The 57018-nt window shown below is 59.1% G+C and carries 57 protein-coding genes (2 of these 57 cut by a window edge); 36 read left to right on the top strand and 21 right to left on the bottom strand.

Features of this window, described 5'->3' with window-relative positions:
• The 3 genes from ACR0JW_RS20590 to ACR0JW_RS20600 all read left to right on the top strand — a co-directional run.
• Positions 1-121, top strand: partial view of a helix-turn-helix domain-containing protein gene (locus ACR0JW_RS20590; RefSeq protein ID WP_170609884.1) — the 3' portion only. The gene continues 251 nt to the left of window position 1, outside the view; 121 of the gene's 372 nt are visible here — the last part of the coding sequence; its start codon lies off the left edge, out of view; the stop codon is at positions 119-121.
• A 44-nt stretch (positions 122-165) separates the two neighbouring features.
• Positions 166-957: a histidinol-phosphatase gene (gene hisN, locus ACR0JW_RS20595; RefSeq protein WP_170682017.1), complete on the top strand. Its 792-nt coding sequence runs from the start codon at positions 166-168 to the stop codon at positions 955-957.
• Positions 958-1073: 116 nt separating this feature from the next.
• The gene (locus ACR0JW_RS20600) at positions 1074-2408 is read left to right on the top strand and encodes an 8-oxoguanine deaminase (protein ID WP_480714381.1); all 1335 of its coding nucleotides are present in this window, start codon (positions 1074-1076) and stop codon (positions 2406-2408) included.
• Between the two features lie 65 nt (positions 2409-2473).
• On the opposite strand, the gene guaD is transcribed toward ACR0JW_RS20600, so the two are convergent.
• Entirely contained in the window at positions 2474-3763 is a 1290-nt protein-coding gene (gene guaD, locus ACR0JW_RS20605) for a guanine deaminase (RefSeq protein ID WP_170682015.1), read from the bottom strand.
• A gap of 138 nt (positions 3764-3901) precedes the next feature.
• Here guaD and mgtE point away from each other — a divergent pair, with 138 nt between their 5' ends.
• Both mgtE and ACR0JW_RS20615 read left to right on the top strand, forming a co-directional pair.
• Entirely contained in the window at positions 3902-5296 is a 1395-nt protein-coding gene (gene mgtE / locus ACR0JW_RS20610) for a magnesium transporter (protein WP_170609891.1), read from the top strand.
• Complete coding sequence (locus ACR0JW_RS20615) at positions 5293-5865, top strand: 5-formyltetrahydrofolate cyclo-ligase (protein ID WP_170682014.1); 573 nt, start codon at positions 5293-5295, stop codon at positions 5863-5865. Before mgtE ends, ACR0JW_RS20615 begins: the two co-directional genes overlap by 4 nt.
• Positions 5866-5868: 3 nt before the next feature.
• Here ACR0JW_RS20615 and ACR0JW_RS20620 read toward each other — a convergent pair whose 3' ends face one another.
• Positions 5869-6102, bottom strand: coding sequence for a DUF333 domain-containing protein (locus ACR0JW_RS20620; RefSeq protein ID WP_170682013.1), 234 nt, complete (start codon positions 6100-6102; stop codon positions 5869-5871).
• An 89-nt stretch (positions 6103-6191) separates the two neighbouring features.
• Here ACR0JW_RS20620 and ACR0JW_RS20625 point away from each other — a divergent pair, with 89 nt between their 5' ends.
• From ACR0JW_RS20625 to ACR0JW_RS20635, 3 genes are all read left to right on the top strand, one after another.
• Positions 6192-7013, top strand: coding sequence for a TIGR00282 family metallophosphoesterase (locus ACR0JW_RS20625; protein WP_170682012.1), 822 nt, complete (start codon positions 6192-6194; stop codon positions 7011-7013).
• A gap of 82 nt (positions 7014-7095) precedes the next feature.
• Positions 7096-8874 carry an SLC13 family permease gene (locus tag ACR0JW_RS20630; protein ID WP_170682011.1) on the top strand — a complete coding sequence of 593 codons (1779 nt, stop codon included), beginning with the start codon at positions 7096-7098 and terminating at the stop codon, positions 8872-8874.
• A gap of 97 nt (positions 8875-8971) precedes the next feature.
• Positions 8972-9718, top strand: a complete 747-nt coding sequence (locus ACR0JW_RS20635) for a YbaY family lipoprotein (protein WP_480714382.1) — start codon at positions 8972-8974, stop codon at positions 9716-9718.
• A gap of 4 nt (positions 9719-9722) precedes the next feature.
• On the opposite strand, the gene ACR0JW_RS20640 is transcribed toward ACR0JW_RS20635, so the two are convergent.
• From ACR0JW_RS20640 to ACR0JW_RS20655, 4 genes are all read right to left on the bottom strand, one after another.
• Complete coding sequence (locus tag ACR0JW_RS20640; protein ID WP_170682009.1) at positions 9723-11384, bottom strand: FAD-binding dehydrogenase; 1662 nt, start codon at positions 11382-11384, stop codon at positions 9723-9725.
• 11 nt (positions 11385-11395) lie between these two features.
• On the bottom strand, positions 11396-12253 hold the full coding sequence (locus ACR0JW_RS20645; protein WP_170682008.1) for a bile acid:sodium symporter family protein: 858 nt from the start codon (positions 12251-12253) through the stop codon (positions 11396-11398).
• A gap of 72 nt (positions 12254-12325) precedes the next feature.
• On the bottom strand, positions 12326-13060 hold the full coding sequence (locus tag ACR0JW_RS20650) for a glutamine amidotransferase (RefSeq protein WP_170682007.1): 735 nt from the start codon (positions 13058-13060) through the stop codon (positions 12326-12328).
• 16 nt (positions 13061-13076) lie between these two features.
• Positions 13077-14849, bottom strand: coding sequence for an SLC13 family permease (locus ACR0JW_RS20655; RefSeq protein WP_480714383.1), 1773 nt, complete (start codon positions 14847-14849; stop codon positions 13077-13079).
• Between the two features lie 110 nt (positions 14850-14959).
• On the opposite strand from ACR0JW_RS20655, the gene ACR0JW_RS20660 reads away from it, so the two are divergent.
• Positions 14960-15700, top strand: coding sequence for a YebC/PmpR family DNA-binding transcriptional regulator (locus tag ACR0JW_RS20660; RefSeq protein WP_170609910.1), 741 nt, complete (start codon positions 14960-14962; stop codon positions 15698-15700).
• Between the two features lie 72 nt (positions 15701-15772).
• Here the strand turns inward: ACR0JW_RS20660 and ACR0JW_RS20665 are convergent, their stop codons facing one another.
• Together ACR0JW_RS20665 and ACR0JW_RS20670 are read right to left on the bottom strand one after the other, a co-directional pair.
• Positions 15773-16462, bottom strand: a complete 690-nt coding sequence (locus ACR0JW_RS20665) for a nitroreductase family protein (RefSeq protein WP_480714384.1) — start codon at positions 16460-16462, stop codon at positions 15773-15775.
• A gap of 37 nt (positions 16463-16499) precedes the next feature.
• Positions 16500-17384 carry a LysR family transcriptional regulator ArgP gene (locus ACR0JW_RS20670; protein WP_170682004.1) on the bottom strand — a complete coding sequence of 295 codons (885 nt, stop codon included), beginning with the start codon at positions 17382-17384 and terminating at the stop codon, positions 16500-16502.
• Between the two features lie 85 nt (positions 17385-17469).
• Here ACR0JW_RS20670 and ACR0JW_RS20675 point away from each other — a divergent pair, with 85 nt between their 5' ends.
• The 7 genes from ACR0JW_RS20675 to ACR0JW_RS20705 all read left to right on the top strand — a co-directional run bounded on the left by ACR0JW_RS20675 (position 17470) and on the right by ACR0JW_RS20705 (position 23975).
• The gene (locus ACR0JW_RS20675) at positions 17470-18069 is read left to right on the top strand and encodes a LysE/ArgO family amino acid transporter (RefSeq protein WP_170682003.1); all 600 of its coding nucleotides are present in this window, start codon (positions 17470-17472) and stop codon (positions 18067-18069) included.
• Positions 18070-18109: 40 nt separating this feature from the next.
• Entirely contained in the window at positions 18110-19018 is a 909-nt protein-coding gene (locus ACR0JW_RS20680) for a DMT family transporter (protein ID WP_170682002.1), read from the top strand.
• 87 nt (positions 19019-19105) lie between these two features.
• Positions 19106-19678, top strand: coding sequence for a choline-binding transcriptional repressor BetI (gene betI / locus ACR0JW_RS20685; protein WP_170609919.1), 573 nt, complete (start codon positions 19106-19108; stop codon positions 19676-19678).
• Positions 19675-21183: a choline-sulfatase gene (betC, locus tag ACR0JW_RS20690; RefSeq protein WP_170682001.1), complete on the top strand. Its 1509-nt coding sequence runs from the start codon at positions 19675-19677 to the stop codon at positions 21181-21183. Before betI ends, betC begins: the two co-directional genes overlap by 4 nt.
• Positions 21184-21272: 89 nt before the next feature.
• Complete coding sequence (betA, locus tag ACR0JW_RS20695) at positions 21273-22931, top strand: choline dehydrogenase (RefSeq protein WP_170682000.1); 1659 nt, start codon at positions 21273-21275, stop codon at positions 22929-22931.
• A 54-nt stretch (positions 22932-22985) separates the two neighbouring features.
• Positions 22986-23636 (top strand): thermonuclease family protein, encoded by a 651-nt coding sequence (locus ACR0JW_RS20700; RefSeq protein WP_170681999.1) that lies wholly within the window; start codon positions 22986-22988, stop codon positions 23634-23636.
• Between the two features lie 99 nt (positions 23637-23735).
• On the top strand, positions 23736-23975 hold the full coding sequence (locus ACR0JW_RS20705) for a DUF465 domain-containing protein (RefSeq protein WP_170681998.1): 240 nt from the start codon (positions 23736-23738) through the stop codon (positions 23973-23975).
• Between the two features lie 85 nt (positions 23976-24060).
• Here ACR0JW_RS20705 and ACR0JW_RS20710 read toward each other — a convergent pair whose 3' ends face one another.
• Complete coding sequence (locus tag ACR0JW_RS20710; RefSeq protein WP_170681997.1) at positions 24061-25461, bottom strand: helix-turn-helix transcriptional regulator; 1401 nt, start codon at positions 25459-25461, stop codon at positions 24061-24063.
• Between the two features lie 65 nt (positions 25462-25526).
• Positions 25527-26732 (bottom strand): multidrug effflux MFS transporter, encoded by a 1206-nt coding sequence (locus ACR0JW_RS20715; protein WP_170609931.1) that lies wholly within the window; start codon positions 26730-26732, stop codon positions 25527-25529.
• Positions 26733-26914: 182 nt separating this feature from the next.
• On the opposite strand from ACR0JW_RS20715, the gene ACR0JW_RS20720 reads away from it, so the two are divergent.
• The 3 genes from ACR0JW_RS20720 (at position 26915) to ACR0JW_RS20730 (ending at position 29527) form a co-directional block, all read left to right on the top strand.
• A complete protein-coding gene (locus ACR0JW_RS20720; protein ID WP_170681996.1) occupies positions 26915-28447 on the top strand; it encodes an acyl-CoA carboxylase subunit beta in 1533 nt (510 codons plus the stop codon).
• A 221-nt stretch (positions 28448-28668) separates the two neighbouring features.
• Positions 28669-29037 (top strand): DUF6497 family protein, encoded by a 369-nt coding sequence (locus tag ACR0JW_RS20725; RefSeq protein WP_480714385.1) that lies wholly within the window; start codon positions 28669-28671, stop codon positions 29035-29037.
• A gap of 136 nt (positions 29038-29173) precedes the next feature.
• Positions 29174-29527 carry a hypothetical protein gene (locus ACR0JW_RS20730; protein WP_170681995.1) on the top strand — a complete coding sequence of 118 codons (354 nt, stop codon included), beginning with the start codon at positions 29174-29176 and terminating at the stop codon, positions 29525-29527.
• Between the two features lie 74 nt (positions 29528-29601).
• On the opposite strand, the gene ACR0JW_RS20735 is transcribed toward ACR0JW_RS20730, so the two are convergent.
• A complete protein-coding gene (locus tag ACR0JW_RS20735) occupies positions 29602-30753 on the bottom strand; it encodes a DcaP family trimeric outer membrane transporter (RefSeq protein ID WP_170681994.1) in 1152 nt (383 codons plus the stop codon).
• Between the two features lie 650 nt (positions 30754-31403).
• Between ACR0JW_RS20735 and ACR0JW_RS20740 the strand changes: the two genes are divergently transcribed.
• The gene (locus tag ACR0JW_RS20740; protein WP_170609939.1) at positions 31404-31607 is read left to right on the top strand and encodes a hypothetical protein; all 204 of its coding nucleotides are present in this window, start codon (positions 31404-31406) and stop codon (positions 31605-31607) included.
• Between the two features lie 116 nt (positions 31608-31723).
• A complete protein-coding gene (locus ACR0JW_RS20745) occupies positions 31724-33769 on the top strand; it encodes an acetyl-CoA carboxylase biotin carboxylase subunit (RefSeq protein WP_170681993.1) in 2046 nt (681 codons plus the stop codon).
• 76 nt (positions 33770-33845) lie between these two features.
• Here the strand turns inward: ACR0JW_RS20745 and ACR0JW_RS20750 are convergent, their stop codons facing one another.
• The gene (locus tag ACR0JW_RS20750) at positions 33846-34292 is read right to left on the bottom strand and encodes a DUF4174 domain-containing protein (protein WP_170609943.1); all 447 of its coding nucleotides are present in this window, start codon (positions 34290-34292) and stop codon (positions 33846-33848) included.
• A 165-nt stretch (positions 34293-34457) separates the two neighbouring features.
• Between ACR0JW_RS20750 and scpA the strand changes: the two genes are divergently transcribed.
• From scpA to ACR0JW_RS20780, 6 genes are all read left to right on the top strand, one after another.
• The gene (gene scpA, locus ACR0JW_RS20755; RefSeq protein WP_170681992.1) at positions 34458-36584 is read left to right on the top strand and encodes a methylmalonyl-CoA mutase; all 2127 of its coding nucleotides are present in this window, start codon (positions 34458-34460) and stop codon (positions 36582-36584) included.
• Positions 36585-36692: 108 nt separating this feature from the next.
• Complete coding sequence (locus ACR0JW_RS20760; RefSeq protein WP_170682107.1) at positions 36693-37289, top strand: VOC family protein; 597 nt, start codon at positions 36693-36695, stop codon at positions 37287-37289.
• Positions 37286-37774 carry a GNAT family N-acetyltransferase gene (locus ACR0JW_RS20765; protein WP_170681991.1) on the top strand — a complete coding sequence of 163 codons (489 nt, stop codon included), beginning with the start codon at positions 37286-37288 and terminating at the stop codon, positions 37772-37774. The genes ACR0JW_RS20760 and ACR0JW_RS20765 overlap by 4 nt, the downstream gene beginning before the upstream one ends.
• Positions 37775-37819: 45 nt before the next feature.
• Complete coding sequence (locus tag ACR0JW_RS20770; protein WP_170609951.1) at positions 37820-38500, top strand: molecular chaperone DjiA; 681 nt, start codon at positions 37820-37822, stop codon at positions 38498-38500.
• Positions 38501-38504: 4 nt separating this feature from the next.
• Positions 38505-39518: an endonuclease/exonuclease/phosphatase family protein gene (locus ACR0JW_RS20775; protein ID WP_480714386.1), complete on the top strand. Its 1014-nt coding sequence runs from the start codon at positions 38505-38507 to the stop codon at positions 39516-39518.
• 38 nt (positions 39519-39556) lie between these two features.
• Positions 39557-39931 (top strand): hypothetical protein, encoded by a 375-nt coding sequence (locus tag ACR0JW_RS20780; RefSeq protein ID WP_170681989.1) that lies wholly within the window; start codon positions 39557-39559, stop codon positions 39929-39931.
• A gap of 14 nt (positions 39932-39945) precedes the next feature.
• On the opposite strand, the gene ACR0JW_RS20785 is transcribed toward ACR0JW_RS20780, so the two are convergent.
• The 5 genes from ACR0JW_RS20785 to ACR0JW_RS20805 all read right to left on the bottom strand — a co-directional run bounded on the left by ACR0JW_RS20785 (position 39946) and on the right by ACR0JW_RS20805 (position 45732).
• Entirely contained in the window at positions 39946-41490 is a 1545-nt protein-coding gene (locus ACR0JW_RS20785; protein WP_170681988.1) for a Ppx/GppA family phosphatase, read from the bottom strand.
• Positions 41491-41548: 58 nt separating this feature from the next.
• The gene (locus tag ACR0JW_RS20790) at positions 41549-42229 is read right to left on the bottom strand and encodes a GTPase domain-containing protein (RefSeq protein ID WP_170681987.1); all 681 of its coding nucleotides are present in this window, start codon (positions 42227-42229) and stop codon (positions 41549-41551) included.
• Positions 42230-43303, bottom strand: coding sequence for an AI-2E family transporter (locus tag ACR0JW_RS20795; RefSeq protein WP_480714387.1), 1074 nt, complete (start codon positions 43301-43303; stop codon positions 42230-42232). It abuts the gene before it with no gap.
• Positions 43304-43393: 90 nt separating this feature from the next.
• Positions 43394-44368, bottom strand: coding sequence for an isopenicillin N synthase family dioxygenase (locus ACR0JW_RS20800; RefSeq protein ID WP_480714388.1), 975 nt, complete (start codon positions 44366-44368; stop codon positions 43394-43396).
• Positions 44368-45732, bottom strand: coding sequence for an FAD-dependent oxidoreductase (locus tag ACR0JW_RS20805; protein ID WP_480714389.1), 1365 nt, complete (start codon positions 45730-45732; stop codon positions 44368-44370). Before ACR0JW_RS20805 ends, ACR0JW_RS20800 begins: the two co-directional genes overlap by 1 nt.
• A gap of 168 nt (positions 45733-45900) precedes the next feature.
• Here ACR0JW_RS20805 and proS point away from each other — a divergent pair, with 168 nt between their 5' ends.
• Entirely contained in the window at positions 45901-47241 is a 1341-nt protein-coding gene (gene proS / locus ACR0JW_RS20810; protein ID WP_170681984.1) for a proline--tRNA ligase, read from the top strand.
• The gene (locus ACR0JW_RS20815; RefSeq protein WP_170681983.1) at positions 47225-48118 is read left to right on the top strand and encodes a glycosyltransferase; all 894 of its coding nucleotides are present in this window, start codon (positions 47225-47227) and stop codon (positions 48116-48118) included. The genes proS and ACR0JW_RS20815 overlap by 17 nt, the downstream gene beginning before the upstream one ends.
• 9 nt (positions 48119-48127) lie before the next feature.
• On the opposite strand, the gene ACR0JW_RS20820 is transcribed toward ACR0JW_RS20815, so the two are convergent.
• On the bottom strand, positions 48128-48487 hold the full coding sequence (locus ACR0JW_RS20820) for a hypothetical protein (RefSeq protein WP_170609968.1): 360 nt from the start codon (positions 48485-48487) through the stop codon (positions 48128-48130).
• A 334-nt stretch (positions 48488-48821) separates the two neighbouring features.
• On the opposite strand from ACR0JW_RS20820, the gene ACR0JW_RS20825 reads away from it, so the two are divergent.
• From ACR0JW_RS20825 to ACR0JW_RS20835, 3 genes are all read left to right on the top strand, one after another.
• Entirely contained in the window at positions 48822-49808 is a 987-nt protein-coding gene (locus ACR0JW_RS20825; RefSeq protein WP_170681982.1) for a DUF6492 family protein, read from the top strand.
• Between the two features lie 83 nt (positions 49809-49891).
• Entirely contained in the window at positions 49892-51187 is a 1296-nt protein-coding gene (locus ACR0JW_RS20830) for a lipoprotein-releasing ABC transporter permease subunit (protein ID WP_480714390.1), read from the top strand.
• Positions 51180-51866, top strand: coding sequence for an ABC transporter ATP-binding protein (locus tag ACR0JW_RS20835; RefSeq protein ID WP_170681980.1), 687 nt, complete (start codon positions 51180-51182; stop codon positions 51864-51866). The genes ACR0JW_RS20830 and ACR0JW_RS20835 overlap by 8 nt, the downstream gene beginning before the upstream one ends.
• Here ACR0JW_RS20835 and ACR0JW_RS20840 read toward each other — a convergent pair.
• Entirely contained in the window at positions 51850-52287 is a 438-nt protein-coding gene (locus ACR0JW_RS20840; RefSeq protein ID WP_170681979.1) for a DMT family transporter, read from the bottom strand. The two genes, ACR0JW_RS20835 and ACR0JW_RS20840, sit on opposite strands and share 17 nt — an antisense overlap.
• Positions 52288-52383: 96 nt before the next feature.
• Between ACR0JW_RS20840 and ACR0JW_RS20845 the strand changes: the two genes are divergently transcribed.
• Entirely contained in the window at positions 52384-52785 is a 402-nt protein-coding gene (locus ACR0JW_RS20845; protein WP_170681978.1) for a c-type cytochrome, read from the top strand.
• A gap of 6 nt (positions 52786-52791) precedes the next feature.
• On the opposite strand, the gene ACR0JW_RS20850 is transcribed toward ACR0JW_RS20845, so the two are convergent.
• Both ACR0JW_RS20850 and ACR0JW_RS20855 read right to left on the bottom strand, forming a co-directional pair.
• Positions 52792-53478, bottom strand: a complete 687-nt coding sequence (locus ACR0JW_RS20850) for a hypothetical protein (protein WP_170681977.1) — start codon at positions 53476-53478, stop codon at positions 52792-52794.
• Positions 53479-53520: 42 nt separating this feature from the next.
• Positions 53521-54183 carry a DNA-3-methyladenine glycosylase I gene (locus tag ACR0JW_RS20855; RefSeq protein ID WP_480714392.1) on the bottom strand — a complete coding sequence of 221 codons (663 nt, stop codon included), beginning with the start codon at positions 54181-54183 and terminating at the stop codon, positions 53521-53523.
• Positions 54184-54597: 414 nt separating this feature from the next.
• Here ACR0JW_RS20855 and ACR0JW_RS20860 point away from each other — a divergent pair, with 414 nt between their 5' ends.
• The 3 genes in view from ACR0JW_RS20860 to ACR0JW_RS20870 are tightly spaced (at most 9 nt apart) and all read left to right on the top strand, a layout consistent with a single transcriptional unit that may run on beyond the window.
• Complete coding sequence (locus tag ACR0JW_RS20860) at positions 54598-55548, top strand: ABC transporter substrate-binding protein (protein WP_170681976.1); 951 nt, start codon at positions 54598-54600, stop codon at positions 55546-55548.
• A gap of 9 nt (positions 55549-55557) precedes the next feature.
• Positions 55558-56610, top strand: a complete 1053-nt coding sequence (locus tag ACR0JW_RS20865; RefSeq protein WP_170681975.1) for a betaine/proline/choline family ABC transporter ATP-binding protein — start codon at positions 55558-55560, stop codon at positions 56608-56610.
• Positions 56607-57018, top strand: the start of a protein-coding gene (locus ACR0JW_RS20870; RefSeq protein WP_170681974.1) for an ABC transporter permease subunit. Its footprint extends 1652 nt past the window's final position; 412 of the gene's 2064 nt are visible here — the first part of the coding sequence; it begins with the start codon at positions 56607-56609; its stop codon lies beyond the right edge, outside the window. Before ACR0JW_RS20865 ends, ACR0JW_RS20870 begins: the two co-directional genes overlap by 4 nt.

The raw sequence follows: 57018 nt of genomic DNA on the forward strand, positions 1-57018 counted from the left end.
GCCTGCCGATCTGATGGGGGATAAGGAAGCTTTGGATCTGGTTCGCTCGTACTACGCGATCCCGGAAAACCAGCGCCGTCGTCTGTTCGAACTGGCGCGTGTTCTCAGTGACGTCGCCTGATCAGCAGGCTTGACTTCGGAACGCGCTGACCGCACGGGTTGCGCATGTATCAAAGTTCAGCAACCGATCTGGAAATCGCCGGGGAAATGGCCGATGCGGCGCGCGCGGCCATACTTCCTTACTTCCGGCAGTCCGACCTTGAAACGTCCAACAAACTGGCTGATGGGTTTGACCCCGTAACAATCGCTGACCGCGAGGCGGAAAAGGCGATGCGGGCAGTTCTGGCGCGGCGCTGCCCTCAGGATGGTATTTTCGGCGAGGAATTCGGCCATGTCGATGGCACCAGCGGGCGGACCTGGGTTCTTGATCCGATCGATGGTACGCGAGGGTTCATCAGCGGTACCCCGACATGGGGCGTTTTGATTGCATTGAGCACGCAGGACGGGCCGATCCTGGGTGTGATTGACCAGCCTTATATTGGTGAGCGGTTCGTGGGGTCCGCACACGCGGCACAGGTCACAGGCCCGACAGGCACCCGACAGCTCAGGACCCGGTCCACGCAATCGCTGGATCAGGCGATGGTGTTCACAACCTTTCCCGAAGTTGGAACGCCTGAAGACCGGGCCGGGTTTGAGGCGGTGTCTCAGCAAGCCAGACTGACCCGTTATGGAATGGACTGTTATGCCTACGCCCTTCTGGCGGCAGGTCAGGTTGATCTGGTGATCGAGGCCGGACTGAACGCTTATGACATTCAGGCGCCAATCGCCGTTATTCAGGCGGCGGGTGGTATCGTGACAGATTGGCAGGGCAGACCGGCCCACAATGGAGGCCGCGCACTGGCAGCTGCCAACCCGGACATCCACGCCTCTGCGCTGGAGATTCTTCGCAATTTTTGAAACCTGTTGATGGCACCCGCAGCCGTCGGTACAGTGCCGATGGCTGGTTCTTGTGTCCGTTTTCCGCCAGCCCATGCACTTCTTGCACGAGACGGACTGATGCAGGAGGGCACAAATTGACTGAAACTCTGATAAAGAACGCCGATTTCATTCTGACAATGAATGACGATCGGCAGGAACTGAATGGCGCGGACATCCTGATCCGGGACGGCGTTATTGCTGAATTAGGGCAGGGGCTTACCACAACCGGTGATGTGCACGACGCCATGGGCTGCGTCGTGACCCCCGGCCTGGTGAATACGCACCACCACCTTTACCAAACTCTGACCCGGGCGGTTCCCGGAGGTCAGGATGCGCTGTTGTTTGGGTGGCTGCAAACGCTCTATCCGATCTGGTCCCGCTTTGGCCCGGAAGAGATGTTCGTCTCGGCGCAGATCGGATTGGCCGAACTGGCGCTTTCGGGATGCACGCTCAGTTCCGATCATCTGTATCTTTATCCCAATGGTGCGCGGCTGGACGACACCATCGCCGCCGCCGCCGAACTGGGCCTGCGCTTTCATCCGACACGCGGCGCGATGAGTATCGGTGAGAGCGATGGTGGCCTGCCGCCGGACATGTTGGTCGAGGCAGAGCAGGATATTCTGTCTGACATGATCCGGGTTGTGGACAAATTCCACGATCCATCCGAAGGGGCGATGTGCCGCGTCGGTCTGGCCCCGTGCTCACCATTCTCGGTCAGTCGTGAACTGATGCGCGACACGGCGGTGCTGGCACGGGACAAGCGCGTGATGCTACACACTCATCTGGCTGAAAACGACGAAGACATTGCCTATTCCCAGTCACAATTCGGATGCCGCCCGGGCCAGTATGCGCAGGAGTTGGGGTGGACCGGTTCGGACGTCTGGCACGCCCATTGCGTCAAGCTGGACAGTGCCGAAATCGACCTGTTTGCCCGAACCCGCACCGGTGTTGCACATTGCCCGTGTTCAAACTGCCGGTTGGGGTCAGGCATCGCGCGGGTCCGCGCAATGCGCGACGCGGGCGTTCCGGTTGCGTTGGGCGTCGACGGGTCGGCCAGCAATGACAGTGGCAATCTGGTGGCCGAGGCCCGGCAGGCGATGCTGTTGCAGCGGGTCGCGAATGGCGCGGATGCCATGTCGGCCCGCGAAGCGCTCGAGATAGCAACCCGTGGCGGTGCGGACGTGCTCAACCGCCCCGATTGCGGGCGGCTTATGCCGGGCAAACGCGCCGATATCGCGATCTGGGATGTATCCGGCATAGAAAGCGCGGGAAGCTGGGATCCGGCCGCCTTGCTGCTTGCGGGGCCGGTTCGGGTCAAACATCTGTTCGTCGAAGGCAGACAAATCGTGCGGGATGGGCATATAGTTACGCTGGACATGCCCCGCGTGATCGAACGCCAGAATGAACTTGCGCGGGCGCTTGCCGGATAAGCGTCGATCTCGTCGTCTGTTCAGAAATTCCGTTGCCGGAGGAATGCGCCGTCAGGCGTATTCCTTCAAACCGTGACTGGTTTGCCGGCCATCCGGACCTCGGCAATGGCCCGGTCATCCCCCATCATGATGGTTGGGAAAACGGCTTCCCACAGGTCTTCTGCGCAGGCTTCGCGCTGGGCAATGGCCGGGGTCGAGGCCAGGTCGATAACCACCAGGTCCGCCTCCATCCCCGGGGCGATATTGCCGATGCAATTGTCCATCCGTAGGGACCGGGCCGATCCCACGGTGGCCAGCCACAACAATTGTGCCGCATGCAACGGCGATCCGCGCAACTGGCCGATCTCGTAAGCTGCGGCCATTGTCCGCAACATCGAGAAACTCGATCCTCCGCCGGTATCCGTCGCCAGCCCGACCCGGTGACCGTCTTTCATCAGCCCGGCCATGTCGAACAGGCCCGAGCCTATGAACGTGTTCGAGGTCGGGCAGTGAATCAGGGCCGCATCCAGTTCGCGCAACCGGTCGCGTTCCCGTGGCTCAAGATGAATGGCGTGACCATACAGGCCATGGCTGGCCAGCAGGCCGAACTTTTCGTAGGTGTCCAGGTAGTCGCGCGCGTCGGGAAACAGCGTCCGGACCCATTCGATCTCATCTGTCTGTTCGCTCAGGTGCGTCTGCATCAGGCAATGTGGGTGCTCGGCCCACAATGCCCCCATGGCTTCAAGCTGTTCCGGGGTCGAAGTTGGTGAAAAACGGGGCGTAATGGCATAGGACAGCCGGTCGATGCCGTGCCATTTCTCCAGCAGTGCTTCGGACTGATCATAGGCCGTCTGCGCCGTGTCGCGCAGACCCTCGGGCGCATTGCGATCCATGCAGGTCTTGCCGGCCACGACCCGCTGTCCACGCTGCTGCGCCGCAGTGAAAAAGGCGTCGACGCTTTCCGGGTGGATGGTGCAGAAACTGCACATCGTTGTTGTCCCATGCGCAACCGTCAGGTCCAGATACCGGTTGGCGATCTCGCTGGCATAGGTGATTTCACCAAACTTCATCTCTTCGGGGAAAGTATAGGAGTTCAGCCAATCGATCAGCCGCTTGCCCCAGCTGGCAATCATGGCTGTCTGCGGATAGTGCACATGCGCGTCAACGAACCCTGCCATGATCAGGTGCTGTCCGTGATCGACGATTGCGGCATCCGGATGCGCTTCTGTCAGGCTCCGGGTGTCACCTACGGCCGCGACATGGCCGTCATCGATGACGACCGCCTCGCTGATGGTGACGGCATCTGTCGGTTCACCTTCGAAAGGTGAGCCCGAAAAGCTCAGGACACGTCCCTTCAACAGTGTTTTTTGCGCCATTTCCGCTTTCCTCCGCCCGGCTGAGACCGCGAAACACCATAAGCGCGCGGAAGATGCCGGTAAATTGGCGCATTGTCATTGTTTTCCGGTAGCTGCTTCTTCTAATTAGGGGCAAATGGAAATTCGCGGGGGCAGCATATGACAACAGGCTTTGATGAACCCGTAACCGAGTCCGCCGAGGACGAAGATGTCTACGCGCTGGACCGCCGGACTGTGGCAGCCATCCTTTATGCTGTCGATGTAGAAGATCGCGACAAACTCGTCGAATTGATGGAGCCGCTGCACGCGGCTGACATCGCCGACCTTCTGGAGCAGATCAATCCGTTCGATCGTGCCCGGCTGATCCGTTTGTATGACAAGGAGTTTGACGGCGACATTCTTTCCGAACTGGATGAAGTGGTTCGGGAAGAGGTGATTGGCGTTCTGCGCCCGGATGTTCTGGCCGATGCTGTCCGCGATATGGAAAGCGACGATGTCGTCGACCTGCTGGAAGACCTTGAGGAACCTCAGCAGGAAGCCATTCTGGGCGCGCTGGAGCATGCCGAGCGGATCGCGGCCCTGCAGGCGCTGTCTTACCCGGAAAATTCCGCCGGTCGCCTCATGCAGCGCGAAGTGGTCATGGCGCCCGAGCATTGGACAGTGGGTCAGGCCATTGATTTCATGCGCGCCAATGACGACCTGCCCGAGCAATTCTATCACGTCATTCTTATCGATCCACGCCTGAAACCGGTGGCGCAGGTCGCCCTGGGAAAACTGATGGCAACCCGGCGCGAAGTTCCGCTGCGCGACATCGCAGAAGAGGAATTCTATACCATCCCCGTCGATCAGGACGAAGAGGATGTGGCCTATGCCTTCAACCAGTACCACCTGATCTCGGCTCCGGTCATGGATGACGATGGGCGGCTGGTGGGTGTAATCACCATCGACGATGCGATGGTTGTTCTGGACGAAGAACACGAGGAAGACATCCTGCGTCTGGCCGGGGTCAGCGACGAAAGCTCACTGTCCGACAGCGTGGCTGCGACCAGCAGGCGCCGACTGCCGTGGCTGGCGGTGAACCTGTGTACCGCCATCTGTGCCTCGCTGGTGATTTCGCAGTTCGAAGCGGCCATCGACCAACTGGTAGCTCTGGCGATCCTGATGCCGATCGTTGCATCGATGGGCGGCAATGCGGGCACTCAGTCGCTGACGGTTGCCGTGCGGGCACTGGCAACACGCGACCTGACCGGTTCGAACGTTAGGCGCGTGATCCGACGGGAGTTGCTGGTTGGGATGCTCAACGGTCTGTGTTTTGCGGTCGTTCTGGGCACGGTTGGCATGTTGTGGTTCGATTCGCCGCTATTGGGTGTCGTGATCGGGTCCGCGCTGGTCGTGAACATGATCATCGCGGGCTTTGCAGGTACGGTAGTACCGGTCTTGCTGGACCGTATGGGTGTTGACCCGGCGCTGGCATCTGGAACCTTTGTGACGACAACCACGGATGTCATGGGGTTCTTCATCTTTCTGGGGCTTGCCAGCGTGGTGCTATTGTGACCGAAACGACCGATCTGACAGAAATCAAGGCCGCCGCCCGAAAGGCCGCTTTCGCCCGCCGCAAGGCGGCGTTTGACACGCGCATGCCCGGCGCGGCAGGGCGGTTGTCCGAGGTGCTGGCCGGGTACCGCGGGGTGCCGCTGTCGGGCTACATGCCGATCCGCACCGAGATCGACCCGCTGGCGGCAATGGCCGAGGCGTCGGCCTACGGGCCGGTCGGCGTTCCGGTGATTCAGGCCGCGGGGCAACCACTGAGGTTTTCCCGTTGGACCCCCGATGGTGTTTTGAAAGATGGGCCGTTTGGCGCCAAAGTGCCCGAGGTCGACGACTACTTCGACCCCGAGATCCTGATCGTGCCACTGGTTGCCTATGACGCGCAGGGCGGCAGGCTGGGCTATGGCGGCGGGTTCTATGATCGCACGCTGGAGGGGCTGCGCGCCAAACGCCCGACGTTGGCCATCGGGTTTGCATTTGATGCACAGCAGGCCGAGGGGTTGCCTCTGGAACCGACAGATCAGCCGCTGGATATGGTGATCACTGAAAGCCGCGTTCTGACCTTTTCCGATTGAACGTCAGGCCGGGTTGTTTTCGCGGAAATATTCCCAAGCGTCGACTTCGCGCCCGTCTTCCAGAATGCAGACGCCGGACTGGCCGTCAGCACCGTCCCGGATCTCATACCGTGCGCCGCTTTCCACGCAAAAGGTCGCGGCCGGGTTGGCCAGCTGAGTGGAAGACTCGCCGGAAGAAGGCTGATCACATGCTGCCAGCGGAGCCAGACCAAACATCGCCACAAAGATGCGGAACATATAAATTCTCCTGTGTTGGGTGTATTGACGGATTATGCAGACAGTTTAACCGCTTGTGCTTGCCTGATGCCACACTTAGGACGGTTTGAATGAGGATACTTTTTCTGGGTGACGTCATGGGCCGTGCGGGACGCGCGGCCATACAACAGCATCTGCCGCGTCTGCGCGACGAATGGCGGCTGGATTTCGTTGTGGTCAACGGTGAAAACGCCTCGAACGGGATGGGGCTGACAGGTGATCACGCAAAGCTGTTGCTGGATGCGGGGGCCGATTGCCTGACACTGGGCGATCATGCGTTCGACCAGAAAGACATGCTGCAATTCATCGAGAAAGAATCGCGCATCGTGCGACCGGTGAATTTCGCCAAGGGTGCGCCCGGTCGGGGGCATCGTCTTTTCAACGCGCCGGGTGGGCGCAAGGTGCTGGTTGTGCAGGTTTTGGGGCAGGTGTTCATGAAGCGGCCCTTTGACGATCCGTTCTCGGCCATCGAGCCGATCCTCAAGTCGCATCCCCGTGGCGGGCAGGCGCAGGCCATCATTGTCGACATGCATTGCGAGGCAACGTCCGAAAAAATGGCCATGGGTCACTATTGCGACAGGCGTGCCAGCCTTGTGATCGGCACGCACACGCATGTGCCGACGGCAGATGCGCAGATATTGCCGGGCGGCACGGCTTATCTGACGGATGCCGGGATGTGCGGAGACTACGATTCGGTCATCGGCATGGACAAGCAGGAGCCGATGAGGCGGTTTATCACCGGAATGCCCAAGGCCCGGTTCACACCTGCGAATGGCGAAGCCACTCTAAGCGGAGTTTTTGTCGAAACCGATGATCGCGACGGTCAGGCCAAGTCGATTCACATGGTGCGGGTGGGCGGCCGACTGCAACAAGCAGGCCCGCCGGGTGCATGACAGGCTTGCTCAACCCCGAGCAATGCGTGAAACTGCATGTCAGGCGCTCAGGCCGGGTTAGGGTTCGGACAGAATACCACGAATGCAATTCCTTCAATTGACAGACACCGGCAGCGCGATACTGGCGCTTGCGATTGTCGCGGGCATGTTCGTCATGTTCCTGCGCGAAATCTATCCGACCGAGGTCGTTGCCATCGGTGGGGTCGCACTGATGCTGGTAACCGGCATTCTGCCCTACCAAAGCGCGCTTGCGGTCTTGTCCAACCCGGCCCCGTGGACCATCGCCGCGATGTTTATCATCATGGGCGCTCTGGTCCGGACAGGGGCGTTGGACGCCTTTACATCGACGGCGCAGAAACAGGCGCAGGTCAATCCACGAATAGCAATTGGCCTGTTGATGGGGTTCGTCATTCTGGCCTCGGCCGTCGTGTCCAACACACCGGTGGTTGTTGTGATGATCCCGGTGTTCGTACAGATCGCACGAACGCTGAACATGCCCGCCTCGAAGTTGCTGATTCCGCTGAGCTATGCTGCCATTCTGGGCGGAACCTTGACGCTGATCGGCACCTCGACCAATCTTTTGGTCGACGGCGTTGCCCGGGCGCAGGGAATGACCCCCTTTACCATCTTCGAAGTGACCCCGTTGGGGATCGCTCTGGTGATTTACGGAATGATCTACCTGCGCTTCATCGCGCCGCGCCTGCTGCCTGCACGCGACAGTATGGCCACGATGCTCAGCGACCGTTCGAAGATGAAGTTCTTCACCGAAGCGGTGGTGCCGCCTGACAGCAACCTGATCGACCGAGAAGTGATGGGCGTGCAACTGTTCAAACGCCCCGGAGTGCGCCTGATCGACGTGATCCGGGGGGACGAGTCGCTGCGGCGAAATCTGAAGGACGTGAACCTGAAAGTCGGGGATCGCGTTGTTCTGCGGACCGAGATGACCGAGTTGCTCAGCCTTCAGCGCAACAAGGAACTCAAGCGGGTCGATCAGGTTTCCGCTGTCGAAACCAAGACGGTCGAGGTTCTGATCACACCGGGCTGCCGCATGGTTGGCCGAACCCTTGGTGCGCTGCGCCTGCGCCGCCGTTATGGCGTTTACGTGCTGGCCGTGCACCGCCGGAACCAGAATATCGGACGTCAGCTGGATGATCTGATCGTGCGCGTGGGCGATACCCTGCTGCTGGAGGGTGCGCCCGCGGACATTCAGAGATTGGCGGCGGATATGGATATGGTCGATGTTTCCCAGCCTTCGGCGCGGGCGTTCCGGCGCAGTCACGCGCCAATTGCCATCGGCGCTCTGGTGGGCATCGTCGCTCTGGCGGCCCTTGGTGTGGCACCGATATTGCTGTTGTCGATCCTTGCGGTTGCCGTCGTTCTGATCACCCGATGCATCGACGCGGATGAGGCGTTTTCCTTTATCGAAGGCCGGTTGCTGGCCCTGATCTTTGCGATGCTGGCAATCGGGGCGGCCCTGGACAAATCCGGCGCCGTTTCGCTGATTGTCGAGGCGATCGCGCCGGGCCTGAGTGCCCTTCCGCCGTTCCTGATTATCTGGGCAGTCTATCTGCTGACATCCGTTCTGACCGAGTTGGTCTCGAACAATGCGGTGGCAGTTGTGGTGACGCCTATCGCTATCGGACTGGCGCAGGCGGTTGGCATCGATCCGCGCCCGTTGGTGGTGGCGGTCATGGTGGCGGCGTCCGCGTCTTTTGCGACCCCGATCGGGTATCAGACCAATATGATGGTCTATGGCCCCGGCGGGTATCGGTTTACCGACTTCCTGAAGGTCGGCGTTCCGCTGAACCTGACAGTTGGTTTATTGGCCTCGCTTCTGATCCCGCTGATCTGGCCATTGTAACACCGGCGTGGAACCGCCGAAATTGGCGGGCTGCTCTTGTAAATGCCGATCCGGGCACAATCTTTTCTGCTTAGAGTATCAAAGCAAGGACAGAACAATGCCTTTTCCCAGGATCGGGCAGGCCATCGTCGCCTGCGCAGTATTTTTGACCCTGCTTGGCAGCCAGAGTTCCGCCGGAACTCTGACCGGAACCGCCACATATCGCGAACGGATAGCGGTTCCGCCCGATGCGACCCTCTATGTGCAATTGCAGGATGTTTCGCGTGCGGATGCCCCGGCGCTTACGCTCGCCTCTCAGCGTTTTGCCCTTGATGGTGTACCGGCGACATACGAACTGGCTTACGATGACGCGTTGATCCGTGATGAAATGCGCTATGTCGTCCGGGGATCGATTTTTCTGGGCGACAAGTTATTGTTCACCACCGATACCGCTTATCCCGTGTTGACCGGAGACGCTGGTAACACCGCAGACCTTTTGCTGGTGCAGGCCCGCCCACAGGGCGCGGAAGCTTTGGAAGGGACGACCTGGGTGGCGATGGGTCTGAACGGTGCGGTTCCGGAAACGGACAAATTCCCCGAAATAACATTTGCTGAAGATGGCAGTTTTTCTGGCAGCGGCGGATGCAATCGCTTTTCCGGTCAGGCAGAGATAGCCGGCACCGATATCGCTTTTCCTGACAACATGGCGGCCACATTGCGGGCGTGCCCGCCGCCACAGGATGAGGTCGAGCGGGAGTTCTTCCAGGCACTGCAGGACGTGACCGCCTATGCGTTCAAAGGCGACACGCTGAATTTTCTGAACAGTACCGGCGAACCGGTCGTGCAACTAAACCGCGCAAAGTAAATCGTCAGGCCACGGCCCGGGACCGTCCTGCGTTGCGGCCTGAGAAAATGCAGCCACCCAGAAACGTGCCTTCCAGCGCGTTGTATCCGTGATAGCCGCCGCCGCCGAATCCCGCGACCTCGCCGGCGGCGAAAAGGCCGGGCACGGTCTGCCCGTCTGCGCCGATCATCTGGCTGTCCAGATTGGTTTGCAGACCCCCCAGCGTCTTGCGTGTCAGAACATGCAGTTTGACGGCGATCAGTGGCCCGTTTGAAGGATCAAGGAACTTGTGCGGCTTGGCCGTGCGAATCAGCCGGTCGCCGCGATAGTTGCGCGCCGCCAGGATGGCCATCATCTGTGCATCTTTCGAGAACGGGTTGTCGACCTGCGAATCCCGCGCTTCGATCTGGGCGCGCAAATGAGCTTCGTCAATCAGGTCATCGCCCAGATGGTTCATGCCCCGCACCAGTTCGGTCAGGGTGTTGGCAACGACGAAATCCTCGCCCTTTTCCTTGAACGCCTCGACCGGCCCGGTGGCTTTTGAGCCGGATAGGACACGTTGCCGGATCACCTCTTTCCAACTGCCCGAGGTGAAGTCCGGGTTCTGTTCGGATCCCGAAAGGGCAAATTCCTTCTTGATCACTTTCTGGGTCAGGACAAACCAGCTGTATTCGTATCCCGTTTTCAGGATTTCACGCAGCGTGCCCAAAGTGTCGAAACCCGGCAGGCAGGGCGGTTCCATCCGGTTGCCCTTGGCATCGAACCACATTGAGCTGGGGCCGGGCAGAATGCGGATTCCGTGGGCTGGCCAGATCGGATCCCAGTTCCGCACGCCCTCGGTGTAGTGCCACATCCGGTCGCCGTTGATGACATGCCCGCCCGCCTTTTCGCTGATCGGGATCATCCGGCCATCGACGTGAAAGGGAACGCCCGCAACCATGTCCTGCGGCGGAGCGCCCAGACGCTCGCGCGGCCAGCTTTTGCGCACCATTTCGAAGTTGCCGCCAATGCCGCCGGACGTGACGATGATTGACGGCGCATAGAACTCGTACTCGCCAACCTCGTCGCGGTTGGTCTTGCCACCGCGCTGGGTGTCGTCGTCGGCCAGAACCTCGCCCGAAACGCCTTTGGCCGCGCCGTTCTGCATGATGATGTGGCTGACCTGATGGCGGAATTCCAACCGGATCAACCCGGCGCTGACATGTTCGTTCACCCGGCGGATGAAGTGTTCCAGCACGCCCGGTCCGGTGCCCCATGTAATGTGAAAGCGCGGGACCGAATTTCCATGTCCATCCGCGAAAGATCCGCCGCGTTCGGCCCAGCCCACCACCGGAAACCAGCGCAGGCCCATATGATGCAACCACGGGCGCATCTCGCCAGCGGCAAACTCGACATAGGCTTCTGCCCATTTGCGGGGCCAGAGGTCATCGTCACGGTCAAACTGCGCACTGCCCATCCAATCGCGCAGGGCAAGATCCTGACAGTCGCGGATGCCCATGCGGCGTTGCTCGGGCGTGTCGACCATGAACAATCCGCCAAGGCTCCAGAACGCCTGACCGCCCAGAAAGTGTTCAGGTTCCTGATCAACGATGATCACTTTCTTGCTGCGGTCGCCAAGTTCCGCCGCCGCTGCCAGACCGGCAAGACCGCCGCCAACGACAATTGCATCTGCAGTATTGTTGGTCATGAAATGTCCTTTCAGCGGTTGCGGAACCAGACGAGAAACGGAAGAGCCACGAAATACATTGTGATGCCATAAACGGCCGAGGGCAGGGCCAGCGGGCTGAACCCGCTTTCTGTTCCAGTGATCAAGGCCGCCAGCGTGATACCCAGTGTCGAGTTCTGAATGCCGGTTTCGATGGAAATCGTCTTGCTTTCATTCCACGACAGATTGGCTGCGCGCGCCAGTCCCAGTCCGATCAGCAGCAGCGCCAGGTTCAGTGTGACCAGCCCGGCACCCATGATGCCGAGGTTGTCGATGAACAACTGCCAGTTTCCGGCCAGGGCGGCGATGACGATCAGGATGAATAGGATAGTAGCGGTTTTGGCCAGCGCGGGTTCGACCCGGTCGGCAAACCCGGTTGCATAATGGCGCAGGCCGACACCAATGGCCACGGGCAGGGTGGTGATCAGAAACATGGCGATGGCCAGCCCGCTGATCGACACTTCGGGCGCATCCTCGGCCATAAAATGGCTGATCGACCATGCGGCCAGTACGGGCACGGTCACGATGGACAACAGGCTGATTACGGCGGTCAGACTGACGGACAGCGCGACATCGCCCCTGGCAAGCCGGGACAGGATGTTGCTGGTCACGCCGCCGGGGCAAAAGCTAAGCAACATGAACCCGACTGCGATTGCGGGCGGCAAGGCGAACAGCTTGACGACGGCAAAAGCGGTGACGGGCAGCAAAACTACCTGAGACAAGGCACCGATCGCGAACGGATACCGTCGGCTTAGCACGCGACGGAAATCGGCCGCCTCCAGTCCGATACCAAGAGACAGCATGATGATGGCCAACGAAATGGGCAGGCCGACATTGATGAGCAGATCCAAGAACAACTCCTCCCAAAGCTGTTCGGATCAACCTATGCGAGGGGCGACGGATCAGGCAACCACGTCGTTGGGTCAGCCATAGCGCTGAGCGAACCGCCGCAGGATTTCGCCGGGTTGGGTAACGTCGGCGGCGTGGCACAGATCGATCAGCGTTTGCGCATCTTCTGGCGGGAAATAACCGTGGTCTTTGTAGATGTTGATGCGCTGTTCAAAGTCCCCTGCATCCGCCTCAGGGTGGAACTGCGTGGCATAAACGTTCTGCCCCCATCGGATCATCTGGAACGGGCAGGGGTCCGAAGCCACCAGATGCACGCAACCATCCGGCAGGTTCTGGACGGCTTCCTTGTGGCCAACAAAGGCTTCGAATTCTGATTGCAGACCCGCGGTCAGCGGGTCGGCCGCGCCGGCCTCGGTCAGGCGACAGATTGAAGGGCCGACCGGCTCGCCAAAGCGTTTTTTGCTGACGTCGCCCCCCAGATGTGCGGCCAGAATGCCCAACCCGTAACAACAGCCCATAAAGGGATGATCCAACGCGGTGATTTGCGGCATCAATCCCATGATGGTGTTTTCGATACGAGCATCCAGCGGCGATTTCGAAGCCGGATCGTCACTGACGCAGCCGGGACCTCCCCCCACGATAATGCCCGCGTAGTCCGAAACACTAAGCCCCTCGGGCAAAGTCTCGCAATCCAGCCGGATGCGATGGGTCTGGTCTGCGTGAAGCCCGGTTTTGTCGAGAATCGAGGCGTACTCGGCGTCCGATGCATCAGTTTCCGGGCGCAGTTGCAGGATCAAAAAGCGTTTCATGTGCTGCCCTTACCCGTCAAAGCGGCCAGAACACAAGTATGGCCGGAACCGAAACCGCGATAATCAGGATCTCCAGCGGCAGGCCTATGCGCCAATAGTCGCCGAAACGATATCCGCCCGGCCCAAGAACCAGTGTGTTGTTCTTATGCCCGATGGGCGTCAGGAACGCAGCCGAGGCGGCAACTGCGACTGTCATCAGGAATGGATCGGGCGACACTTCAAGCGTTCGGGCCATCTGGATGCCGACAGGGGCCGCAACGATGGCAGTTGCCGTGTTGTTCAGAACATCCGAAAGGGTCATCGTGACGATCATCAGCACGGTCAGAATGGCCCAGGCGGGCAGACCGTCCGTCAGTTGTATCAGCGCGTTTGCGATCAATTCGGTGCCGCCTGAAGATTCCAACGCACTGCCCAACGGGATCATAGAACCCAGAAGGACAACGACCGGCCATTCAATATGGTTGTAGATATCGGCAATCGGCATGATCTTGGTCAAAACATAGGCGACGACGACCAGTCCCAGGGCAATCGGCAGGTAGATCAGGCCGATGCTGGCAGCCAGTACGGCGGCGGCGAAAAGTCCGATGGCAAGCCACGCTTTGTCGTTTGCCGTGACATTCAGCCCGCGCGTGGCCAGCGGAAGACAGCCGAGCCATTCAGTAACGTCCGCCCCCTGATCCCGTGGGCAAAGCAGCAGCAGGATGTCACCCGCTTCAACCTGGGTCTTCCGGACCTGTTCGGTGATGTTGCGGCCTTGACGCGAAATGCCCATCAGTACGGTACTCTGCCGCCAGGCAAGGCCCAGCCCTTGCGCTGTGCGGCCCGTGATGCGGGCGCTTTCGGGGGCGACGACTTCGATCACTTCCAACCCGTCGCCTTCGGCGGTCAGCAACTCCTGTCGCCGCGTGTCCGAGAAATCCAGGTTGAGTGCCGTGCGGAACTCATCCAACGCCTCGGGTCGCGCCTCAAGAACCAGCGCGTCGCCCTCGTGCAGCGTGGCATGGGTGGATCGGCCATAGCGGCGTTTGCCATCCCGGATCAGCCCGATGATGGCGACGTCCGATTTTTCCGCCACCTCGTAAAGCTCACTGACCCGTTTGCCGATATGAGGGGACTCTGGCGGAACCGTGAGTTCAGCGATGTATTCGGCCAGCGCTTCGGAGGTTTCCGTCTGCGGCCCCCGGTCCGGGATCAGTCGCCATCCGATCAGCGCAACAAAGGCCAGCCCGGCAATCGCGGCCAACCCACCAACGGGGGCGAAATCGAACATGTGGAACGGCTCGCCCAGTGTTTCAGCCCGGATTGATGCAATGATGATGTTGGGCGGGGTGCCGATCAGCGTGGCCATGCCGCCCAGAATGGTTGCAAAACTTAGCGGCATCAGGCTTAGCCCGACCGATCGACCCGCCTTGCGGGCGGTCTGAATGTCCACTGGCATCAGCAGCGCCAGCGCCGCGACGTTGTTCATAAAGGCCGACAGCACGGCCCCGATCCCGCCCATCAGCGCGATATGGGCGCCAAGTCCGCGCGACGCATCGACCAGGGTGCGGGTGATTAGGAACACCGCGCCGGACCGCACCAACCCGGCAGAGACCACAAGGACCAGCGCGACAATGATCGTGGCCGGATGGCCGAAACCGGAAAATGCGTTGTCAACGGGCACAACGCCCAGCACAACACCGATCAGAAGCGCCGAAAACGCGACCAGATCGTATCGGACCCTGCCCCACAGAAGCAGTGCAAATACGGTTATGAAAAGTGCGAATAGAATGATCTGGTCAGTCGTCATGGGGCCACCATACCCGCGCTGACGGGTTGGACAAGCCGCTCTCTTGATCCCACACCCTGCAACCGTCTATATGAGCGCCGAATACGCAATCACTATCACGAGGACGCAACATGGCAGGCCATTCCAAATGGGCCAACATCCAGCACCGCAAGGGGCGTCAGGACGCCGCGCGGTCCAAACTGTTTTCCAAGCTATCGAAAGAAATCACCGTTGCCGCCAAGATGGGCGATCCCGACCCCGACAAGAACCCGCGCCTGCGTCTGGCGGTGAAAGAGGCCAAGTCGAACTCGGTTCCCAAGGATGTGATCGACCGCGCCATCAAGAAATCGCAGGCGGGCGAGGGCGACGATTACGAAGAAATCCGGTACGAGGGCTACGGCCCGAATGGCGTGGCCGTAATCGTTGAAACGATGACCGACAACCGCAACCGGACCGCATCGACCGTCCGGTCGACCTTTTCGAAGAACGGTGGAAACCTGGGCGAGACCGGGTCGGTCGGCTTCATGTTCGACCGCAAGGGCGAAGTGGTCTACCCGGCCTCGGCAGGCGACGCGGACACCATCTTTGAAGCGGCCATCGAGGCGGGTGCCGAAGACGTCGAAAGCTCGGACGACGGGCACATCATCTGGTGCGCGGATACCGATCTGAACGACGTGTCCAACGCGCTTGAGGCCGCGCTGGGCGAGACCGAGTCGACCAAGCTGGTCTGGAAGCCCACAACAACGACCGAGTTGGGCCTCGAGGACATGCAAAAACTGATGAAACTGGTTGATGCGCTGGAAGATGACGATGATGTGCAGCGCGTCACCACCAATTTCGAGGCCTCGGACGAGGTTATGGCGCAACTGTAAGGCGTCGTATGACTGATTGAGAAACCCGGCCCGTCAGGCCGGGTTTTTTTGTGCCCTCGGTCTGACGAGTTGTCAGAAGAAAGACGAGATGTCTTCCAGCGGTTTCTTTAGTTTTGCAACGGACGGGACGGTCGCTTCTGTAGCGGGATGGCCCACTGCGATGATCATTGTCGGTTTTTCGTATGCAGGTCGGTTCAGTGCATCATTGAGAAATCGCATGGGGTTAGGGGTGTGTGTTAAAGCGCTGAGCCCGGCGTGGTGCAGCGCCGCCAGCAGAAACCCGGTGGCGATGTTGACGCTTTCTGGGACGTAGTAATTCTTGTACCGGGTACCGTCATCGAACTGCCCCCAACGCTGGGCGAAGACGACAATCAGCCAGGGGGCGACGGTGAGGTGTTCCTTGACATCGTTTGTCCCAATCGGCTCCAGCGCCTTGATCCACTCATCACCAGCACCGCCTGCATAGAACCGGCGTTCTTCCTCCTCAGCCTCCTCCCGGACGCGCTGTTTGAGCCCCGGGTCAGATACGGCCACGAAATGCCATGGCTGATGGTTGGCGCCGGATGGGGCCGTTCCCGCAGTGCGGATGCAACTTTCAATCACCGCCCGCGGAACCGTTCGGTCGCAATAGTCGCGGACCGTGTGGCGCTTGCGCATGACGTCATAAAAGCTTTCGGCTGCCGTTGCCATCTCAACGTCTGTCATATCGCTGCGGTCCGGCAGCGGTAATGGGGTGTAGTTAATTTTATCACGTGAAAACATTGTATTCCTCTGGGTATTTAATCTTTGTTCGACGTGGTTATTCCGGGATCAACCACTGGGCGGCGGCTTGTCTGACCGCTTTGGTTAAGGGTTTCAAGGCTGGCGCCAGTACACGGCCCACCTGCCAACTGAGCGGGATGTCCAAAGGCGTGTCTGGAATGACTTCCTGCAAGCGCCCTGCGGCAATCGCCGGACGGACCAGCGTCTCAGGGTTCATGCCCCAACCCAATCCGGCCAGGGCTGCGTCGACAAACCCGTGTGAGGACGGCAGATAGTGCGACGGCGGTGAAATCCGACCGCTGAATTGGCGGGCAATCCACATCTTCTGCAAATTGTCCTTTCTGTTGAACGTCAGACACGTGGCCCGCGCCAGTGACGTTGCGTCGACACCATTCGGAAACCACTTCGCCATGAAAGCGGGACTGGCTGTCGGCAGATAGCGCAGGACGCCTAGCGGTGTGGTATCGCATCCGGTCACGGGCTGTCCGCCCACGGTGATCGCCGCACTGACCTCGCCGCGCCTGAGCCATTCTGCCGAATGGTCCTGATCATCCACGACCAGATCAAACAAAATACCCCGCGTCTGCGCCATCGCATCAATGAACCATGTCGCAAGAGTGTCCGCCGGAATGGCGATGCGTACTCTTGCTGGTTCCGGACCCTGCTTAAGGGTCAGTTCGCGGGACAACTGCGCCTCAAGAAGGCTGATGTCCTCAGCGTGCCTGGCAATGCGAATACCTGCAGGCGTACCCGAGCAGGGCGTGCCGCGGTTGATCAAAGCGGCACCGACGCGATCTTCCAGCGCTTTGATACGTTGTGAAATGGCCGAGGGCGTAACGGCCAGCTCGGACGCAGCCGCTTCGAAACTGCCGTGACGCAGAATCGCCGACAAGGCGGACAGGTGGTTGGGATCCAGCATCATTAGCTGCGCTTAATCTGGCTCAACATCTTTAATTTGATAGATCGCCTTGTTGGTTTTAGTCAACGGTCGGAACGCAGGAGGTTTCATGTCCACATCTCTGATCGCCGGTTTTGCCTTGGGCTTTAGCCTGATCCTGGCCATTGGCGCCCAAAACGCCTTTGTCCTGCGGCAGGGTTTGCGTCGCGAACATGTCTTCACCCTTTGTCTGACCTGCGCCGTCTCGGATGCCGTACTGATCGCCGCCGGTGTCGCCGGGTTTGGCTCGCTGGCGCAGGCCGCTCCCTGGTTCGAGCCGGTAATGCGGTATGGTGGCGCCACCTTCCTGACATGGTACGGCCTGCGCAGCCTGCTGTCGGCCTGGCGTGGCGGCGCAGTGATGGAGGTGGGAAGTGGGCACCGTACCAGCCTGCGGGCGGCTTTGCTGGCTGTTCTGGCCTTCACATGGCTCAACCCGCATGTCTATCTGGATACGGTTGTTCTGATCGGGTCGATATCGGCGCAGTATGACGACCGACTGGGATTTGCGGTCGGAGCCATGCTTTCCAGCTTTGTTTTCTTCTTTTCACTGGGATATGGCGCGCGGATCTTGTCGCCCATTTTCACCCGCCCCCGGGCATGGCAAATTCTTGATGTGGTGATCGGGATCATCATGTTGGCCATTGCACTGAAACTTGTTGCGATGTGAAGGGTTGTCCCGCCGCCGGTTTCGGTGTTCAACCACTGACATGACAACAGCAGCAGTATCCATCCGCCCGATCGCAGGTATGTTCTGGATGTTCTCCGCCGGGCTGTCCTTTGTCATGATGACGGCCCTGGTGAAGACCCTTGGTTCGTCCATGGATCCAATACAGGCGGCCTTTCTGAGGTATGCGCTGGGGCTGGTGTTTCTGCTGCCTGCCTTGCGGACGATCATGGCAACGCATCTGACCAAAAGAGACCTGACGTTGTTCGGGCTGCGGGGGATTATCCACGCCGTGGCGGTCATGCTGTGGTTCTTTGCCATGACGCAGATCCCCTTGGCCGAAGTGACGGCAATGAACTACATGACACCGATTTACGTCACGCTGGGCGCGGCGCTGTTTCTGGGGGAAAAGCTGGCCTTTCGCAGGATTGCCGCGATTTTGGTTGCCCTGATCGGGGTTCTGATCATTCTGCGCCCCGGGTTTCGAGAGGTTTCGCCAGGCCATGTCGCCATGTTGGGAACGGCGCTGACCCTTGGTGGGTCTTACCTGTTGGCCAAGCTTCTGGTCCGGGATATCCCGCCTTCGGTCGTGGTCGCGCACCTGTCAATCTGGGTTACAATCGCCCTGATCCCGTTTGCCTATGCCGTCTGGACCCCGCCCAGCCTGCACGATTTGGGTGTATTGTTTCTGATCGCCTGTTTCGCGACAGCTGGTCATTACTTCATGACGCTGGCCCTTCAGGCGGCACCTGTTGCGGTAACCCAGCCGGTCACGTTCCTGCAACTGATCTGGGCAACTTTGATGGGTGCACTGGTATTTCATGAACGGGTTGATGTCTGGGTGGTTGCTGGCGGAACGCTGATCCTCGCCGCCGTCAGTTTCATCTCATGGCGCGAAGCGGTCCTGAACCGCAGTGCCGTAACGCCGCCGGGAGTCGGCCCGAAATACTGACGCCGCTCGCTCGGCCTGAACGTTATTGATTGACGAGTCAATAAAACCCCCTTAGCGTTTGGTAAACCCAGCTGCTGAGAGGTAGGCATGCCAAAACTCGGAATGGAGCCGATCCGTCGGGATGCAATCGTCCGCGCGACGATTGCCGAGCTTGGTCTGAAAAAATCCCTCGACGTGACCGTCAGCCAGATCGCCAAACGGGCGGGCATGTCCAGCGCGTTGGCGCATCACTATTTCGGCGGCAAGGATCAGATCTTTCTGGCCGCCATGCGCCGCATTCTATCCGATTTCGGTGCCGAAGCCCGCGAGCAACTGAAAGGCGCTGAAGCAGGGGAAAGACCTCAGGCCATTATCCGGGCATGCTTTGCACCCTCGTGTTTCACACCCGATGTGATCGCTGCCTGGATGACCTTTTACGTTCTGGCGCAAACCAATGACGATGCGTTGCGTCTTTGGCAAATCTACCAGTCGCGGATCAGATCCAACCTGATCGACAGTTTGCGACCGCTGATGAGTGACCCGGTTGAAGCTGCCGAGAACATGATTGCCCTGATCGATGGGCTGTATATCCGCGCGGCGCTGAGCGCACCGGAAGAGCCGCAACTGGCCGTTAACCACGCAATGCGTGTCCTCAACACTTTGCTCGAGGCTGAAAAATGACAAAGCCGAACATTCTGATCCTGATGGTGGATCAGCTGAACGGAACCCTCTTTCCCGATGGTCCCGGAGACTGGCTGCATGCGCCCAACCTGAAGAAACTGGCCGCGCGTTCGACCCGTTTTGCAAATGCCTATACCGCGTCGCCCCTTTGTGCGCCCGGTCGGGCCAGTTTCATGTCCGGCCAGTTGCCTTCGCGCACCGGTGTCTACGACAATGCGGCCGAGTTCCGTAGCGATATTCCCACCTACGCGCATCACCTTCGTCGCGCAGGCTATTACACCTGCCTGTCCGGCAAGATGCACTTCGTCGGTCCCGACCAGATGCACGGATTCGAGGATCGCCTGACCACTGACATTTACCCGGCCGATTTCGGCTGGACACCGGACTATCGCAAACCCGGCGAGCGAATAGACTGGTGGTATCACAACATGGGTTCGGTGACAGGCGCGGGCGTGGCCGAAATATCGAACCAGATGGAATATGATGATGAGGTTGCCTATAACGCCCAGGCCAAGCTATACGATCTGGCGCGCGGCAAAGACGACCGCCCCTGGTGCGTGACCGTCAGCTTCACCCACCCGCACGACCCCTATGTTGCCCGGCGCAAGTACTGGGATCTTTACGAGGATTGCGAGCACCTGCTGCCCGAGATCGCCGATATCGGCTACGACAATCAGGATCCGCACGCAAAACGGATCTTCGATGCCAATGACTGGCGCAGTTTCGACATTACCGAAGAAGAAATCCGCAAATCTCGGCGCGCCTATTTCGCCAACATCACCTATCTGGACGACAAGATCGGCGAGATCATCGAGGTGCTGGAAACGACGCGACAAGAGGCGATCATCATGTTCGTCTCAGACCACGGCGACATGCTGGGCGAGCGGGGCCTGTGGTTCAAAATGAACTTCTACGAAGGCTCGGCACGGGTGCCGCTGATGATCTCGGCCCCTGATCTTCCAACAGGGCGTATCGACGCCCCGGTATCGACCATCGACGTGACACCGACGCTGGGCGCTCTGGCTGGCGTCGACATGGACGAGATCGCGCCATGGACCGACGGCGAGAACCTAGTGCCCTTGGCTCAGGGCGGCGAGCGCACCGCGCCCGTGGCCATGGAATACGCGGCCGAAGCGTCTTATGCGCCGCTTGTCTCATTGCGCTACGGCAAGTGGAAATACAACCGCTGCACACTGGACCCGGATCAACTGTTCGACCTTGAGGCCGATCCGCACGAACTGACCAACCTTGCCTTGAACCCCGAACACGCTGGCACACTGCAAACCCTGCGCGCGAAATCCGAGGCGCGCTGGGATCTGGATCGTTTCGACGCAGACGTGCGGGCCAGTCAGGCGCGCCGCTGGGTCGTGTACGAGGCGTTGCGGCAGGGGGGATATTATCCGTGGGATTACCAGCCGCTGCAAAGAGCATCGGAGCGTTACATGCGCAATCACATGGATCTGAATATCGTCGAGGAAAACGCCCGCTTCCCGCGCGGCGAATAACCTCTTCATCTTTTTGAAAATACTCCCGCCGGAGGCAATTAGGTTTTTCAACGAAAGACCTTGGCCCGGCGGGAACAGGAGACCTGAAAATGGAAGCAGATTTTGTCATTGTGGGTGCAGGATCCGCAGGGTGCGCGATGGCCTATCGCCTCAGCGAGGCCGGGGCTTCTGTCCTGGTGATTGAACATGGTGGCACTGATGCGGGACCGTTCATCCAGATGCCCGCCGCACTCAGCTATCCGATGAACATGTCGCGCTATGACTGGGGCTACAGTTCCGAACCCGAGCCGCATCTGAACAACCGCCGGCTGGCCTGTCCGCGCGGCAAGGTGATTGGCGGATCGTCGTCGATCAACGGTATGGTCTATGTACGCGGTCATGCCCATGACTACGACACCTGGTCGGAAATGGGCGCCGACGGGTGGTCCTATGCGGATGTCCTGCCGTATTTCAAACGAATGGAATCCTGGCACGACGGCGGGCATGGGGGCGATCCGACGTGGCGCGGCACTGACGGGCCCCTGCACGTGTCGCGTGGCCCGCGCGAAAACCCACTGTTCCAGGCCTTTGTCGATGCCGGACAACAGGCGGGATACCAGGTTACCGGCGATTATAACGGTGAAAAGCAGGAAGGGTTCGGCCCGATGGAGCAGACCGTCTGGAAAGGACGGCGCTGGTCTGCTGCGAATGCCTATCTGAAGCCAGCTCTCAAACGGGATAACTGCGACATCCTGCGTGGCCTTGCGACACGTGTCGTAATGGAAAACGGCCGCGCCATAGGCGTCGAATTGGTCCGACGCGGCAAAAAGGAGATCATTCGCGCCCGGCGTGAGGTGGTTCTGGCCGCATCTTCGATAAACTCGCCCAAGCTGCTGATGTTGTCCGGTATCGGACCCGCGGCACATCTGGCTGAACATGGGATCGGCGTAGTCGCGGATCGCCCCGGGGTTGGGGCTAACCTGCAGGATCATCTGGAACTGTATATCCAGCAGGCATCGCTGCAGCCGATCACGCTGTACAAGCACTGGAACCTGTTCAGCAAAGGGCTGATCGGTGCCCAGTGGCTGTTTACTAAAACGGGTCTGGGTGCCTCGAACCAGTTTGAAAGTGCTGCGTTCATTCGCTCGAAACCCGGTGTGCGGTATCCGGATATTCAGTATCATTTCCTGCCGATCGCCGTGCGCTACGACGGACAGACCGCGGCCGAGGGGCATGGTTTCCAGGCTCATGTCGGTCCCATGCGCTCGCCTTCGCGCGGGGCGATAACGCTGCGCTCGGCCCGGGCCGAGGACGCGCCTGTCATTCGTTTCAATTACATGAGCCACGAAGAGGATTGGGCGGATTTCCGCACCTGCATCCGCCTGACGCGCGAGATCTTCGGTCAGGACGCCTTCAAACCCTATGCGGGCAAAGAGATCCAGCCCGGAGCCAGCGTTCAGTCCGACGAGGAATTGAACGAATTCATCGCCGAACATGCCGAAAGTGCGTATCACCCTTGCGGGACATGCCGTATGGGGCGGGCAGACGACAAGAACGCTGTCGTCGACCCGCAGGGGCGTGTGATTGGTGTAGATGGTCTGCGGGTCGCGGACAGTTCGATATTCCCGCAAATCACCAACGGCAACCTGAATGCGCCATCGATCATGGTGGGCGAAAAAATGTCGGATCACCTGCTGGGCAAGGATGCGTTGCCCAGTTCGAATGACCGGCCATGGGTCCATCCAGAGTGGGAGACTGCTCAGCGTTAACGTTTCTTAACATCTCCCGTTGAATGCGCCGCTGGTCAGGGGCATATCGGGGGTATGTTAAGACTTTGTTTGTTGTTTGTTCTGATGCTGCCACAGATGGTTCTGGCCGCTGACCGGCCAACCGGGACTGTGCGGGTCGTGGACGCGGATACGTGGGATGTCGGTGGGGTCAGGATTCGTCTGTTTGGAATTGACGCCCCCGAATTGGATCAAACATGTCGGGACGCGCAAGGTGTCGAATGGCGCTGTGGCGCGTGGGTAACGCAGGTTGCAAGACAAAGGTTCGATGGGCGAGCGGCCTTCTGTGAACCGATAGATCGAGACAGGTATGGCCGCGTGGTTGCTAGTTGTGATGTAGCGGGGAGCGATGCAGCGCTTACGCTGGTCGAGGATGGGCTGGCCTTTGCGTATCGCAAATACTCCCGCGAATATGTGCCGTTTGAACAGAGGGCCGCGAAGGAAAAGAAGGGTCTGCACGCAACAGTGATTCAGGTGCCCTGGGTGCACCGCGCCGGGACCGCAGGTCTGCCCCGGCAAGAAACGTGCCAGATCAAGGGAAATATCTCGGCTCGTGGAGAAGAGATTTACCACATGCCCGGGCAGGCTTTCTATTCGGCGACAAAGATCAACAAGGCAAAGGGCGAGCGTTGGTTCTGTGACGCCAGCGCGGCGCGTTTGGCGGGTTGGCGACCTGCAAAGCGGTGAATCCAACCTTTTGATGTCGCCAATTTGATCCGGGTCAAAGCGGTATCGCCGGAACATGTTTATCCGTGGGGACAACAACATTTCGAGGAGCTTACACGAATGTCCCACACCCCACATGAACTGGCCGAAGAGTTTCCGGAAAAGGTCGAAGTGATGAGTCACCTCAAGCAGTCCGACGCGCATTTTGCCCGGCTGTCGGACGAATATCATGAGATCAACCGGACTGTGCATCGGGCCGAGACCAATGTCGAGCCGATGGAGGAACTGGCTGAAGTTGAGTTGCGCAAGAAGCGCGCGGCCTTGAAGGATGAAATCTGGGCGATCCTGTCGAAAAACTGACCCAGTCGGGGGCTCTGCCCCCGTCGCGGCAGGCCGCGACTCCTCCGGGGTATTTTTTGCCAGATGAAGATCCCGGGGAAAAGTTTCAGGTGACTTCGTAGGGCAGCGTTCCTCGGGTATGGGCGTCGATTGTCAGCCTGCGTTCCAGCGGGGGAACGGACCTTTGGTGACAGGTTTGACGTTCGCAAATCCGGCAGGAAATCCCGATCGGTTCATAGGCGCTGGCATTGCTGGTATCCAGGTTGTCGGCATAGACCAGAGCCTGCGCGTGGCGCACTTCGCACCCCAGTGCGATGGCGTAGCGGCGCACCGGGGCCCCGAATGAACCGCCGGGTTTCGATACGTCGCGCGCCAGGGAGATATAACGCACTCCGTCCGGCGTTTCGGCAAGTTGAAGAAGGAAATGACCTGGCGTTTCGAATGCGCGGTGAACATTCCACAGCGGGCAGGCGCCGCCGAAGCGCGCAAATTGCAGTCGTGTGGCTGAATGGCGCTTGGTGATCGTTCCGGCCTGATCCACCCGAACAAAAAAGAAGGGGATGCCTTTGGCTCCGGGCCGTTGCAAAGTGGACAAGCGGTGGGCAACCTGTTCGATCGATGCGCCGAATCTGATGCTGAGCAATTCCAGATCGTGGCGATCCTCTTGCGCGGCGGCCAAGAAGGCACCGTAGGGCATCAGGGAAGCCCCGGCAAAGTAGTTCGCAAGCCCGATTTTGGCGATGGCGCGGGCTTCGTCACTTTGGAAGCGGGCAAAATCCAGGGTTGCTTCAAGCAGTTTGTCCTGAGAAATCAGCGCAACCTGCAGCAGCAACTGAAAGACCTGCGTTTGTGGCGCGGCGCGTGAAGACAGGGAAAGCGTTTTGCTTGCTATGTCATATTTGCGCGTTTCCGAGATGTCCGTGAACTCAACACGGATGCCCCGCTCGGACAGGCTGTTGAGGGCTGCGGCGCGTATGCCTCCGGCTTCTTCCGCGCGTGTTGAAAACCGTTCGGCGGCCCGGTCGACAGCGTCGATATAGTTGTCGCAATAGTGGAAGAAGTCGCGCACTTCTTCCCAGGGGCTGGCCTGAATTCGGGAATCCTCGCGCCCCAGGGCCTCGTCCAGCGAGGCCAGCCGTTCGTGCGTCTGGCGATACGTGCGGTGCAACGCGATGAAGGCGCGTGCCAGCGCCGGCGCGTTCGATGCAGTCAGTCGCAAATCGGCAAGAGGGGGCATTGCGTCGTCGAAGACCGGGTCAGCGAGCGCTTCGCGCATATCCGACACCAGCCGTTCGCTGTCACCGGTGCTGAGCTCGGTGACATCCATCCCGAATTCTTGCGCCAGAGCCAGAACAACCGTTGTCGAGATCGGTCGGTTGTTGTTCTCCATCTGGTTTAGATAGGGCAGGGAAACGCCAAGCTTGGTTGCGAATTCCTTTTGCGTCAGGGTCAGGCGCGTGCGCATTTCGCGCAGCTTTGCGCCGGCATAGAGCTTTTGAGTGGCCATGGCGTGTCTTTGCAACTTTTCTTTCAGCGCAGGCTAACTTTGCAAACCGCTGCGTGCAAGAAAGTTCAAAGACCCAGCTGTCGTTCCCGCCAAATGACAAGGCTGATGGCTGCGATGGCCAGAACCGCGGTTGTGAGCATTAGCCAAAGCAACGGCATTGCGCCGGTTTCCTGTGTCAGAAGCGCGCCCGCAAGTGCGCTCAGCGCTGCGCCGCCGCCCAGCATGATCGCTCCGCTCAGACCGGATGCTGTTGCGGCCAGATGGGGGCGAACGGACAGCGAGCCGGATGTTGCATTGGGGATCGCCATGCCGTTGCCGACGCCAACAAATGTCATAAACCCGAAGAAACTGATGGCGGTTCCCAGCCCGGCCAGGAACAGTAGGGCAGACAGGAATACACCAAGCGCGTTCAGCCAGCTTCCCCACAGAACCATCTTGTTGATGCCAAAGCGGACCGAGTAGCGCCCGCTCAGGAAATTGCCGAAGAAATAGCCAAGTGCCGGCGCGCCGAAATAGATGCCGATTTCTGCCGCGGTCATGCCAAAGACCTCGGTTCCGATGAAGGGGGCGCCGCCGAGATAAGCAAAGAACGCACCGGACGAAAACGCGGAAGACAGGGAGTAACCCCAAAACCGCGGAGACGTGAGGAGTTCGGGGTATTCCCGAAACTGCTGCAACAGTGTCTTGCCGCTTTTGATGCTGGTTTCACCGAAATCCGAATAAGTCAGCCAGATCGCAAGAGCGCCGACCAGAAAAGGAAACCAGAAGTTGGCTTTCCAGCCAAAGACCTCTTCCAGGATGCCGCCAATTGCTGGACCGATCATCGGAACGACCGCCATGCCCATGGTGACATATCCAATCATCGAGGCGGCTTTGTCCTGTTCGTAAAGGTCGCGAACGGCGGCTCGGCTGAGGACCATCCCGACCACGACAACGGCCTGAGACATTCGAAACGCCAGGAAAATCTCGACATTCGGGGCATAGATGCAACCCAAAGTCGCCAGCAAAAAAAGCCCGAGCCCCCACAGCATAACGGGCCTGCGCCCGGCCTTGTCCGCTATCGGGCCAATCAGTATCTGCAGCACCGCATTTATCAGCAGGTACAGGGCAATCGACAGCTGCATCACCCGGTATTCCGTCTCAAAATACTCCGCCATGTTGGGCAGGCTGGGCAGAAACAGATTCATGCTCAGGGCCGAAAGCCCCGATAGGATGACCAATGTCGTGATTGAAGGCGGCGATCTGCGCACCGAGGTCGAGCTGAATTGCATGATGTGCATGTATAGGGGGCGCAGATGAGATTACCATCGGCCTCGCAGCGTCAATCGAAAAATTAACAAATTTACACTATTCACTGACTTGATTGCCAATAGTTTGCAAATTTGCCGAAAGTTGCTTTGGTCCTTTCGTGACTCCGTATAAGGTCCGGCCAAATTTTACAGGGGTTATCGTCATGAAAGACATCCTTTCCGAGCTTGAAGATCGCCGTAACGATGCGCGGCTGGGCGGTGGGCAAAAGCGGATCGATGCGCAGCATGCGCGGGGCAAACTGACGGCGCGCGAGCGGATCGAGTTGCTACTGGACGAAGACAGCTTTGAAGAATTCGATATGTTCGTCAGCCATCGCTGTACTGATTTCGGAATGGAAAATCAGAAACCTGCGGGCGACGGTGTTGTGACCGGATGGGGCACGATCAACGGTCGCATGGTCTATGTGTTCAGTCAGGACTTCACGGTTTTCGGCGGCTCGCTGTCTGAAACTCACGCACAGAAGATCTGCAAGATCATGGATATGGCAGTGCAGAACGGAGCCCCGGTGATCGGTATCAACGACTCGGGTGGTGCGCGTATTCAGGAAGGTGTTGCGTCACTGGCGGGTTACGCCGAAGTGTTCCAGCGTAACATCATGGCCTCGGGCGTTGTGCCGCAGATCAGCGTAATCATGGGGCCCTGTGCGGGCGGCGCGGTTTATAGCCCGGCGATGACCGACTTTATCTTCATGGTCAAAGACACATCCTACATGTTCGTGACCGGTCCCGACGTTGTCAAAACCGTAACAAACGAGGTCGTGACGGCGGAAGAGTTGGGTGGTGCGTCTACTCACGCAAAGAAGTCTTCGGTCGCCGACGGTGCATTTGAGAACGATGTCGAGGCGCTGGCCGAAGTGCGCCGTCTGGTTGATTTCCTGCCGCTCAACAACCGCGAAAAGCCGCCTGTGCGTCCGTTCTTTGACGAACCCGATCGCATTGAATCTTCGCTGGACACGCTGGTTCCGGACAACCCGAACACGCCCTACGACATGAAGGAACTGATCGCGAAGGTCGCGGATGAGGGTGATTTCTACGAAATCCAGGAGGATTTCGCGAAGAATATCATCACCGGTTTCATCCGGCTTGAGGGGCAGACCGTTGGCGTCGTGGCCAACCAGCCGATGGTTCTGGCCGGATGTCTGGACATCGACAGCTCGCGCAAGGCTGCACGGTTCGTGCGCTTCTGTGACTGTTTTGAAATTCCGATCCTGACACTTGTCGACGTTCCGGGTTTCCTGCCCGGCACCAGCCAGGAATATGGCGGCGTGATCAAACACGGCGCAAAGCTTCTGTTCGCCTATGGCGAGGCAACGGTTCCGAAAGTAACCGTCATCACGCGCAAGGCTTACGGCGGAGCCTATGACGTTATGGCGTCGAAGCACTTGCGTGGCGATTTCAATTACGCCTGGCCGACAGCCGAGATCGCAGTGATGGGCGCCAAGGGCGCGACCGAAATCATTCACCGCGCCGATCTGGGCGACGCGGACAAAATCGCGCAGCATACGCAGGACTACGAGGATCGCTTTGCCAATCCCTTCGTCGCGGCCGAGCGCGGATTTATTGACGAAGTGATCATGCCACACTCTACGCGTCGCCGTGTCTCGCGCGCATTTGCGAGTTTGCGGAACAAGAAGCTGAAGAACCCGTGGAAAAAGCACGACAATATCCCGCTTTGATCGCCGGGGTGGGGCGGCCCACCTCAAATTGGCGACGGTCTGCCGACGTTGATGGCGGAACGATTGCGAAGCCGAAAATCCGACTTTGAGGCCGAAACAGGTTTATGGAACAACCAGCCAGAAACAGATTAGCGCGGCGTGTCAACGCTGCGCCCGCGACCCCGGAGAGAGGAGCCTGCCACTGGCGGTGCTGGGGTCGCGCATTTGTTTTAGCTGGCGCGTTGCTTGCATCCCCTGCGGAAGTACTGGCCCAAAGCCTTCTGCCTGTTCCGTCAGGCCAGCCAGTCGAGCTGAGCGATGTTCTGCTGGACAACAACCCGGGTGAATTGTGGCTTAGGTTTCGCTTCATTGCCCCCAAGATCGGTTCGACAGTTGGGCGGATCGGTTATGATGTGGCGTCGGCCGATATGGCGCATCTTTGTGAAATCCTGGCGGTTCCCTATGTGGCGAAGCATGAACTTGAGCCGGCGCGCGTCGTGATTTCCTTTTCCGACCGCGCCACCGAATTCGGTAATGCCGCGCCCGACGCAACGCAGTTCTTCGAGGCCTACCGGTTGGAGAATTCCCGGTGTATCTGGGAAGGGCTCTGATCATGATCGGTGATTTTCATGACATCAGTGCGTTTCAGAAAAAACCGGCGACCGTGGAGGTGCGCGCAATGAAACCAGCTCTGGTTGGATGTAAGTCCTTTTTCCTTTTCAAGATGTTGATGGCCGAGGTTCAGGTATGCTGAAGCATCGTGGTTTCCCCGGCCGTCTGTCCGGTACCGATTTCCAGTTCGTCATCCGGCGCGCCAACCCCAAAGGTGTAACGCCTCTGACCCGGCGCGAGCGTTTCCGGGATCGCAAACCAGCGGACCGGCGCGCGGACGCAGCGTTCATGGAAGCGTTGTGGGAACATTTCGGTGACCGGCCGTTTGAGCGTGGAAATCTGGACGCAGGGCGGCTGAGCTGGCTGTTCGGGCGGGAAGTGATTGCGGCAGAAGACCCGTTCGACCCTGCCAGCTACGATGCGTTGCTGGTGATTGATCTGGACGTCGCGCGCCATTCCTTTCCTGAAATCTTCGACGGGGTGCGCTGATCGTGTTTGCCGTCGCGTCCCATATCCGCCAAAGGAAAACCCTGCCCGAAGCCGGGCAGGGCTGTTATGGGATGTCAGAAGTTCAGCTGCGCCGCCAGTTGGACCCGGTCGCCGTCAAACGTCCGTCCAGTGGGTGCATCGTTCCGCTCGCCAAAGAAGTACTCGGCGCTGAATGTCAGGTTATCGGTTGCCTGGTAAAAGGCGTTCACATGGATCGTCTCAAGCTCGGTGAAGGACAACGTACCGGTCGGGGTGGGCAGATCGTAATCTTCGCGACCATAGGCGATACCGACATTCCATTTCGTACCAATGTCCTGGCGGAACTCGATGGTATAGCCGTCGACGTCATTTGCCCGGCCGTTGACGATGGCATCGCCCAGGCCGATCAGGTAGGGGCCAAGCGCCTCACCGTCGACGTAGTTGACCTGAAACAGCCCCCCCTGCCACGGCCGGACCGAGCCCGAGAGGGTAAAGCCTGTCTGATCGACTTCGACCGTGCCGGATTCGGCCTTGCCATAGAGGGCGGATGCGCGGGCAATATATGTGCCGTCGTGGTACTCGATGGCACCGGTGAAAACCGGATCTCTCGAATTGGACGCGCTGACATTCTCTTCGATCGAAGCCGAGAATGTGGTGTTGGACCCAAGGGTATTGGAGTAGCGCACCTGTGGCACACGAGCGAAAGGTATGCCGACAGGACCGTTGAATTCAACCGAGGTCGGATAGGTGTCCAGCGGCTGGAAATTGGTCCAGTACTGACCGATCAGCCAGCTGTCTCCGATCGTGATATTGGCATGGCGCAGGCGCAGTTCAGCCGCTCCGCCCGAGGCGAACAGATCCAGTTCCAGCTGACCTCCGATTTCGCCGATACCGGAAGGCGTGCTGGTACGCAGCCCGATTCGGGACTGACGAACAGTCGCGCCGAATGTGCCACTGGTCTCGTTTGCAGGCTCACCGATGTTGTTTACGAAGGCTGTGTCACCCTGGTCGTAGTCGAAGTCGTAGAAGAAATCGGCCTTGATATATCCGTAGACGTCCAGAGTGGTATTGCCGATCCTCAGATCGCCGGTCCCGGCACCGGGTTTGGCGGCCTCCAGCGCTTCGACACGGGCGCGCAGGGCATCCAGTTCGGCCTGGGTCTGGGCATCCTGGGCGTTGGCCTTCAATCCGCTGAATCCGAGCGCAGAGACGGCGAGCAGAAGGGCCGTTTTTCTCTTTATTATCATTTGGGTATTTCCTTGTATGCGAGTGTGCACAAGCACAATTCCACGACCCAAAATCCGATGGAAATCACGAGAACGGGACAAAATCGGCCCGATTTCTCAAGCAATCGTGCGGGAAATCCCAAGCACCTTCACGGGTGGGTGAAAGAGGGTCGTAACGCACGGAAATCGAGAGAAAATTTGGCCTTCGAATTCCATGGCGTTCGTGATTTGCCTTTTGCCCAAATCGCCCTTGGAAACCGGGTCTGTAACAGGAATGTGACACCTTCTGGTGTGCTGAAATATGGATACGGCAAAGGTCTTGTCGGCGCGAAATTGCGCGGCATTACGCAGGATGGGCAAAATCCAGCCGGTATTCGGGGTGGAAACAATACTTTGTTTGCTGCCGGGATTGTGCCGTGCATGGTGGAAGGGCCGTGCGGCTCTAGTTTGCCTGCGTCGCACAAGCACCTACTATTCCGTACCCCTTCCTATCGCGGGCAGGCTTGTGTTCCCCACAATATCCTGCCCGCGTTTTTCTTTTCTCAGACAGTAGGCAACAAGCGGCAAAAAACTGCGCAAAAAGTTTGGTTGCCGCCGTTGTTATTGCATAACAATGCGGGCTTCCGGCATCTGGCCGCAAGGAAACCAAGAAATCTGAAGGGGCAGAAACCATGCAAACCTCACGCATCTTCCTTGTGGTCGCGGCCTGCGCAGGCCTTGCGGCCTGTGGCGAAACCACCGGCGAACAAGCGGTCATCGGCGGCGGAGCGGGCGCCCTGGGCGCGGTCGTTCTGGACGCAAACCCGGTCGTCGGCGCTGCGGTCGGTGCCGCGGGCAACGTACTGTATTGCAAGTCGCAGGGTACCTGCGACTAACTCAAAGTTTTTTGGGGCGCGTACCGCTCCGTCCGCCATCATGCAGAACGCCGTCGCGGGGGTGTCCCCTGCGGCGGCGTTTTGCATTTCCAGAACACCAAGCCAAAGGACGTCTCATGTTCAACAAGATCCTGATCGCCAACCGGGGCGAGATCGCCTGCCGGGTCATCAAGACCGCTCGCAAGATGGGTATCGGTACGGTCGCCATTTATTCTGACGCCGACAAGAACGCGTTGCACGTTTCGATGGCGGATGAGGCGGTGCATATCGGACCGCCACCGGCGAACCAGTCCTACATCGTGATCGACAAGGTGATGGATGCCATCCGTCAAAGCGGTGCACAGGCGGTCCATCCCGGTTATGGCTTCTTGTCCGAGAACTCGAAATTCGCCGAAGCGCTTGAGGCCGAAGGCGTCGCTTTTGTTGGCCCCCCGGTGGGTGCGATCGAAAGCATGGGTGACAAGATCACCTCGAAGAAGATCGCGCAGGACGCCGGTGTTTCGACGGTTCCCGGTTACATGGGCCTGATCGAAGATGCCGCCGAGGCGGTCAAGATCTCGAACGACATCGGCTATCCCGTCATGATCAAAGCCAGCGCCGGTGGTGGCGGCAAGGGGATGCGGATTGCCTGGAATGACGAAGAAGCACGCGAGGGTTTCCAGTCGTCCAAGAACGAAGCGGCGAATTCCTTCGGCGACGACCGAATTTTCATCGAGAAATTCGTGACCCAGCCGCGGCACATCGAAATTCAGGTTCTTTGCGACAGCCATGGTAACGGCATCTATCTGGGCGAACGCGAATGTTCGATCCAGCGCCGGAACCAGAAAGTGGTGGAAGAGGCACCGTCGCCGTTCCTTGATCCCGAAACACGCAAGGCGATGGGGGAACAGGCGGTCGCGCTGGCAAAGGCCGTGAACTACGCCAGTGCGGGCACTGTGGAATTCATCGTCGATGGGGAAAAGAACTTCTACTTCCTTGAAATGAACACCCGTTTGCAGGTGGAACACCCGGTGACGGAACTGATCACCGGCGTCGATCTGGTGGAACAGATGATCCGGGTGGCCGCAGGTGAGACGCTTTCGATTACGCAGGATGACGTGACCCTGACCGGCTGGGCGATCGAAAACCGTCTTTATGCCGAGGATCCGTATCGCAACTTCCTGCCGTCGATTGGCCGTCTGACCCGCTATCGTCCGCCGCAGGAAGTCGCAGCCGGTCCGTTGCTGGTCAACGGCAAATGGCAGGGTGAGGCCCCCTCGGGCGAAGCCGCAGTGCGCAATGATACCGGCGTCTATGAGGGCGGCGAGATCAGCATGTATTACGACCCGATGATCGCCAAGCTCTGCACCTGGGCACCAACCCGTGAGCAGGCGATTGAGGCGATGCGTGTGGCGCTGGACAGTTTCGAGGTTGAAGGCATCGGCCACAACCTGCCGTTCCTGTCTGCCGTCATGGATCACCCGAAATTTGTCAGCGGCGACATGACCACGGCGTTTATTGCCGAAGAATACCCAGACGGCTTCGATGGCGTTCAACTACCCGAGGTCGAGTTGCGGCGGATCGCGGCCTCGTGTTCTGCCATGCACCGGGTTGCCGAAATTCGCCGTACCCGCGTATCGGGCCGGATGGACAACCACGAACGCAAGGTTGGCACCGAATGGACGGTGACGTTGCAGGGGCAGGAGTTTGACACAACAATTGCCGCCGACCCCGGAGGTTCAACGGTGAGCTTCGCAGATGGCACTGTGCACCGTGTGTCCTCAGACTGGACGCCAGGTGATCAACTGGCAGTACTGGATGTGGATGGCAATCCATTGGTGCTGAAGGTGGGCAAGGTTTCGGGCGGGTTCCGCATCCGAAACCGGGGCGCGGATATCAAGGTGCACGTGCGCACCCCGCGTCAGGCCAAACTGGCCAGGCTGATGCCGGAAAAACTGCCGCCGGATACTTCGAAAATGCTGCTGTGCCCGATGCCCGGCCTGATCGTGAAGATCGATGTCGAATTGGGGCAGGAGGTTCAGGAAGGTCAGGCGCTGTGCACCGTCGAGGCGATGAAGATGGAGAACATCCTTCGCGCCGAGAAAAAAGGCGTGGTCTCGAAGATCAACGCAGGTCCCGGCGACAGTCTCGCCGTGGACGACGTGATCATGGAATTCGAGTGACCATGGCTGCGCTTTTGTCATATCTCCAAGGGCCACCGGCGATCATCGCCGGGGCCAATGGGCTTGGCGAAAGTGCTCAGCCGCCCTCGCGCCGCTCGCGAATCTCGCGTTCGCGCAAGGGGGTCTTGTCGATGGAGCGGCCAATCTCGCGCACGCTCCACGGGCTGGGCTTGCGCAGTTTCACCACCCCGTCTTTGTCGACAAACACCATCTGGAATCCACGCGGGCGCAGTTGTGAACGAATGGGCGACCGCGCCTTGGGATCGGTATCCGTCAGCACGATAACGTCGCGGTCGCGCATGGCGTCTTCACCTTCCAGCAGCATGTCGATCTGTTGCTGGAACCGCGGATCGGCAGGTGTATCGGCAAAGACAACGATGGGTCGGCTGACCCATAGGAACTCGTCCAGTTCGCTGTCGCCAGCGGGTCGGACAAAACTGTCATCTGCTGGTGCTGTGCCATCGGCGGCCAGCGCGGCCAGCGGGAATAGTGCCGAGAAAACAAGGGCAAGCGTGCGTGTCATATGGCCTCCTGTTCCACTGAATATAGCCACTGTGCAGGCGATTGCGACCAGCGATTTGCACTCAACGCTCAATTTTCCGCGCCCGGGCCGGATTGAAGGGCGGGATTGAACATACGTGTGCTGTCGCAAACCGGCCGCGCCCCGAATTGATAAGAGGAAATCGAAATGACCGACACGAAGGACTGGAAAGCGCTTGCCGAGAAAGAGCTGCGCGGTCGTCCGTTGGATGATCTGACCAAAGAGACGCTGGAAGGCATCGACGTCAAACCGCTGTATACGCCTGAGGACACGGCGGAACTGCCGCATATGGGGTCTTTGCCGGGTTTCGGGCCGTTTACGCGCGGTGTAAAGGCGACGATGTACGCAGGCCGTCCGTGGACCATCCGCCAATATGCGGGCTTTTCCACCGCCGAGGAATCGAACGCATTCTATCGTCGCAACCTGGCGGCCGGTCAGCAGGGCGTGTCGGTGGCCTTCGATCTGGCGACACACCGGGGCTATGACAGTGACCACCCGCGCGTTGTCGGAGACGTGGGTAAGGCTGGTGTGGCCATTGACAGCGTTGAGGACATGAAGATTTTGTTCGACGGCATCCCGCTGGACAAGGTCTCGGTCTCGATGACGATGAACGGCGCGGTGATTCCGATTCTGGCGAGCTTCATCGTTGCGGGCGAAGAACAGGGCCACGACAAGTCCGTCCTGTCCGGCACCATTCAGAACGACATTCTGAAAGAGTTTATGGTGCGCAACACCTATATCTATCCGCCTGAACCGTCGATGAAAATCATCTCGGATATTATCGATTACACGTCGAACGAGATGCCCAAGTTCAACTCGATCTCGATCTCGGGCTATCACATGCAAGAGGCCGGAGCGAACCTGGTGCAGGAACTGGCCTATACGCTGGCTGACGGGCGCGAATATGTTCGTGCCGCGACGCAAGCCGGGATGGATGTGGACAAGTTCGCAGGTCGCCTGTCGTTCTTCTTTGCCATCGGCATGAATTTCTTCATGGAGGCCGCCAAACTGCGTGCCGCGCGGACGCTGTGGCACCGCGTGATGACCGAGTTCGGGGCAAAGTCTGAACGATCCAAGATGTTGCGCACCCATTGCCAGACTTCCGGGGTGTCGCTGCAGGAGCAGGACCCCTATAACAATGTGATCCGTACCGCCTATGAGGCGATGAGCGCGGTTTTGGGCGGCACCCAGTCGCTGCACACAAATGCTTTGGACGAAGCGATTGCGTTGCCGACCGATTTCTCGGCCCGCATCGCGCGGAACACGCAATTGATCCTGCAAGAGGAAACCGGCGTGACGGATGTGGTCGATCCGCTGGCGGGTTCCTACTACGTCGAAAGCCTGACCAATGAGCTGATCGAAAAAGCCTGGACCCTGATGGATGAGGTCGAGGAGATGGGCGGCATGACCAAGGCCGTTGCCTCGGGTATGCCCAAGCTGCGGATCGAGGAAAGCGCAGCCCGTCGTCAGGCCATGATCGACCGGGGCGACGAGGTAATCGTTGGCGTCAACAAGTACCGCAAGGAACAGGAAGACCCGATCGACATTCTCGACGTCGACAATGTCGCCGTGCGCGAGGCTCAGGTCGCGCGGCTGGAACGTATCCGCGCAACGCGGGACGAGGCAGCCTGCCAGCAGGCGCTGGACGCATTGACCACCACAGCCCGCGAGGGTGGAAACCTGCTGGCTGCTGCGGTCGAGGCCGCCCGCGCCCGCGCATCCGTAGGAGAGATCAGCATGGCAATGGAAAAGGAATTCGGTCGCCACCGCGCCGAAGTGAAAACGCTGGCCGGTGTCTATGGAGCAGCCTATGAGGGTGACGAAGGTTTTGCCGCAATCCAGAAATCCATCGAAGATTTCGCCGAGGCCGAAGGCCGCCGCCCCCGCTTGCTGGTCGTCAAGATGGGGCAGGATGGTCATGACCGGGGTGCCAAGGTGATTGCGACGGCCTTTGCGGACATCGGGTTTGACGTCGACGTTGGCCCTCTGTTCCAGACACCAGCCGAGGCGGCTCAGGATGCCGTCGACAATGACGTCCACGTGGTCGGCATTTCTTCACAGGCGGCAGGCCACAAGACACTGGCCCCGCAACTGGTCGAGGAACTCAAGAAAGCCGGTGCCGAGGATATCATCGTGATCTGCGGCGGGGTGATCCCACAGCAGGATTATCAGTTCCTCTACGACCACGGCGTCAAAGCGATCTTTGGTCCGGGCACCAATATCCCCGAAGCGGCACAGGATATTTTGCGCCTGATCGGCGAAGCCAAGGGGTAAGGCCCAGACAAGATTTTTCAACGAAGAATCTTGTGGCGCAGATGTCCGAGGACAGCTTTATTGGGAAAGGCAGGCGTTTTCTGCGCTGCCTTTTATGATGGGGTGGAAATGGAACTGGATCATCTGGCCGTCGCAGGGGAAACGCTGGAGGCTGCTGCCGCGCATGTCGAGGACGCCTTGGGGGTCAGGCTTGAGACAGGCGGCAAGCATGAGAAATTCGGTACTTATAACAAGCTGCTGGGACTTGAAGATGGCTTGTATCTGGAAGCGATTGCAGTTGACCCGAATGCGGCGCAACCCGAGCGCACCCGGTGGTTCGATCTGGACCGGTTTCAGGGTGCACCGCGCCTGACCAACTGGATCTGCCGTGTGAAGGATATCGAGGCGGCCATCATGCCAGGTGGCCCGTTCGACCCGACAGATCTGGAGCGCGGGGCGCTGCGCTGGCGTATGATCGTGCCGTCGTCCGGGCGCCTGCCTTATGACAACCTCTATCCCGCACTCATACAGTGGCAGGGCGATCTGCACCCCGCCGGAATGTTGCAGGCCAGTGGTTGCCGGTTGCTGAGATTGCTGGTGTCCCATCCCGAAGCCGCGAAACTTGCCCAAAGCACCGGGCCGGTTGAGGGTGTCGAATTTCACCAGGGCTCGCCGGGCCTGCGCGCTGAATTCGAGACACCAAACGGACGTCGCGTTCTGGAATGAGGGTTCGGCAGGCACAGATTGCGGATGCACCGGCGATTGCTAAAATTACCAACGCGATCATCAGGGATACCCTGGTTACGTTCACAACCGAGGAGCGGTCTACCGCCGGAATTGCAGCCGACATCGAAGCCCGCGGCACGGGGTTTTTGGTGGCAGAACTGGATAGCGAGGTTGTCGGTTTCGCTTCGTATACTCGGTTTCGATCCGGGCCGGGGTATGCCGAATGCCGCGAGCACTCGATTCAACTAGCTCCATCAGCACGTGGCAAGGGGATCGGCCGCGCGTTGATGAGCCGGTTGGAAGAGGTGGCCCGGGCCGACAGCGTCCACGTGCTTGTGGCGGGAATATCCTCGGAAAATCCGGCTGCCATCGCCTTTCACGCTCGCGTCGGTTTTGCCGAAGTCGGACGAATGCCCCAAGTGGGCTGCAAATGGGGCCGCAGGTTGGATCTGGTACTGATGCAGAAAATTATTGGTCAGGACTGATCTGTCGCACCTGACACGCGCGATTTGTGGCGCTAGGGTGCGGCCATGTCGATCTGGACCCGTATATCCGATGCGCTGAGCGCACTGGCACAAGGTGAAAGCCTGACTGCCGTTTTTGAGAAACTGCGCTCACCGCCCGAAAGGTCGGTGGCCTTTACAATCGCTGTAATCGCGCTGGGGGCCAAGATGGCCAAGGCAGACGGGCAGGTGACGCGGGACGAGGTTACGGCCTTTCGCGATGTGTTCCAGATTGCCCGCGAAGACGAAGAAGGCGCGGCGCGGGTGTTCAACATGGCCCGTACCGACGTGGCTGGCTATCAGGACTATGCCCGCAAGATCGCCCGGATGTTCGACGAAGACAGCACGACGTTGTGCGACCTGATGGAAGGCCTGTTTCACATCGCCATGGCCGACGGGTTTTATCACCCGAACGAAAACGAGTTTCTGGAAGAAGTCAGCCGGATATTCGGGCAAACCGACGCTCAGTTTCTGGCGCTGCGCGCCCGGTTCGTGCCGGATGCCCCAAACGATCCGTATACCGTTCTGGGCGTGACAAGGGACATGCCGTTGACCGAAATTCGCAACATCTGGCGCAAGCTAGTGCGCGAAACCCATCCTGACGCCATGATGGCGCGCGGCGTGCCCGAGGAGGCAATCCGGCTGGCCGAGAAAAAGATGATCGACATCAACCGCGCCTGGGACGAAATAAACGGTGCAAAGGTCTGAACGGATGCGTTTGGCGACCTACAATATCGAATGGTTCGCCAACTTGTTTGATCGCCAGGATCGTCTGATCGTCGATGACGGCTGGTCCGGCCGCTATGATGTCACCCGGGCCCAGCAGGTCGAGGCGATCGCCAAGGTTCTGACGGCCATCGACGCAGATGCCATTCTGATCGTTGAGGCCCCAAACACCGGCAAAACCCAGAACACCGTCCGCGCGTTGCAGGGTTTTGCGGAAGCCTTCGATTTGCGCACCACTCATGCGGTCATGGGCTTTGCCAATGAAACCCATCAGGAACTGGCACTTTTGTTTGATCCTCAGTTGATGATGGTGCGCCATGATCCAAAGACGCGGTCTGCGCAGCCATTCGACCATCAGACAGCACCCCGGTTTGACACCGAATTTCGGATTGATCTGGATATCGACGCAACCGAGGATGTTGTGCTTTTTTCAAAGCCACCGATGGAATTGGCGGTGGAAACAAAGTCGGGTGCGAAATTTCGCCTGATTGGGGCACATCTGAAATCCAAAGCGCCGCACGGCGCGGAAAGCCGGGACGAGGCGATCCGGATTTCAATTTCCAACCGGCGCAAACAACTGGCTCAGGCGATCTGGCTGGCCCGGCGCGTCGAACAGCACATTGCCGAGGACGAACCGGTGATTTTGCTGGGTGATCTGAATAACGGCCCGGGCCTGGACGAGTTCGAGAACCTGTTCGGGCGCTCATCCGTCGAGATTTTGTTGCAGTCCGGTTTGTTTGATCCCAATGCCGCAACCGCCTACGGCTCTGTCGGCGGGGAAACACCTTCGACGGCCCGGTTTGTGCGCCGGGACAAGGGAGATTTTCTTGAGGCATTGCTGGATTACATCATGATCAGCGATCCGCTGCGCCAGCGAAATCCGGTCTGGCGAATCTGGCATCCGTTGCGGGACGACGCGATCCGTTCGAACGCGGAATTGCGGGACGCACTGCTGACGGCCTCGGACCATTTTCCCGTAACTCTGGATATTGACCTGTGATCTTTCAACGCCTTCCCGCAGTGCTTATGTTTGGCCCCATGAAACGAGTGCTTTTGATAAGTCTGATCGTGACGTCCACTGCGTTCCCAGCCAGCGCGCAGGAAGATACCGGCAAGTCCCTGATGGAGCGCGGCGCCGAGCTTTTCTTCGAAGGCCTGCGCAAGGAAATGGAGCCCACGCTCGATGATTTGCGCGACCTGGCTGAACAGTTTGGTCCTGCCATGCTGTCCTTTTTTGAGGAAATGGGACCGGCACTGGCAGAAATGACCAAGGAGATACAGGACTGGAGCGTTTATGAGGCACCGGAGATCCTGCCCAATGGCGATATCATCATCCGCCGGAAACCGCAGGACGACACCCCGCAAACTCCTGAGGAAAAACCAGAGCTGGACGAAGGTGTAACGGATATCTGAGCGTTTACAGGGGATTACCCCTTGATGATAACCTTGGTCTCGGACTTCAATGCCTGAGCCAGAGAGCCGAAGCGTGCTTCGGCGGTTTCGTTGAACAGCGGTTCGGCGGCTTTCGGCAAAATCAGATCCAACTGGCGTTTCTTTGGGAAATAACGAAGTTTGCCCATCGTGGCGTCATTCTTCATCCACAGCATTGCGCCAAAGCGCATTGCCTTGCCCAGAATCTCGGCCTGCTTCTGACTCTTTTCATCCAGCAGTTCATATTGCGGCGCGAACCGGTTACCTTCGCGTTTGTTGCGGTAGCGGTGCTGCAAGGCCAGACCAATGAACACCCTTTCCGAATGCTTCAGCCCACCCAGATTGGCGCGGGTCACGTAGTCGAAACAGACCTCTGCCCGATAATCGGGATGAGCGCGCCAACTGACATCGTGCAGAAGGCAAGCGGCCTTGACCAGCCGGACGCGGGTTGACGGGGCCGATTTGAACAGCGGCATGACGAAATCGAACAGGTGTTTTCCAAAACCGGGCAGACGGGCGTCCTTGGCTTCCGAAAAGCGGCTGGCCTCGATCAGCGGGTCGCAATCGCGCAGGCTTTGCGGCATCTGTTCGTACAGAAGCCCTTCGCGGATTCCATAGCTTGAAATGGCGATGTCCTTGGGTTTGAAAGTGCGGATCAGTCGGGACAGCACATCCATCGCATAAGGGATAAGCGCCATGCGCGAGCTGGACACACCAGCCCGGCTGCGCAGTTTCTCGGGGTCGCCCTTTTCGATGAACCGGATGGTTTCGCGTACCTGCTTGTGGGTCATCCTGTATTCATGCAGAACGTTCAGCGGATAACCCCGCCGCAGCATGTCCAGCCGTGCAAAGGCGCGCCAGCTGCCGCCCACCAGGAACAGGCGATCCCGCTGGGGGCCCAACTGATCGCGCAACTCTTCCATGGTGGATTTGATGTGCGCCTTGCGGGCACGACGCCCGCCCTTGATGTCCCGCAATTTCAGCGGACCCAGCGCCGATGTCACGCGGCGGCCGGTCTGGCCTTCGCCGATCTCGGCCAGTTCCATGGATGAACCGCCAATATCGCAGATCAGACCGTATGCACCCGGCCATCCCAGAAGCACGCCCTGCGCGGAAAAACGGGCCTCTTCCAGACCATCGATGATCGAAACGTGCAGGCCGGTTTCGGCTTTGACCTCGTCGCAAAACTCCTGCCCGTCCTTGGCTTCGCGTACCGCGGCGGTTGCGACAACGTGCAGACCGGGCAGATCAAGGTTGTCGGCCAGATGCTGGAACCGGCGCAGGGCATCCAAGGCGCGAACACGCCCTCTGGGGTTCAGGTGCCCGGTCTCCGACAGACCCGCGCCCAGTTCGCACATCACCTTTTCGTTGTAGAAATACGCGGGCGAGCGGGCCGCCCCATCGAATATGACCATACGGACCGAGTTCGACCCGACATCGACAACACCGACCCGGGACAAGTCCCTGACGCGGGGATCAGCAAAAAGCGGTCTTCCGAAAGGTCCCCAGTCGGGGATGGTGGTATCGATAGTCTGATCCATGTCTTTCCCAGATGTTCCTGTCTCAGGATGCGAAATCACCGGATTCGGGTCAATCTCTTCAATGGCCGTCGCCGGCATGGTGTTTCAGAACCCGGATCGCCAGCGCCCGAGTGATGTCGCGCCTTTCCGACAGCGCGAGCTTGTCCAGTTGCGCCACGACCTCTGCCGCCGTTTCGAAACGCCGGTCCATGTGCTTGACCAGATAGGAAATCACCTCGGGTCCGGGGTTGAGCTGCCGGTCCACGAACAGTTTGGCCAGCACGGCCCCCAAGAGGGCGTCATCAGGCGGGTCCAGGGCGACCTGATGGGCGCCTTCGATACGGCTTTGCAAATCGGCCAGAGGCAGCTGCCAAAGCTTCGGCGCCAGCCGCCCGGTCATCAACAGCGCGTGGCCTTCGGCCAGAACAAGATTGTGCAAATGAAACAGCGTTTTCTGTTTTTCAGCGTCATCTGCGATCATGGGGACATCTTCGACGGCGACCGAAGTCCGGGCCAATTCGGGCACCTCACCGTGCTTCAGATCGGTGGCCGAAATGATCCGTCCGCCGGTTTCCGCCGCCCATACATGCGACAGATGTGTTTTTCCTGAACCTGCCGGCCCGCTGAGCACCAGTTTGTTGCCTGGCCAGGACGAGGCGGAAATCATTGCCACCGCCAGAGCGTTGGCGGGGGAAACAAAAAAATCCTCGCGTCCCAGCGCGGTTTTCGCCGGAAGGTCAAAGCTGAGCTGGCGTGCCATTTACTTGTCTTCCTGATCCAGCCCTTCCAGCCCGGTATACAGGCGGCTTTCCAGATATTTCGAAGTGGCAAACCGGGCCAGTACGCCGAGTGCTGCGGCGACCGGAACAGCCACCAACATGCCCACAAAACCGAACAGTGCCCCAAACACGGACAGCGCCAGCAGCAGCCAGACCGGATGCAGACCGACCGAATTGCCGACAAGTTTGGGTGTCAGGAAATTGCCTTCCGTCACTTGCCCAAGTGCGAATACACCAGCGACCAGCCCGATATGGGCCCAGTCACCCCAGAACTGAAACAGCGCCAGCCCGATCGCCAGCGTGCCGCCGATCAGCGCCCCCAGATACGGGATGAAGGTGACGAGCCCGGCAATGAACCCGACAATCAGCCCGAACTGCAGACCGACAAGCATCAGCGCGATGGCATAGTACGTGCCCAGGATCAGACAGACCGTTCCCATGCCCCGCACGAACGAGGCCAGTACATCATCGATTTCCCCGGCCAGCTTCTTGATTGTCGGCGCATGGTCACGCGGCAAAAGCTCGGCTATACGCGCAATCATGCGGTCCCAGTCCAGCAGCAGGTAAACGGTAACCACCGGCACGATGACCAGCAAAACGACCACGTTTATTGCCGATCCCAACGAGGCAACGACTGTTTGCAGGACATCGCCGGTCTTCGACTTAAGGGTCTCGCCAAGAGAAACCAGAAACTGATGCGAGTTGGACTGACGGTCCAGCAGGGACGGAAATTGTCTTTCGATAAACCCGCGTAGTTCCTTGAACAGGCTGGGCATGATCTCGACCAGATCGATCAGCTGAGTGATCAATGCGGGAACAACCATCAGGATGGCCAGGACGCAACCCAGCACACCGACAACGGTTATGATGCCCGTCGCCGCCATGCGCGAGAGACCCAGATTTTCAAGCCGATCCGCGACCGGATCCAGAAAATATGCAATCGCACCACCGATGACGAAGGGCAGAAGCACGTCCCCAAGAGCCCACAAAAGAAGGGCAATCACCACTGCGGCGATGCCCCAGTATCTGAGCTGATCCTTAACGGGCAAGGCCATATCGGTCCCCTGAGTTTGGCTCTTGCACGTGTTCTTGGCCCATGCGCGCCCGCGATGCAAGTGGTTCATGCCCGCCGAGATTTTGGGGTGTCAGCCGTGCAATGTTCCCAGTTCGGGGGTTTCCTCATCCGCCGTTTCATCTGACCAGTTTGTGCGCCATATTTCTGCTGACCAGTGCCCGCAATGGACTGCGGGCCGGTCAAAGCCGGGTAGGGGTGGCAATTGGGGTTGGATGACAACATCATGACGCGGCACGGCGAAATACGGAAAGGAATACCGTTCCCGCCCCGAGCGGTTGACGACCCGGTGCGGAGTTGATTTCAACCGTCCCCCCGACCAAAGCTCCAGCATGTCGCCGATATTGACGACAAAGCCACCGGGCGGGCAATCCGGAGTAATCCAGTCTCCGGCCCGCGTCTGAACCTCGAGCCCGCCGACGGGATCGGGCGCGATGATGGTCAGTGCGTCGGTGTCTTTGTGCGGATGAATGCCATAGCCCGCTTCCTCGGCGGCCTGAGGCGGGTAATGCAGCAAAGTCATATTGGTCATCGGGTCGCGGAACGCGTCGCGCAGACTGTCCGGCTCAAGCTTCAACCCGACTTCCAGCGCCCCAAGCAAATGGTCTGTGACGCGATCCAGTTCAGCCCAGTAATTCAGGATGATGTCCTGTGCGCCCGGGACTTCGCGCGGCCAGAGATTTGGCCCGTACAGGGCGCAGTCCTGACGGATACGCGCATCCGATGAGGTTTCGAAGTGCAGCTTGTAGCCTTCGTATTTGTCGGCGGTCCCCGATCCGTCGTTCGGGGTAAAAAATCCCATGGGAATATAGCCGCGATAATTGTCACGGGTGATGGCCTGATCCCATTTGCTGCTGTCATCGACGCCGAAGATCTCACGAACGCAGTCCCGAACCTGCTCGACCATATTCGAGGGAACGCCGGTGCCTGTAATCGATAGGAAGCCGATGCTGGTGCAAGCGTCCAGGATTTGCTGAACGGTGGTGTCAAAGCCCGGATGAGCCTTGTCGTTCAGAGGGGCAATGTCGATTGTAGGTATATGGTCCATCAGTTGATCCTCACCCCCTGGCGTTCAAGTTCGGCGTGAACCGGGCTCAGGTTCAATTCGTGCACGTCCTGATTGCTTTTGAGGGACAACGCCGCTGCAATTCCGGCACCCTGACCCATGACAGCACAACAGGCCATGTTTCGGGTCGCGGCATGGGCGACGCGGTCTGCGCCGTGCGAACGCCCCGCCACCAGCAGGCCCCGCACGCCTTTTGGCAGCATGGATCGGTAAGGGACCTGCATGTATCGGCCTGTGGTCGGTAAGATCAGGATGCCATAGCCGTCGATGAACTCGGGGTAGATGCCGATCGTGTCTTTGAACCGACCCTGATGGCGGGCGTCATCCTCGGTCATGTTATAGATCGCGTCGATCTTACGGGTGTCGCGGATGCCGATAGTCATCCCAAAGTTCCGCAGACGGGCGTTTTCACAACCGGGCATGAACCGGCGCAGCGCGTCAATGGCCAGCACCGACTGACGTCGGCCCTCGATCTCGCCGCGCGTCAGGCTGTCGGGGTCGGTGCCGTCTATCTCGGCGAGATGGATGAGGTTCATGTAGGTCAGCTCACCCGTGTCATGCATTGCGCCCCATGTACCGGCGATGGTGTTCAGATGCGGCGGGATCAACCCTTTATCAATGGCTTGTTGGAACGGTTTGTGCACGAAGGGCGAGAACATGTCGTCTTCTTTGCCGCTCGTCTCGATGTTCCACTCACCGCCGCCGCCCCAGTCCTTGTAGGTCTGCGGGTCGGATTTGACACCTTCCATAAATGCGCGTTTGTCGACACCGGCCAGATGGAACATGACCGAGGCCGCCATCATGTCTTCGCGTGGTGTCTTGTGGGTCGGTGCGCCTGCACGATGGGCCACATCAGCGTCCCCGGTGGCATCTATCACCACCTTGGCCAGTATCGCCTCGCGTCCTGCCTTGGATTCGGTGATGATCCCGGTGATCCGGTTGCCTTCCATGATCGGCGCAACAAACTGACGGTGCAGCATCGGATGCACGCCGGCCTCTTCGACCAGCTTGTCTGCCACCAGTTTGAAGCCCTCGCTGTCGAGCTCATAGCTTAGCGACTGGCTTTCCGGCACCGCAGCGCCCATCTCCTTGGCACGGGTTTCGAACTCCATGCCGATGCCGCCAGCTTCGACCGTCTGTTCGTGGCGATACCAGGCGAAACCTTCGACCCCGACAGCGGTGATGTTCCCCCCCATGCAACCGAAGCGGTCGACCAAGGACACTTCCGCCCCCGCCCGTGCCGCTGCCAGTGCGGCGGCAAGGCCGGCGGGGCCGGAACCTACAACAAGAACGTCGGTCTGATGAACTACGGGGATCTGGCGGGCGGGTTCCTGAATGGTTTGCACGGGGATCTCCTGAGAAAATGTTCCCGCTACCATCTTGAATGCTGACTGGCGGGTCAATCAAAAAACCGACTGCTCGGAGGTCGCAAAATCGCCAATGGCCGATTGCCCCCGGCGGGGCTTTGCAATAAGCAGCTTTGAAGTCGAATTCTCACCTTTGAAGGTCATACAATGCGCCTCAGCCGTTACTTTCTGCCCGTTCTCAAGGAAACCCCCTCCGAGGCTCAGATCGTCAGCCACCGGCTGATGCTGCGTGCCGGGATGATCAAGCAAGCCACGGCCGGGATTTATTCGTGGCTGCCGTTGGGTTTCAAAGTTCTGCGCAAGTTGGAAAACATCGTCCATGAAGAACAGGCGCGGGCGGGTCATATCGCCATCCAGATGCCTATTTTGCAATCCGCGGACCTGTGGCGGGAATCCGGACGTTACGACGATTACGGTCAGGAAATGCTGCGAATGCAGGACCGTCACGGGCGCGACATGTTGTATACGCCAACGGCCGAGGAACTGGTGACCGACATCTTCCGTGGCCATGTAAGCAGCTACAAGGATCTGCCGCTGACCCTCTATCAGATTCAATGGAAATTCCGCGATGAAATCCGCCCCCGCTTCGGCGTGATGCGTGGTCGTGAATTCTATATGAAGGACGGCTACAATTTCGACCTGAACAAGGAAGACGCGCTGCACGCGTATAACCGCCATCTGGTCAGCTACCTGCGCACTTACGAGCGTATGGGGCTGCAAGCCATCCCGATGCGCGCCGATTCCGGCCCCATAGGTGGTGACGACACGCATGAGTTCCTGGTTTTGGCTGATACCGGCGAGTCCGAAGTTTTCTATGACAGCGCCGTTACCGATCTGACCTTTGGCGACCGCGAGATCGATTATGACAACCGCGAGCAGTGTCAGGCGATCCTCGAGGAGTTCACCTCGAAATACGCGCGCACCGACGAAACCCATGACGAGGCGCTGTTCAACCAGATCCCGGAAGAGCGCCGCCGCGTGGCGCGCGGAATCGAGGTCGGCCAGATCTTCTATTTCGGCACCAAGTATTCCGAACCGCTGGGTGCAACCGTGCAAGGCCCCGACGGTAAGCCGGTTCCGGTTCACATGGGCAGCCACGGCATCGGTGTAAGCCGCCTGATCGGCGCGATCATCGAAGCCAGCCATGACGACAAGGGCATCATCTGGCCCGAGGGCGTGACCCCGTTCCATTGCGGTATCGTCAACCTGAAACAGGGTGATGAAGAAGCGGATGCGGCTTGCGACAAGATCTACAAGGCACTGACCGCGCTGGGGCTTGAGCCGCTTTATGATGACCGCAACGAGCGGGCAGGGGGCAAATTCGCAACCATGGACCTGATCGGCCTGCCGTGGCGCATCACTGTCGGTCCGCGCGGCCTGAAGAACGGCGTGGTCGAACTGACCAGCCGTCGCACCGGCGAAAGTGAGGAACTGAGCCCCGAGGCCGCGGTCACCAAGATCGCCGGGATTTATGAGCAGATCGCCTGAGCAGACCGACACGCCGCTGATCTCGGTGATCACGGCGACTTACAACCTGCTGTCCCAAGGGCGGCAGGACAGTTTTCTGGGCGTCATCGAATGCATGGCGCGGCAGAACTGCGTTCGGGCCGAGCATGTCATTCAGGATGGCGTTTCGTCGGATGGAACAACTGCGTTTCTGAATGAGGCGACGGCAGACGCCCTGCGTACACGCGTGATCAGCGCACCGGATGCCGGTCTGTACGATGCGATGAACAAGGGGGCACAGGCCGCGCGCGGAACGTATCTGCTGTTCCTGAACTCGGACGACGCTCTGGCGTCAGATGATGTGCTTAACATGGCGGCGGATCGGCTTGAGGCAACCGCGCCCGATTTCCTGTTCGGGTCGACACTGCGCAAACACGCGGACGGATACGAAAGCCGGGAGAAACGGATGTCACTTACGGCGGTCCTGCAGCGGATGCCGTTCTGCCATAACTCGGTTTTCATTAAACGGGATGTCTTTCTTGCACTGGGCGGACATGACACGCAGTTTCGCGTTGCCGCCGATTACGACCTGATGCTGCGCCTGGTCGGCGGCGGCTATCAGGGTGAGCGGATGGATGATCCGGTCTCGTTGTTCTGGGAAAGAGGTGTGACCAGCGACGATGAGGCAACAGGGCAGGACTATGCCCGTGTCTGGATGCAATACTACGCGGATTTCAAGACGGCCCATGAGCTGACGCAGCAGGATTTCTTTGGGTACTATCGGCGCGGACACATGCCGGCCAACCTGATGCTTGAAGTTCTGCGTCGACCCGATACGCCCGAGGCGATAAAACGTGCCGCGCGCCATTGCCTGTTAAAGACCCTGCGCCGTTCGGTGCAGTTTTGGCGAAAGTTCTAGTTTCTTAATTCAAGTGCCGTTCCGGGATGGACGTGCCGCAAGAACTTCTCCATCTGCCTGCCCGCCATGGGCGACGACAATCGGACGCCCAAGCTTACGCACCAGATCCTTGAATTCGAACCCAAGAAAACGCAGTCCGCAAACCCTCTCGCCGGATGTTCTGTCGGTGATGCACAGGCGGCCCTTTCGGAATGCCAGCCTGTATCCTTTGTCTTTCAGGATGTCCGCCAGGCTACCCCAGCTTGCCGCGCTGGCGAATAACGGGCGGATTGCTGCGCGCAGCAGAGCCGCTGTTTCGCAATCGAGTTCTGTTGATGCCGTTCGGGCCACAATAGAACCCGACACCTCAGTCTTCCGCTTAATTAACATGAGCGACCCCCGCTCTGAAATGTGTTCCCCCAATACAGGGTGTCAAAATTTCTCAGAATAATCAAAATTTGAAATAAAATTACTCTGAAAATGTTGCATTTTGAGTTCAATAATTCACGCAATACCCGCATTGATATCATAGGTGAAACAATTCAGCGCTGTCTGTGAAGGATGTCACAACTATTGGTGTAGCCCACTTGTTGCTCTGTCGCCTTAAGCCCGAGCCCTCCCTGGCGGAAAGACGGCGTTTGATTCGTTCCGGCATTGCAATTGCCGGGCTGGACACAAGATATCAGAGTGGTAAATCGGTCTGGTTCAGACGGGGGATACGGGCGTGCTGAGTTTTGCAACGGTTGTGTATTCCAAGGACTATCCCTTGCTGGAATTGCAGGCGTTGTCATTTGCCCGGTTCGTTGACCCCCGAAGCGTCGCATCGATCCATGTCATCATGAACGACATTGACGAGGCGTCGCTCAGACAGAAGATCGATCCAATCCTGCCGTCCTATGGCCCGTTGCTGCCCAAGGTTAAGGTGCTAAGCGGCGACGACGTATTGCTGGGCACCGGGCATTGTTCAGAACGGCCCTGGCGTGACCGGGTCCTGATCGAGAACCGTTTCCGGATTCCGTTTGCCCGAAAAGGCGGGTGGCGGGGCAACAACGGGTATCGCGCTCAGCAGGTGCTGAAACTGGGTGCCGCACGCGTGGCAGGTGCCGAGAATATCGTTATCTTGGATACCAAGAACGTGTTTTTGCGCGCTTTCGAGCAATCTGAGTTCTTTTCACAGGATGGCGCTGCCCAAATCCCGTTCATTCCGGTTCAAAGCGATTTTCACCGCAATTGGTTGTCTGAGAGTTTGGAGGCACTTGGGGTTAACAAGCCCGATACCGCCGATCTTGAAACAACGAACTTTGCGACACCGTTCCCGGTCCGACGATCACTTGTTTTGGCGCTGCTGGACGAAATCAATGCGCGTTACGGTTCGGTGCAGGCTCTCTTTGCGTCGCGGCGGCGGCCTTCCGAGTTCATGCTACTTAACGCGTTTTGTATGGGCTCACCTGAAGGTTACGGACCTTGGTTTCAGCCGATTGAAAACAACAGCGTCGGTTTGTGGCCTACCTATTCGCAGGACGTTCTGAGCGCGCAGGTGACACGACTGGACGATCCGCAGTCACTCAGCCTTGGATTGCACAATCGGGCGGTTTCGAAACTACCCGATGATCTCCGCGAACGGGTATTCCGAGCATTGGAAAGCCGCGGCATCAGCGACCCGGCCAGAACAAAGGCTGTATTGGATCGAACTTCGGCCCTTTCCGGCTAGCACAGTCACTGGCGGCGACAAGTCGCTTGACCATCCGGGCAAATGCCGAAAGGGTCGCCGCAAACAGAAAAACCGGAGCAGGCATGGCCACCACACCCCCGCCCTTTGCCCCTTTTGAATGGAAAATCGCCTGGCGTTATCTGCGTGCCCGCCGCGCCGAAGGCGGCGTCAGCGTGATGACCTGGATTTCCCTGATCGGGATCACTCTGGCCGTGTTTGCCCTGATCGCGACCCTGGCGGTGCGGTCCGGGTTCCGGTCCGAGTTTGTCGGTACCATTTTGGGTGCCAACGCGCATGTCACCGTCTATTCGGCTGGCCAGATCGGCCAGCAGGGCAACGTGGACAGGACGATTGCGGATTTTGACAGCATGGCTGCGCGGATCGCGCAGGTTGACGGGGTCAAGCGGGCCGCGCCATTGGTCAAGGGACAAGTGCTGATCACCAACCGCGACCGCAGCAGCGGGGTCGAGGTCTTTGGCATTCGCCCCGACGATCTGCGTGATTTGCCGGGTATTGCTGAAAGTGAACAAGCCATTGGTGATCTGTCCGGGTTTCAGGACGGCGAAGAAGTTGTTGCCCTGGGTTCGGGTGTCGCGCGCAGCATTGGCGCGACCGTCGGCGATACGATCAAGCTGACCTCGCCCAACGGGGTCAAAACCGCCTTTGGCACGTCGCCGCGGGTGAATGCTTTCCGCGTGGTCTATGTCTTTTCGGCCGGCCGCTACGATACTGACCGGACCAGGGTCTACATGCCGTTTGACAGGGCGCAGAGCTTTTTCAACCGCGAAGGTGTCGCGGACGAGATCGAGGTAATGGTAACGCAGCCCGAGACTCTCAACCCGATCCTGATACCGATACTCGAAGCCGCAGGCGAACGCAGCCAGATCTGGACATGGCAGGACGCTTCGGGCGGGTTCCTGCGTGCGCTCGAGGTCGAGGACAACGTGATGTTCATCATCCTGTCGATCCTGGTGCTGATCGCGGCGATGAATATCGTCTCCGGCCTGATCATGCTGGTCAAGAACAAGGGGCGGGACATCGGCATCCTGCGCACCATCGGTCTGAGTGAAGGGTCCGTTCTGCGGGTGTTTTTCATTTGCGGCGCATTTACCGGCATCATCGGAACGGTGATGGGCGTGGTCCTTGGATGCCTGTTCGCCATCTATATCGATCCGATCTTTTCCTTCGTGAACTACGTCATGGGCGGCGGTGTCTGGGATCCGTCCATTCGCGGCATCTACGCTTTGCCCGCCGAATTGCACCTGACCGATGTGCTCAAGGCGGTCGCGCTTTCGTTGGGTCTGTCCTTTCTTGTCACCTATTTCCCTGCTCGTCGCGCGGCGCGGCTGAACCCGGTTGAGGCGCTGCGCTATGAATGATTTGACGATGCGGCTGAACGGTCTGACCAAGACCTATCTGAGGGGCACGCCGGGCGAGGTTCAGGTTCTGCGCGGTGCAGATCTGGAACTGCGCGCGGGTGAGGCTGTGGCGCTGGTGGCACCGTCGGGTGCGGGAAAGTCGACGCTGCTTCATATTGCCGGGCTTCTTGATGCCCCAGATGCCGGATCGGTTGAAATTGCGGGTCAGGATGCCTCGGGCAAGGGCGACCGTACCCGCACAGCGTTGCGGCGGCGCGATGTGGGATTTGTCTATCAGTTCCACCATCTGCTGCCGGAATTCACGGCGCTTGAGAATATAACCCTTCCGCAACTAGCCAATGGTGTATCCGAAAAAGCTGCCCGTGAACGGGCCATGTCACTGCTGGCGCGGGTTGGGGTTGCGTCCCGCGCCGATCATCGCCCGGCGGCTCTGTCAGGAGGAGAGCAACAGCGCGTTGCATTCTGCCGGGCGCTGGCCAATGCGCCGCGCGTTCTGCTGGCGGATGAACCGACCGGCAATCTGGACCCTGAGACCTCGGATCAGGTTTTCGATGCGCTGATGTCACTTGTGCGGGGTGAGGGGCTTTCGGCGTTGATCGCCACTCACAACCCGGATTTGGCCGCGCGGATGGACCGGATCGTGCGGCTGGACGGCGGTGTTCTCAAGCCAGTTGAGTGATGGCGACGCCAACTGCCATGACGGCGATTCCGCCCGCCCGCATCCAGGTCAGCGGTGTGATCTGGGCGCCGAATAGACCAAAATGGTCAATGGCGGCTGCACTGATCAACTGGCCCAGAAGGACAAAGAACACTGCGTTCCCAACGCCAAAATGCGGGGCCACGTGGGTGATGGACAACACATAAAAGGCGACCAGAACGCCGCCGAGGAACAGGTGTTTCGGGGCTTCTGAAACTTTTGAAAGCGCGTCGAAGCCGGGAAACACCAACATGACCAGCGCCGAAGCGGTCAGGGCAACGGCGAACAGAACCACCGCCGCCGTGGTCGGCGACCCGATCAGTTTACCCAAGGCCGCATTCAGACCCGCCAGCAGAGGCACGCCGACCCCGGCTGCCAGCATGATGGCTGCGTATTGTGTCATTGCCCGATCCTTTGCCCTTGTTGCGTTGATCTGGATCATTGCCCCTAGCCGCAGAACGGGCAAGCCTGCAATTGCCAATCCTGACAGGAGATTACGATGAAAATGTCCGCCGCCCGGGTCACATTTCTGACAGCCGTCTTTCTGGCGTCGCAAGCGCCAGCGCAGGATGCCGAAAATGGTGGCCATTTGTACCTGCGCCACTGCGCCACCTGTCACGGGATCGAAGCAACGGGTCAGGGTCCGATGGCCGGTGTTTTGGTTATTCAGCCCACTGACCTGACCAAATTGGCGGGTGCCAATGGGGTGTTTCCACGGGCAAGAGTTGTGGCACGGATCGACGGGCGCGATCCTCTGGTCTCGCACGGCAGCCCGATGCCTGTGTATGGGCCGTTCTTCGAAGGGCAGGACACGGCCATCAAAACGCATGATGGTCAGCCTATTCTGACGAGCCAGCCGATTGTCGATCTGGTCGCCTATCTGGAAACGCTGCAAAAGTGACGGTGATCAGCTGCAAATGCCGTTGATTTCCGCGCCCCGCCACGGCAGGGCGACGTCACGCTCGCGCCCCTTCTCGGGCAGCGGTGACAGGTCGAAGTGCACACCCAGCATGTCGTGCAGACGCTGCGTGCGGGCCGCCTGGGGATCCAGCGCCCGGCAGCACACATATTCCTCGACGATCGCGCCCTGTTGTTCAAACCCGTAAGAAAGGAAGTCAGGCGAAGTTGCGAGGTCGAACAAATAGGGATCCTTGCGTCCGCCATGTTCTGCCGCCGCGCGTAAAGGATGATACCCGGTGGTTTCGCGGTTCTGCCACTGCCAGACATGGGTCAGTTCATGGGCCAGCAGCATCGCGGCTATCAGGTTCATTTCGTCCGGAAATCCGGACATGTAATTCTCAAGATACCAGTCACGCGAGAAATAGACCCGGTTGAACAGGGCCACTGCGGCAGGGGTGCTGGTAACAAGCCCCTCTTCGGCCGGTGGCAGAATGCGATCCCGGCAGGCCAGACGCGGTCGCGACTCGCGGTAGTATGTAATGGGCAGCACGGGCGCGCCATCGACAAGTCTGACGCGATCAATGTTCAGGCTTTTGCCCTGAATGGTATCGGTAAACGCGCGTTCGGTCTCTGTCAGCGGGCGGCTGCAGGACGCAAGCAGAAACAGGGCGACTAGCATAACGCGAGTGATCATGCCTTGCAGCCTAGTACGACGCATTCCGCCTGCAAGGTGATTTTAGAGGCTCATTGCCAGAACACGGCTGATTTCTGTCAACGATCGGCCGGATTGCTCCATCCATGTGTTAAAAGCCTGCTGCACTGCGGCCATTGCCTTTTTCGACGTAGCGGGCCTGTCAATGATGCCTTCGGCGATCAGCCGCGCGGTGACGTCCTGTGACAATATAAAACTGTCACGCCCGGCAAACCGCATTGCATATTGAGCCGACGCCCCACCAAGGCGCGCCCCGCGTTTGGCCAGCATGGCCAGCAGGCCAATGTAGTCGTGCGAAGGCCAGCCTCCCAGAACCTGACCCGCTCCGCCTTCTTCACGCAGTTCCAGCAGAAACGCGGCGTTGTCCCGAACGGCGGCGATCTTTGTTCCGTTGCGCACGACACGCGTGTCCTGCAGCAGGCTGTCGAATTTTTCGTCGTCCATGAAGGCACACCGCCCGACATCAAATCCGTCAAATGCCGTTTCGAACCCATTCCACTTGGATTCGATGACTTTCCAGCTGAATCCCGCCTGAAAAATGGTCTTTGTTATTGTCGACAACCAACGGTCGTCCGGCATGGCGGCCAGCTCAGCGGCGCTTTTGGGTTTGCTCAGCTTTTCCTCCAGCCTGTCAGGGCCGCCATGCCGGCCGGCGGCAATGCTGTAGATTTCGTCAAAATGGCGCATCATTCGGTTCCTCCGGCGCTAGTGTTTCCTTTTTGTTCCTTTCTGGCAAGAGGGCAAGTGGCGCCCGGTTGGCCGGGTTCAATAGATCGCGAGTATTGAGAAATGCAGAAATTTAGACGGTTTTGCAAAGAAATGCTCGACAAAACAGGGGATTCGGGTTTGTGATTGACTCGTCAATCAATATCCGGTGCCCTGGCAAACCTCAACAACAAGCCAGGACGGTGCAGTTGCGTTGCAAAGCGGGTGGGGGAAATCGCGCCAAAAAAGTGAAATTAGCTTAGCTCTGGTGTCAGTGTTCACTTTCCTTTTCCGGCTAAATTTGTGCATGTTGCGACATGGTATTGTCACCAGACAAGTCAGCCGGCGTAAAAACGCGTCGGGGTGGGCAAAACAAAGAAGACAGGGAGAAAAATCATGAAAAAACTGAGTGTAAGCCTTTTGGCCCTTGCGGTCGCGGGATCGGCACAGGCGGCGGATTTGGGCGCCGTGGACGAGCCCATCAAGCTGGCGATCAACGAATGGACCGGTCAGCACGTTACAACGCATGTCGCGGGCGAGATGCTGAAGGCCGCAGGATATAACGTTGAATACGTGACGGCAGGCATGATGAACCAGTTCCAGGCGCTGGCCGATGGTGACATCGACGCAACGCTGGAAATCTGGTCGTCCAACGTGTCGGACGAATATGCCAAGAAAATCGACGAAGGCACCGTGGTCGAAATCGGCGATCTTGGGCTGGATGCCAAAGAAGGCATCGCATACCCGGCCCATGTGGCCGATCTGTGCCCCGGCCTGCCTGCTTGGGAAGCGCTGAAAGACTGCGCGCAGGTCTTTGCCACGGCCGAGACACTGCCCGGCGGGCGTCTGGTCGACTATCCTGCGGACTGGGGTACACCCGGCGCGGATCGTATGACGGGTCTTGAACTGCCGTTCAAAGCGGTTCCTGCGGGCTCGGAAGGTGCTCTCATCGCGGAATTGCGCGCTTCGACTGAACGCAAGTCGCCGCTGCTGATCACATTCTGGCAGCCGCACTGGGCGATGTCGGCCTATGACGTGCAATTCGTTGACCTGCCTGCGGGAGAAGAGGCTTGCTTCAACGATCCGGCCTGGGGTCCGAACCCGAACGCGGTGAATGATTGCGACTTCTCGCCTTCGCGTATCTTCAAAGCCGGTTGGAGCGGCATGGAGGAGAAATGGCCGGCCGCGTACGAGATCCTGACCAACTACCAACTGGCGGTCGAAGACCAGCAGCCGATGATGGGTGCGATCGACGTTGACGGCGGCTCGGTCGAAGAAGTTGTCGCCGCTTGGATGGCCGAGAACGAAGGCAAATGGCGTCCGGTCGTCGACGCGGCAACCAAGTGAGCCGCATAAGTGACTGACGCAAACACGCCAGCCATTGCCTGCCGGAATCTCTGGCAGGTCTTTGGCCCTGGTGCTGACAAAGCCCTGACCGACGCGCTGTCTCGGTCAGGGAACGACTCTGACAAAGCCGCCGCCGATCTGCGCGAAAAAGGGTTGATTCCGGCCGTTCAGGACGCGAATTTTGAAGTCCAGGAGGGCGAGCTTTTCGTCATCATGGGGCTTTCGGGGTCGGGCAAGTCCACGTTGATCCGGTGTATCTCGCAGTTGCTGCCTGGAACGGGCGGAGAAATCCATGTGGACGGCGAGAATGTCATTGGCGCATCAAAGAAGACGCTGACCGAGTTGCGCCGCAAGAAGCTGGGCATGGTGTTCCAGCATTTTGGTCTGTTCCCGCACATGACCGTTGCCGAAAATGTGGCCTACCCGCTGCGTGTTCAGGGTGTTGGCAAAAAGGAACGTCTGGCCCGCGCTCAGGAAGTAATATCGCTGGTCGGATTGGAAGGCCGCGAAGACAGTTTCCCGCGCCAGCTTTCGGGCGGTCAGCGCCAGCGTGTTGGCATCGCACGGTCATTGGCCGTGAATCCCGATATCTGGTTTCTGGACGAGCCGTTTTCGGCCCTCGACCCCCTTATCCGCCGCCAGTTGCAGGATGAGTTCCTGCGCATTCAGGCGACGCTGAAGAAATCCATCGTCTTCATCACGCACGACATTCAAGAGGCGCTGAAGCTGGCCGACCGGATAGCGATCATGCGCGATGGCAAGATCGTTCAGATCGGAACGCCCACGGATATCGTGCTGCGCCCGGTCGACGACTACGTGCGCGAATTCTCGAAAGATGTGGCCAAGGGCCAGCACGCCAAGGTCGCCTCGGTCATGCGCGGAGGCGAAAGTGAGTGTGGGCCGGATGATCCGGGACTGACCACGGCGATGACGCTGGACGCCGCCCTTGCACATTGCATGGAACTGTACGAACCGGTGCCTGTGCGTGACGAGGCAGGCAACATCGTCGGTAGTGTCCACCCGTCGGATCTGGCTGCCGCGCTTCAGGTGGATGACACATGACCGCGGCTACGGATATTCCTGCGCATCGGGCGCGGCTGACCGCAGGCGCGCAGGCGGCCCTGATCACCGTGATCGTCGGTGCCGTCTGTCTTGCACTGGAAGGCGTCGCCCCGTGGCTGGTGAAATGGCCCACCGCGTGGGAACTGCCCGCGACCCAATGGGTGGGCGCGTTCCTGGACTGGTTCCTGAACGGTATCAAACCCGCCATGCGGTTGTTTTCCGATCTGATGACCTATCCGATGAATGCGGCCAACTATGTGCTTGCCAATACCCCGTGGCCGATCCTCATCGGTCTTGTCACGGCATTGGGCTGGTATCTCGGCGGCTTGCCGATGGCGGCGTTGGGGTTCTTCGGCCTCAGCTTTGTCCTGGCCTCAGGCTACTGGGCCGAGAGCATGAACACCCTGG

This window comes from Ruegeria sp. BG6 (assembly GCF_056538465.1).

Coding starts and splice junctions, on each gene's coding strand:
- hisN (WP_170682017.1), top strand. CDS start 166: ATGTATCAAAGTTCAGCAACCGATCTGGAAATCGCCGGGGAAATGGCC.
- guaD (WP_170682015.1), bottom strand. CDS start 3,763: ATGGCGCAAAAAACACTGTTGAAGGGACGTGTCCTGAGCTTTTCGGGC.
- mgtE (WP_170609891.1), top strand. CDS start 3,902: ATGACAACAGGCTTTGATGAACCCGTAACCGAGTCCGCCGAGGACGAA.
- ACR0JW_RS20620 (WP_170682013.1), bottom strand. CDS start 6,102: ATGTTCCGCATCTTTGTGGCGATGTTTGGTCTGGCTCCGCTGGCAGCA.
- ACR0JW_RS20625 (WP_170682012.1), top strand. CDS start 6,192: ATGAGGATACTTTTTCTGGGTGACGTCATGGGCCGTGCGGGACGCGCG.
- ACR0JW_RS20630 (WP_170682011.1), top strand. CDS start 7,096: ATGCAATTCCTTCAATTGACAGACACCGGCAGCGCGATACTGGCGCTT.
- ACR0JW_RS20635 (WP_480714382.1), top strand. CDS start 8,972: ATGCCTTTTCCCAGGATCGGGCAGGCCATCGTCGCCTGCGCAGTATTT.
- ACR0JW_RS20640 (WP_170682009.1), bottom strand. CDS start 11,384: ATGACCAACAATACTGCAGATGCAATTGTCGTTGGCGGCGGTCTTGCC.
- ACR0JW_RS20650 (WP_170682007.1), bottom strand. CDS start 13,060: ATGAAACGCTTTTTGATCCTGCAACTGCGCCCGGAAACTGATGCATCG.
- ACR0JW_RS20655 (WP_480714383.1), bottom strand. CDS start 14,849: ATGACGACTGACCAGATCATTCTATTCGCACTTTTCATAACCGTATTT.
- ACR0JW_RS20660 (WP_170609910.1), top strand. CDS start 14,960: ATGGCAGGCCATTCCAAATGGGCCAACATCCAGCACCGCAAGGGGCGT.
- ACR0JW_RS20665 (WP_480714384.1), bottom strand. CDS start 16,462: ATGTTTTCACGTGATAAAATTAACTACACCCCATTACCGCTGCCGGAC.
- ACR0JW_RS20670 (WP_170682004.1), bottom strand. CDS start 17,384: ATGATGCTGGATCCCAACCACCTGTCCGCCTTGTCGGCGATTCTGCGT.
- ACR0JW_RS20675 (WP_170682003.1), top strand. CDS start 17,470: ATGTCCACATCTCTGATCGCCGGTTTTGCCTTGGGCTTTAGCCTGATC.
- ACR0JW_RS20680 (WP_170682002.1), top strand. CDS start 18,110: ATGACAACAGCAGCAGTATCCATCCGCCCGATCGCAGGTATGTTCTGG.
- betI (WP_170609919.1), top strand. CDS start 19,106: ATGCCAAAACTCGGAATGGAGCCGATCCGTCGGGATGCAATCGTCCGC.
- betC (WP_170682001.1), top strand. CDS start 19,675: ATGACAAAGCCGAACATTCTGATCCTGATGGTGGATCAGCTGAACGGA.
- betA (WP_170682000.1), top strand. CDS start 21,273: ATGGAAGCAGATTTTGTCATTGTGGGTGCAGGATCCGCAGGGTGCGCG.
- ACR0JW_RS20700 (WP_170681999.1), top strand. CDS start 22,986: ATGTTAAGACTTTGTTTGTTGTTTGTTCTGATGCTGCCACAGATGGTT.
- ACR0JW_RS20705 (WP_170681998.1), top strand. CDS start 23,736: ATGTCCCACACCCCACATGAACTGGCCGAAGAGTTTCCGGAAAAGGTC.
- ACR0JW_RS20710 (WP_170681997.1), bottom strand. CDS start 25,461: ATGGCCACTCAAAAGCTCTATGCCGGCGCAAAGCTGCGCGAAATGCGC.
- ACR0JW_RS20715 (WP_170609931.1), bottom strand. CDS start 26,732: ATGCAATTCAGCTCGACCTCGGTGCGCAGATCGCCGCCTTCAATCACG.
- ACR0JW_RS20720 (WP_170681996.1), top strand. CDS start 26,915: ATGAAAGACATCCTTTCCGAGCTTGAAGATCGCCGTAACGATGCGCGG.
- ACR0JW_RS20730 (WP_170681995.1), top strand. CDS start 29,174: ATGCTGAAGCATCGTGGTTTCCCCGGCCGTCTGTCCGGTACCGATTTC.
- ACR0JW_RS20735 (WP_170681994.1), bottom strand. CDS start 30,753: ATGATAATAAAGAGAAAAACGGCCCTTCTGCTCGCCGTCTCTGCGCTC.
- ACR0JW_RS20740 (WP_170609939.1), top strand. CDS start 31,404: ATGCAAACCTCACGCATCTTCCTTGTGGTCGCGGCCTGCGCAGGCCTT.
- ACR0JW_RS20745 (WP_170681993.1), top strand. CDS start 31,724: ATGTTCAACAAGATCCTGATCGCCAACCGGGGCGAGATCGCCTGCCGG.
- ACR0JW_RS20750 (WP_170609943.1), bottom strand. CDS start 34,292: ATGACACGCACGCTTGCCCTTGTTTTCTCGGCACTATTCCCGCTGGCC.
- scpA (WP_170681992.1), top strand. CDS start 34,458: ATGACCGACACGAAGGACTGGAAAGCGCTTGCCGAGAAAGAGCTGCGC.
- ACR0JW_RS20760 (WP_170682107.1), top strand. CDS start 36,693: ATGGAACTGGATCATCTGGCCGTCGCAGGGGAAACGCTGGAGGCTGCT.
- ACR0JW_RS20765 (WP_170681991.1), top strand. CDS start 37,286: ATGAGGGTTCGGCAGGCACAGATTGCGGATGCACCGGCGATTGCTAAA.
- ACR0JW_RS20770 (WP_170609951.1), top strand. CDS start 37,820: ATGTCGATCTGGACCCGTATATCCGATGCGCTGAGCGCACTGGCACAA.
- ACR0JW_RS20775 (WP_480714386.1), top strand. CDS start 38,505: ATGCGTTTGGCGACCTACAATATCGAATGGTTCGCCAACTTGTTTGAT.
- ACR0JW_RS20780 (WP_170681989.1), top strand. CDS start 39,557: ATGAAACGAGTGCTTTTGATAAGTCTGATCGTGACGTCCACTGCGTTC.
- ACR0JW_RS20785 (WP_170681988.1), bottom strand. CDS start 41,490: ATGGATCAGACTATCGATACCACCATCCCCGACTGGGGACCTTTCGGA.
- ACR0JW_RS20790 (WP_170681987.1), bottom strand. CDS start 42,229: ATGGCACGCCAGCTCAGCTTTGACCTTCCGGCGAAAACCGCGCTGGGA.
- ACR0JW_RS20795 (WP_480714387.1), bottom strand. CDS start 43,303: ATGGCCTTGCCCGTTAAGGATCAGCTCAGATACTGGGGCATCGCCGCA.
- ACR0JW_RS20800 (WP_480714388.1), bottom strand. CDS start 44,368: ATGGACCATATACCTACAATCGACATTGCCCCTCTGAACGACAAGGCT.
- proS (WP_170681984.1), top strand. CDS start 45,901: ATGCGCCTCAGCCGTTACTTTCTGCCCGTTCTCAAGGAAACCCCCTCC.
- ACR0JW_RS20815 (WP_170681983.1), top strand. CDS start 47,225: ATGAGCAGATCGCCTGAGCAGACCGACACGCCGCTGATCTCGGTGATC.
- ACR0JW_RS20820 (WP_170609968.1), bottom strand. CDS start 48,487: ATGTTAATTAAGCGGAAGACTGAGGTGTCGGGTTCTATTGTGGCCCGA.
- ACR0JW_RS20830 (WP_480714390.1), top strand. CDS start 49,892: ATGGCCACCACACCCCCGCCCTTTGCCCCTTTTGAATGGAAAATCGCC.
- ACR0JW_RS20835 (WP_170681980.1), top strand. CDS start 51,180: ATGAATGATTTGACGATGCGGCTGAACGGTCTGACCAAGACCTATCTG.
- ACR0JW_RS20840 (WP_170681979.1), bottom strand. CDS start 52,287: ATGACACAATACGCAGCCATCATGCTGGCAGCCGGGGTCGGCGTGCCT.
- ACR0JW_RS20845 (WP_170681978.1), top strand. CDS start 52,384: ATGAAAATGTCCGCCGCCCGGGTCACATTTCTGACAGCCGTCTTTCTG.
- ACR0JW_RS20850 (WP_170681977.1), bottom strand. CDS start 53,478: ATGATCACTCGCGTTATGCTAGTCGCCCTGTTTCTGCTTGCGTCCTGC.
- ACR0JW_RS20855 (WP_480714392.1), bottom strand. CDS start 54,183: ATGCGCCATTTTGACGAAATCTACAGCATTGCCGCCGGCCGGCATGGC.
- ACR0JW_RS20860 (WP_170681976.1), top strand. CDS start 54,598: ATGAAAAAACTGAGTGTAAGCCTTTTGGCCCTTGCGGTCGCGGGATCG.